Source organism: Bacillus sonorensis NBRC 101234 = KCTC 13918, from assembly GCF_001592005.1.
Classification (GTDB): domain Bacteria; phylum Bacillota; class Bacilli; order Bacillales; family Bacillaceae; genus Bacillus; species Bacillus sonorensis.
Genome location: NZ_BCVZ01000008.1, coordinates 57,672 through 115,342, shown reverse-complemented (window position 1 = coordinate 115,342; position 57,671 = coordinate 57,672). Strand labels below are relative to the sequence as shown.

General features: G+C 42.4%; 51 protein-coding genes, 8 pseudogenes and 1 other annotated feature (2 of these 60 cut by a window edge). Of the genes and pseudogenes, 36 read left to right on the top strand and 23 right to left on the bottom strand.

The window, feature by feature from the left end:
• The 4 genes from xynB to BTR1S_RS11595 form a co-directional block, all read left to right on the top strand.
• On the top strand, positions 1-542 hold the end of the coding sequence (xynB, locus tag BTR1S_RS11615) for a xylan 1,4-beta-xylosidase (RefSeq protein ID WP_029419283.1). Its footprint begins 1,060 nt before the window's first position; 542 of the gene's 1,602 nt are visible here — the last part of the coding sequence; its start codon lies beyond the left edge, outside the window; the stop codon is at positions 540-542.
• A gap of 640 nt (positions 543-1,182) precedes the next feature.
• The gene (locus BTR1S_RS11605; protein ID WP_029419284.1) at positions 1,183-2,457 is read left to right on the top strand and encodes a Glu/Leu/Phe/Val family dehydrogenase; all 1,275 of its coding nucleotides are present in this window, start codon (positions 1,183-1,185) and stop codon (positions 2,455-2,457) included.
• Positions 2,458-2,763: 306 nt separating this feature from the next.
• The gene (locus BTR1S_RS11600; RefSeq protein ID WP_029419285.1) at positions 2,764-4,488 is read left to right on the top strand and encodes a M20/M25/M40 family metallo-hydrolase; all 1,725 of its coding nucleotides are present in this window, start codon (positions 2,764-2,766) and stop codon (positions 4,486-4,488) included.
• Positions 4,488-5,906 carry an amino acid permease gene (locus BTR1S_RS11595; protein ID WP_029419286.1) on the top strand — a complete coding sequence of 473 codons (1,419 nt, stop codon included), beginning with the start codon at positions 4,488-4,490 and terminating at the stop codon, positions 5,904-5,906. Before BTR1S_RS11600 ends, BTR1S_RS11595 begins: the two co-directional genes overlap by 1 nt.
• A gap of 37 nt (positions 5,907-5,943) precedes the next feature.
• Here the strand turns inward: BTR1S_RS11595 and BTR1S_RS23280 are convergent, their stop codons facing one another.
• Together BTR1S_RS23280 and BTR1S_RS11590 are read right to left on the bottom strand one after the other, a co-directional pair.
• On the bottom strand, positions 5,944-6,111 hold the full coding sequence (locus tag BTR1S_RS23280; protein ID WP_224254426.1) for a TetR-like C-terminal domain-containing protein: 168 nt from the start codon (positions 6,109-6,111) through the stop codon (positions 5,944-5,946).
• Complete coding sequence (locus BTR1S_RS11590) at positions 6,108-6,443, bottom strand: TetR/AcrR family transcriptional regulator (protein ID WP_255265714.1); 336 nt, start codon at positions 6,441-6,443, stop codon at positions 6,108-6,110. The genes BTR1S_RS23280 and BTR1S_RS11590 overlap by 4 nt, the downstream gene beginning before the upstream one ends.
• A gap of 406 nt (positions 6,444-6,849) precedes the next feature.
• Here BTR1S_RS11590 and BTR1S_RS11585 point away from each other — a divergent pair, with 406 nt between their 5' ends.
• The 4 genes from BTR1S_RS11585 to BTR1S_RS11570 all read left to right on the top strand — a co-directional run bounded on the left by BTR1S_RS11585 (position 6,850) and on the right by BTR1S_RS11570 (position 12,399).
• Entirely contained in the window at positions 6,850-8,088 is a 1,239-nt protein-coding gene (locus BTR1S_RS11585) for a cytochrome P450 family protein (RefSeq protein ID WP_029419287.1), read from the top strand.
• 247 nt (positions 8,089-8,335) lie between these two features.
• Positions 8,336-9,529, top strand: a complete 1,194-nt coding sequence (locus tag BTR1S_RS11580) for an FAD/NAD(P)-binding oxidoreductase (RefSeq protein WP_006637724.1) — start codon at positions 8,336-8,338, stop codon at positions 9,527-9,529.
• Between the two features lie 66 nt (positions 9,530-9,595).
• The gene (locus BTR1S_RS11575; RefSeq protein ID WP_006637723.1) at positions 9,596-11,020 is read left to right on the top strand and encodes an MBL fold metallo-hydrolase; all 1,425 of its coding nucleotides are present in this window, start codon (positions 9,596-9,598) and stop codon (positions 11,018-11,020) included.
• A 551-nt stretch (positions 11,021-11,571) separates the two neighbouring features.
• The gene (locus BTR1S_RS11570) at positions 11,572-12,399 is read left to right on the top strand and encodes an alpha/beta hydrolase (protein WP_029419288.1); all 828 of its coding nucleotides are present in this window, start codon (positions 11,572-11,574) and stop codon (positions 12,397-12,399) included.
• A gap of 428 nt (positions 12,400-12,827) precedes the next feature.
• Here BTR1S_RS11570 and BTR1S_RS11565 read toward each other — a convergent pair whose 3' ends face one another.
• The 3 genes from BTR1S_RS11565 to BTR1S_RS11555 all read right to left on the bottom strand — a co-directional run bounded on the left by BTR1S_RS11565 (position 12,828) and on the right by BTR1S_RS11555 (position 15,796).
• Positions 12,828-13,445, bottom strand: a complete 618-nt coding sequence (locus tag BTR1S_RS11565; protein ID WP_006637721.1) for a hypothetical protein — start codon at positions 13,443-13,445, stop codon at positions 12,828-12,830.
• A gap of 337 nt (positions 13,446-13,782) precedes the next feature.
• Entirely contained in the window at positions 13,783-15,030 is a 1,248-nt protein-coding gene (gene tyrS / locus BTR1S_RS11560; protein WP_006637720.1) for a tyrosine--tRNA ligase, read from the bottom strand.
• Positions 15,031-15,074: 44 nt separating this feature from the next.
• Positions 15,075-15,288: a binding site (T-box leader), on the bottom strand.
• On the bottom strand, positions 15,263-15,796 hold the full coding sequence (locus tag BTR1S_RS11555) for a MarR family transcriptional regulator (RefSeq protein ID WP_006637719.1): 534 nt from the start codon (positions 15,794-15,796) through the stop codon (positions 15,263-15,265). (Overlaps the previous feature by 26 nt.)
• 320 nt (positions 15,797-16,116) lie before the next feature.
• Here BTR1S_RS11555 and BTR1S_RS23275 point away from each other — a divergent pair.
• Positions 16,117-16,539, top strand: a pseudogene (locus BTR1S_RS23275) (DinB family protein).
• A gap of 403 nt (positions 16,540-16,942) precedes the next feature.
• On the opposite strand, the gene BTR1S_RS11550 reads toward BTR1S_RS23275, so the two are convergent.
• Together BTR1S_RS11550 and BTR1S_RS11545 are read right to left on the bottom strand one after the other, a co-directional pair.
• Positions 16,943-17,575 (bottom strand): type 1 glutamine amidotransferase family protein, encoded by a 633-nt coding sequence (locus BTR1S_RS11550; protein WP_006637718.1) that lies wholly within the window; start codon positions 17,573-17,575, stop codon positions 16,943-16,945.
• A gap of 75 nt (positions 17,576-17,650) precedes the next feature.
• On the bottom strand, positions 17,651-18,613 hold the full coding sequence (locus BTR1S_RS11545) for a helix-turn-helix transcriptional regulator (RefSeq protein ID WP_006637717.1): 963 nt from the start codon (positions 18,611-18,613) through the stop codon (positions 17,651-17,653).
• A 301-nt stretch (positions 18,614-18,914) separates the two neighbouring features.
• On the opposite strand from BTR1S_RS11545, the gene BTR1S_RS11540 reads away from it, so the two are divergent.
• The 5 genes from BTR1S_RS11540 to BTR1S_RS11520 all read left to right on the top strand — a co-directional run bounded on the left by BTR1S_RS11540 (position 18,915) and on the right by BTR1S_RS11520 (position 23,922).
• Entirely contained in the window at positions 18,915-19,715 is an 801-nt protein-coding gene (locus BTR1S_RS11540) for a MurR/RpiR family transcriptional regulator (protein WP_029419289.1), read from the top strand.
• 129 nt (positions 19,716-19,844) lie between these two features.
• Complete coding sequence (locus BTR1S_RS11535; RefSeq protein ID WP_029419290.1) at positions 19,845-21,422, top strand: PTS transporter subunit EIIC; 1,578 nt, start codon at positions 19,845-19,847, stop codon at positions 21,420-21,422.
• A complete protein-coding gene (locus BTR1S_RS11530; protein ID WP_029419291.1) occupies positions 21,422-22,783 on the top strand; it encodes a 6-phospho-alpha-glucosidase in 1,362 nt (453 codons plus the stop codon). The genes BTR1S_RS11535 and BTR1S_RS11530 overlap by 1 nt, the downstream gene beginning before the upstream one ends.
• Before the next feature lie 280 nt (positions 22,784-23,063).
• Complete coding sequence (locus BTR1S_RS11525) at positions 23,064-23,399, top strand: PadR family transcriptional regulator (protein WP_006637713.1); 336 nt, start codon at positions 23,064-23,066, stop codon at positions 23,397-23,399.
• A 1-nt stretch (position 23,400) separates the two neighbouring features.
• On the top strand, positions 23,401-23,922 hold the full coding sequence (locus tag BTR1S_RS11520) for a DUF2812 domain-containing protein (protein ID WP_029419292.1): 522 nt from the start codon (positions 23,401-23,403) through the stop codon (positions 23,920-23,922).
• Positions 23,923-24,046: 124 nt separating this feature from the next.
• On the opposite strand, the pseudogene BTR1S_RS23720 reads toward BTR1S_RS11520, so the two are convergent.
• Positions 24,047-24,224: pseudogene (locus tag BTR1S_RS23720) on the bottom strand (sigma factor-like helix-turn-helix DNA-binding protein); the annotation flags it as partial.
• 88 nt (positions 24,225-24,312) lie between these two features.
• Positions 24,313-25,206: pseudogene (locus BTR1S_RS11515) on the bottom strand (gluconate:H+ symporter); the annotation flags it as partial.
• Between the two features lie 313 nt (positions 25,207-25,519).
• On the opposite strand from BTR1S_RS11515, the gene BTR1S_RS11510 reads away from it, so the two are divergent.
• Both BTR1S_RS11510 and BTR1S_RS11505 read left to right on the top strand, forming a co-directional pair.
• On the top strand, positions 25,520-25,909 hold the full coding sequence (locus BTR1S_RS11510; RefSeq protein WP_006637709.1) for a tautomerase family protein: 390 nt from the start codon (positions 25,520-25,522) through the stop codon (positions 25,907-25,909).
• Between the two features lie 675 nt (positions 25,910-26,584).
• A pseudogene (locus tag BTR1S_RS11505) lies at positions 26,585-28,364 on the top strand (acid phosphatase).
• 196 nt (positions 28,365-28,560) lie between these two features.
• Here BTR1S_RS11505 and BTR1S_RS11500 read toward each other — a convergent pair.
• Complete coding sequence (locus tag BTR1S_RS11500) at positions 28,561-29,355, bottom strand: SDR family NAD(P)-dependent oxidoreductase (protein WP_029419293.1); 795 nt, start codon at positions 29,353-29,355, stop codon at positions 28,561-28,563.
• A 72-nt stretch (positions 29,356-29,427) separates the two neighbouring features.
• Positions 29,428-30,441: an AraC family transcriptional regulator gene (locus BTR1S_RS11495; protein WP_029419294.1), complete on the bottom strand. Its 1,014-nt coding sequence runs from the start codon at positions 30,439-30,441 to the stop codon at positions 29,428-29,430.
• Between the two features lie 757 nt (positions 30,442-31,198).
• Here BTR1S_RS11495 and rhaB point away from each other — a divergent pair.
• The 7 genes from rhaB to BTR1S_RS11460 all read left to right on the top strand — a co-directional run bounded on the left by rhaB (position 31,199) and on the right by BTR1S_RS11460 (position 39,724).
• Positions 31,199-32,662 carry a rhamnulokinase gene (rhaB, locus tag BTR1S_RS11490; RefSeq protein WP_029419295.1) on the top strand — a complete coding sequence of 488 codons (1,464 nt, stop codon included), beginning with the start codon at positions 31,199-31,201 and terminating at the stop codon, positions 32,660-32,662.
• Positions 32,646-33,908 (top strand): L-rhamnose isomerase, encoded by a 1,263-nt coding sequence (gene rhaA / locus BTR1S_RS11485; protein WP_029419296.1) that lies wholly within the window; start codon positions 32,646-32,648, stop codon positions 33,906-33,908. The genes rhaB and rhaA overlap by 17 nt, the downstream gene beginning before the upstream one ends.
• A gap of 16 nt (positions 33,909-33,924) precedes the next feature.
• Positions 33,925-34,746, top strand: a complete 822-nt coding sequence (rhaD, locus tag BTR1S_RS11480; protein ID WP_006637703.1) for a rhamnulose-1-phosphate aldolase — start codon at positions 33,925-33,927, stop codon at positions 34,744-34,746.
• A 25-nt stretch (positions 34,747-34,771) separates the two neighbouring features.
• Positions 34,772-35,086, top strand: coding sequence for an L-rhamnose mutarotase (rhaM, locus tag BTR1S_RS11475; RefSeq protein ID WP_006637702.1), 315 nt, complete (start codon positions 34,772-34,774; stop codon positions 35,084-35,086).
• A gap of 78 nt (positions 35,087-35,164) precedes the next feature.
• Entirely contained in the window at positions 35,165-36,457 is a 1,293-nt protein-coding gene (locus BTR1S_RS11470; RefSeq protein ID WP_006637701.1) for an MFS transporter, read from the top strand.
• A gap of 319 nt (positions 36,458-36,776) precedes the next feature.
• Complete coding sequence (locus BTR1S_RS11465; protein WP_029419297.1) at positions 36,777-37,931, top strand: iron-containing alcohol dehydrogenase; 1,155 nt, start codon at positions 36,777-36,779, stop codon at positions 37,929-37,931.
• Positions 37,932-38,674: 743 nt separating this feature from the next.
• On the top strand, positions 38,675-39,724 hold the full coding sequence (locus BTR1S_RS11460; RefSeq protein WP_006637699.1) for an NAD(P)/FAD-dependent oxidoreductase: 1,050 nt from the start codon (positions 38,675-38,677) through the stop codon (positions 39,722-39,724).
• A 428-nt stretch (positions 39,725-40,152) separates the two neighbouring features.
• Here BTR1S_RS11460 and brnQ read toward each other — a convergent pair whose 3' ends face one another.
• Positions 40,153-41,559, bottom strand: coding sequence for a branched-chain amino acid transport system II carrier protein (brnQ, locus tag BTR1S_RS11455; protein ID WP_006637698.1), 1,407 nt, complete (start codon positions 41,557-41,559; stop codon positions 40,153-40,155).
• 44 nt (positions 41,560-41,603) lie between these two features.
• On the opposite strand from brnQ, the gene csn reads away from it, so the two are divergent.
• Positions 41,604-42,440 carry a chitosanase gene (gene csn, locus BTR1S_RS11450; protein ID WP_006637697.1) on the top strand — a complete coding sequence of 279 codons (837 nt, stop codon included), beginning with the start codon at positions 41,604-41,606 and terminating at the stop codon, positions 42,438-42,440.
• 230 nt (positions 42,441-42,670) lie between these two features.
• Here csn and erm (BTR1S_RS11445) read toward each other — a convergent pair whose 3' ends face one another.
• From erm (BTR1S_RS11445) to BTR1S_RS23265, 4 genes are all read right to left on the bottom strand, one after another.
• Positions 42,671-43,543: a 23S ribosomal RNA methyltransferase Erm gene (gene erm, locus BTR1S_RS11445; RefSeq protein WP_029419299.1), complete on the bottom strand. Its 873-nt coding sequence runs from the start codon at positions 43,541-43,543 to the stop codon at positions 42,671-42,673.
• A 290-nt stretch (positions 43,544-43,833) separates the two neighbouring features.
• Positions 43,834-43,878, bottom strand: coding sequence for an erythromycin resistance leader peptide (locus BTR1S_RS23580; RefSeq protein ID WP_105980607.1), 45 nt, complete (start codon positions 43,876-43,878; stop codon positions 43,834-43,836).
• Positions 43,879-44,056: 178 nt separating this feature from the next.
• Positions 44,057-44,389: a helix-turn-helix domain-containing protein gene (locus BTR1S_RS11440; protein ID WP_255265715.1), complete on the bottom strand. Its 333-nt coding sequence runs from the start codon at positions 44,387-44,389 to the stop codon at positions 44,057-44,059.
• Between the two features lie 38 nt (positions 44,390-44,427).
• A complete protein-coding gene (locus tag BTR1S_RS23265; protein ID WP_254726493.1) occupies positions 44,428-44,529 on the bottom strand; it encodes a recombinase family protein in 102 nt (33 codons plus the stop codon).
• 90 nt (positions 44,530-44,619) lie between these two features.
• On the opposite strand from BTR1S_RS23265, the pseudogene BTR1S_RS21945 reads away from it, so the two are divergent.
• Positions 44,620-44,937: pseudogene (locus BTR1S_RS21945) on the top strand (GrpB family protein); the annotation flags it as partial.
• Between the two features lie 275 nt (positions 44,938-45,212).
• On the opposite strand, the gene desR reads toward BTR1S_RS21945, so the two are convergent.
• From desR to desA, 3 genes are all read right to left on the bottom strand, one after another.
• Positions 45,213-45,812, bottom strand: coding sequence for a two-component system response regulator DesR (gene desR, locus BTR1S_RS11435; RefSeq protein ID WP_006637695.1), 600 nt, complete (start codon positions 45,810-45,812; stop codon positions 45,213-45,215).
• Between the two features lie 18 nt (positions 45,813-45,830).
• Positions 45,831-46,943: a two-component sensor histidine kinase DesK gene (gene desK, locus BTR1S_RS11430; RefSeq protein WP_029419300.1), complete on the bottom strand. Its 1,113-nt coding sequence runs from the start codon at positions 46,941-46,943 to the stop codon at positions 45,831-45,833.
• Positions 46,944-47,063: 120 nt separating this feature from the next.
• The gene (gene desA, locus BTR1S_RS11425; RefSeq protein WP_029419301.1) at positions 47,064-48,122 is read right to left on the bottom strand and encodes a Delta(5) desaturase DesA; all 1,059 of its coding nucleotides are present in this window, start codon (positions 48,120-48,122) and stop codon (positions 47,064-47,066) included.
• Positions 48,123-48,410: 288 nt separating this feature from the next.
• On the opposite strand from desA, the gene BTR1S_RS11420 reads away from it, so the two are divergent.
• The 4 genes from BTR1S_RS11420 (at position 48,411) to BTR1S_RS11405 (ending at position 51,016) form a co-directional block, all read left to right on the top strand.
• On the top strand, positions 48,411-48,758 hold the full coding sequence (locus tag BTR1S_RS11420; protein WP_006637692.1) for a winged helix-turn-helix transcriptional regulator: 348 nt from the start codon (positions 48,411-48,413) through the stop codon (positions 48,756-48,758).
• A 184-nt stretch (positions 48,759-48,942) separates the two neighbouring features.
• Positions 48,943-49,575, top strand: a complete 633-nt coding sequence (hxlA, locus tag BTR1S_RS11415; RefSeq protein ID WP_029419302.1) for a 3-hexulose-6-phosphate synthase — start codon at positions 48,943-48,945, stop codon at positions 49,573-49,575.
• Positions 49,572-50,129 carry a 6-phospho-3-hexuloisomerase gene (gene hxlB, locus BTR1S_RS11410; RefSeq protein WP_029419303.1) on the top strand — a complete coding sequence of 186 codons (558 nt, stop codon included), beginning with the start codon at positions 49,572-49,574 and terminating at the stop codon, positions 50,127-50,129. The genes hxlA and hxlB overlap by 4 nt, the downstream gene beginning before the upstream one ends.
• A gap of 497 nt (positions 50,130-50,626) precedes the next feature.
• Positions 50,627-51,016, top strand: a complete 390-nt coding sequence (locus BTR1S_RS11405; RefSeq protein ID WP_029419304.1) for a tautomerase family protein — start codon at positions 50,627-50,629, stop codon at positions 51,014-51,016.
• Positions 51,017-51,100: 84 nt separating this feature from the next.
• On the opposite strand, the gene erm (BTR1S_RS11400) is transcribed toward BTR1S_RS11405, so the two are convergent.
• Both erm (BTR1S_RS11400) and BTR1S_RS23575 read right to left on the bottom strand, forming a co-directional pair.
• A complete protein-coding gene (gene erm / locus BTR1S_RS11400) occupies positions 51,101-51,964 on the bottom strand; it encodes a 23S ribosomal RNA methyltransferase Erm (RefSeq protein ID WP_029419305.1) in 864 nt (287 codons plus the stop codon).
• 276 nt (positions 51,965-52,240) lie between these two features.
• Entirely contained in the window at positions 52,241-52,285 is a 45-nt protein-coding gene (locus tag BTR1S_RS23575; RefSeq protein ID WP_105980607.1) for an erythromycin resistance leader peptide, read from the bottom strand.
• A gap of 239 nt (positions 52,286-52,524) precedes the next feature.
• Between BTR1S_RS23575 and hemB the strand changes: the two genes are divergently transcribed.
• The 4 genes and pseudogenes from hemB to BTR1S_RS23260 form a co-directional block, all read left to right on the top strand.
• Positions 52,525-53,511: a porphobilinogen synthase gene (hemB, locus tag BTR1S_RS11395; protein WP_029419306.1), complete on the top strand. Its 987-nt coding sequence runs from the start codon at positions 52,525-52,527 to the stop codon at positions 53,509-53,511.
• Positions 53,508-53,753, top strand: coding sequence for a membrane protein insertion efficiency factor YidD (gene yidD / locus BTR1S_RS11390; RefSeq protein ID WP_029419307.1), 246 nt, complete (start codon positions 53,508-53,510; stop codon positions 53,751-53,753). Before hemB ends, yidD begins: the two co-directional genes overlap by 4 nt.
• A 509-nt stretch (positions 53,754-54,262) precedes the next feature.
• A complete protein-coding gene (locus BTR1S_RS11385; protein WP_029419308.1) occupies positions 54,263-55,105 on the top strand; it encodes a sialate O-acetylesterase in 843 nt (280 codons plus the stop codon).
• Positions 55,102-55,188 (top strand): annotated as a pseudogene (locus BTR1S_RS23260) (PadR family transcriptional regulator); the annotation flags it as partial. The gene BTR1S_RS11385 and the pseudogene BTR1S_RS23260, both read left to right, overlap by 4 nt.
• A 126-nt stretch (positions 55,189-55,314) precedes the next feature.
• On the opposite strand, the pseudogene BTR1S_RS23255 reads toward BTR1S_RS23260, so the two are convergent.
• Positions 55,315-55,716, bottom strand: a pseudogene (locus tag BTR1S_RS23255) (iron chelate uptake ABC transporter family permease subunit); the annotation flags it as partial.
• Between the two features lie 16 nt (positions 55,717-55,732).
• A complete protein-coding gene (locus BTR1S_RS22810) occupies positions 55,733-55,945 on the bottom strand; it encodes a hypothetical protein (RefSeq protein WP_081723752.1) in 213 nt (70 codons plus the stop codon).
• Here BTR1S_RS22810 and BTR1S_RS11365 point away from each other — a divergent pair.
• The 3 genes and pseudogenes from BTR1S_RS11365 to BTR1S_RS11355 form a co-directional block, all read left to right on the top strand.
• A pseudogene (locus tag BTR1S_RS11365) lies at positions 55,943-56,098 on the top strand (L,D-transpeptidase family protein); the annotation flags it as partial. The gene BTR1S_RS22810 and the pseudogene BTR1S_RS11365 sit on opposite strands and share 3 nt — an antisense overlap.
• A 448-nt stretch (positions 56,099-56,546) precedes the next feature.
• On the top strand, positions 56,547-57,254 hold the full coding sequence (locus tag BTR1S_RS11360; protein ID WP_006637689.1) for a DNA alkylation repair protein: 708 nt from the start codon (positions 56,547-56,549) through the stop codon (positions 57,252-57,254).
• A gap of 44 nt (positions 57,255-57,298) precedes the next feature.
• Positions 57,299-57,671: the 5' portion of a class I SAM-dependent methyltransferase gene (locus tag BTR1S_RS11355; RefSeq protein WP_029419310.1), read on the top strand. The gene runs 224 nt beyond the window's last position; only the first 373 of its 597 coding nucleotides appear in the window; the start codon lies at positions 57,299-57,301; its stop codon lies beyond the right edge, outside the window.

The window sequence follows — 57,671 nt, the reverse complement described above, 5'->3', positions numbered from 1 at the left end:
GCTCATTAACCGAAAGGCCGAACCATTTGCGCTTATTTGGCCATGAATCACTGACATCTACATTTACCCAGGCATTTGTAGCAAGACGTTGGCAAAGCCTCTGTTTTATAGCGGAAACTGCTGTTGAATTTTACCCGGAGAACTTTCAGCAAGCGGCTGGATTGGTGAATTACTACAACACAGAGAACTGGACGGCTCTTCAAATCACTTATGATGAAGATCTTGGCCGCATTCTGGATGTTACGATATGCGACAACTTTTCATTTTCACAACCCCTAAAAGAAAAAATTGTCATCCCGCCTGACATACAATATGTTTATTTAAGAGTAAATGTTGAACAGGAAAAATATAATTACTCCTATTCCTTTAATAAAGAAGACTGGCATAAAATCGAGATTATACTAGAGTCCAAAAAATTGTCGGATGATTATATTCGCGGCGGAGGGTTCTTCACAGGAGCTTTTGTAGGCATGCAATGTCAAGATACGAGCGGTGCGAATAAACATGCCGATTTTTCCTATTTTACGTATAAAGAGCTGTAAATGGAGTCGTTGTTGGGAGAATGTCACACCATGCGGTTAACCTTCTTTTTTTAGAAGCGTATACTCAGCACGACCATCTCAACTCCTGCGAGTTTCCGGCTGTGTTTTATAGCTGTTTCCCGGAACCCGAAGGGCATCAATCGCATTGGCACGCAAAAGGATGAAATCTGACAAATTTCATCCTTTTTTTGCGGTTGTTCCGTGAGATTTTTCAATATATAAATCAATAAAGGAAATGGAATGAATAAAACTTGAAGCAGGAACGGTAAGCAAAGTCCGCGCTTTATAACCAGCCGAATCTCTCCCTTCATATCTCAGCAGGAATCGGCGAAGCAGAGAGCAGCCCCCTCGTTTTTTTGTCGTCTCGAATGTCTTTCCCAATCCCCCCTCCGTGCTGTTAAAACTGATCAAACATAGAAGTCCCGGTTTCCTTCGCGATTTCCCGCATCAGCTTTTTATGGCCTGGGGAGATCATTCCATCTTATAAAAAGCTGGCACGGATCTTGCATTATTTTTTGGCAGATTGATTCTAGAAGGAGGCCGTCATTTATGGAGTAATATGCCGCATATTGAAAACGCTTTCGTTAACAGCATATTGTTTCAGGCTTATGGATTATCAATTTTTAAGGAGAGAATTCAGATGTCACCAACTAATCCATTAACATCAGAAACAAAGGAATCTTTGAACCTACTTCATTCTACACAAACCATTATCAAAAGAGCATTGCGTAAATTAGGTTATGCCGAAGATGTATATGAACTGATGAAAGAACCGGTACGTACATTGACAGTCCGTATTCCAGTCAAAATGGATAATGGGTCTGTCAAGGTTTTTACCGGTTATCGTTCTCAACATAATGATGCGATCGGGCCTACTAAAGGGGGAGTCAGATTTCATCCCGATGTGCATGAGGATGAGGTCAAGGCGCTGGCCATCTGGATGACTTTAAAGTGCGGGATTACCAATCTTCCGTACGGCGGAGGAAAAGGAGGCATTATTTGTGATCCCAGAAGCATGTCTTTTGGTGAATTAGAAAGGCTTAGCCGCGGATATGTTCGAGCCATCAGCCAGATTGTCGGACCTACCAAAGATATCCCGGCTCCTGATGTCTATACCAACTCGCAAATCATGGCTTGGATGATGGATGAATACAGCCGTCTCAGGGAATTTGATTCTCCGGGCTTTATTACAGGGAAACCGCTTGTTTTAGGAGGATCTCATGGACGCGAAACGGCCACAGCAAGCGGCGTGACCATTTGTATTGAAGAAGCGGTGAAACGAAAAGGTATTTCCTTGAAAGGAGCCCGGATCATTATTCAGGGCTTCGGAAATGCAGGGAGTTTTATTGCAAAGTTTATGCATCATGCCGGAGCGAAAGTCATTGGCATTTCGGATGCATATGGGGCGCTTTATGATCCTACAGGTCTTGACATCGAATATTTGCTTGATAGACGCGACAGCTTCGGCACTATTACAAAGCTATTCACAGACGTCATCTCAAATGAAGAATTGCTGGAAAAGGAATGCGATATTCTTGTACCCGCTGCTGTTTCTAATCAAATTACAATGGAAAATGCGCACCAAATTCAAGCGAAAATTGTTGTAGAGGCTGCCAACGGACCGACCACTCCTGACGCGACACGAGTACTCAATGAAAGAGGCATTCTGCTTGTTCCGGACATCCTGGCCAGTGCTGGAGGTGTGACGGTTTCGTACTTTGAATGGGTGCAAAATAACCAGGGGTACTACTGGTCAGCCGAAGAAGTCGACAAAAAGCTGCGTGAGGTTATGGTGAAATCTTTTCAAAATATATATCAAACGGCAATCACCCATCAAGTCGATATGCGTTTGGCTGCATATATGGAGGGGGTTAGAAAAGTCGCCGAGGCTGCACGCTTTAGAGGATGGGTATAAATATTGTTGTTAAACAATTCGGCCGCAGCAAGTCATGCGGCCGAATTTTACTACAAGGTGCAAAAAAATTATTCGGTCTTCCCGCAAAAAAATCTTCAAATACGCAAAATTTTTTGCATCTATATAATGCCTTTACTGGGATGATTTCGATATTATTAAGATGAAATGCTAGTCAAAATATCACAAAAAATAGTGGGCATCAATCTTGCATGATCATGATGTGCGGCAAAATAAAATCAAAAAAGGAGGTACCATTCATTTAATGAATGAGCGAAAAGGAAATGCTGAAAATTGGAGGATTTATCGATGTATGAACAAATAAGAAGACTGACGATGGAAGAAAAAGCTGAAAGACTGACAAAATGTTTGGTCAACATTAACAGCATTAACGGAACAGCGGGGGAGGTGAACATAGCCGATTATATCAAACAGATATTGACCAGCTTTCCTTATTTCCAAGAACATCCTGAACAGGTGTGGGAGCAGCTGGTTCCAGGTGATCCGCTTGGACGCAAAAATGTATTTGCGCTTGTAAAGGGAAATCATCATAGCCGGGATACCGTCATTTATCATGCCCATTTAGATACGGTCGGGATAGAAGATTTTGGCGTTCTAAAGGAACATGCCCTTGATCCTGACCATCTTGTCACATATTTCTCCAGCTATGCATTTCATGATGATGTCAGAAAGGACGCTTTGTCGGGTGATTGGATGTTCGGAAGGGGCTCTGTCGATATGCAGAGCGGCATCGCTGTTCATTTGGTCAATATTTTGCACTTTAGCGAGCACCTTGATGAACTGCCGGGGAATATTTTATTTATGGCTAATCCTGATGAAGAAAGTCAGCACGCCGGCATTTTATCTGCAATTTCAGAATTGCGTCGCTTACAGGAAGAAAGAAAGCTTCATTATCTTGCCGCCATCAATACAGATTTTATTACACCGTTATACGATGGCGATCATACGCGCTACATTTATACAGGCGCTGCCGGCAAACTCCTGCCGTGTTTTTACATTTACGGCCGCGAAGTCCATGTGGGGGATACACTGGCAGGCATTGATCCGAATTTTATTGCCTCTGAACTGACAAGCAGAATTCACAATAACATTCACTTGGCTGAACATATTGAAGGGGAGCTGATCATGCCGCCGTCCTGTCTATATCAAAGAGATCATAAAGAGACGTATAATGTCCAGACCGCAGTCAGCAGCTATTTATATTTTAATTATTTTATCTATGAAAAAACCGCCAAAGAAGTCATAGACCAACTGTATCAGGTGGCGGTGGAAGCATGTGCCGATGTAGAGAAAAAACTATCAGAGTATTATGACGATTTTTCGGAACGAACCCGTCTGCCAAAAAAGAACCTATCCTGGAATATTCAAGTTGTCACGCTTGAAAATTATATTGAGGAATTGAAACAAAAGGGATTGGATCCGGTTTCTTGTATTCATAAAACACATCGGCAATATGAGCATCTGGAGCTGCGGATGAGGTGCTTTAAGGTTGTGGAAGCACTGCAAAAACTGGACCCGGAACAATGCGCAAAGGTCATTCTATTTTATGCTCCCCCATATTTGCCCCATAACTATTTGAGAGAGGAAGATGCCCGTGATCGCCAATTGCTGAAGAATGTGAAGGAAGCCGTTGAGGAGACGGCCGAAAAAACAGGAGAAGTATTCGCATATAAAAAATTCTTCCCCTATTTGGCGGATGGGAGCTTTCTTTCACTCCATGAAACAGAGGAGGAAATCGCTTCATTTACACGTAACTTTCCCGGCTGGGAAACGATTGGCACGATTCCCTTTGAAGATATTCGGCAATTAAATATCCCATCAATTAATATGGGGGTTTACGGGAAGGACGGACATAAATGGACGGAGAGAGTGTACAAGCCTTATACCTTCAAGGTGCTTCCCGAGCTGATCCGAAAAACATCCGTCTATTTGCTTCAGAGTGATCATATGACAAAATCGTCTCTAAGAAGTAAATCAGTCTGGCTGAACACTGCAAATGATGGAGGGATATGATGAGAGAAGGAAATAGGAACAATGAATTGCGGCGAACAATGAAAAGCCGCCACCTGTTTATGATTGCTTTAGGCGGAGTGATTGGCACGGGACTGTTTTTGGGGTCAGGATTTACAATTAGCCAGGCAGGTCCTGGCGGAGCGATTTTGGCTTATATTCTAGGCGGTTTTTTAATGTATCTAGTGATGCTCTGTCTCGGAGAACTGGCGGTTGCCCAGCCTGTATCAGGATCGTTCCAGTCGTATGCCTCGACATACATAGGACCGTCCACAGGATTTATGGTCGGATGGTTATATTGGTTCAGCTGGGCCAATACCGTCGGATTAGAATTCACTTCAGCGGGGATACTTATGCAACGTTGGTTTCCGGAGGCGCCAATTTGGGTTTGGTGTCTGATATTTGGAGTGATGACGTTTTTAATCAATGCATTGTCGGCAAAAAGCTACGCTGAAACCGAATTTTGGTTTTCAAGTATAAAGGTTACGGCCATTGTATTGTTTATTTTGATTGGAGTTGGAGCCATTTTTGGTTTGATTGGTTTTCAAGGGGGACAGCCGGCTCCTTTTTTTGCTAACTTTATATCTGAGGGCGGACTATTCCCCAACGGCTTGCCGGCGGTTCTGTTAACGCTCGTCATGGTCAATTTTTCATTTCAGGGGACAGAAATGGTTGGCATTGCAGCCGGAGAAAGTCAAAATCCCGAAAAAACGCTCCCGCGCTCCATTCGAAATGTCGTGTGGCGCACTTTATTTTTCTTTGTATTAGCTATGTTTGTACTGGTTGCGATTATTCCATATCAGACGGCAGGAGTTATCGAAAGTCCATTTGTTGCTGTACTGGATAAAGTCGGGATACCGTATTCGGCTGATATGATGAATTTCGTCATTTTAACAGCTGTCTTATCTGTGGCAAATTCAGGTCTATATGCGGCATCCAGAATGCTGTGGTCGCTTTCGAAAAGCGGGATGGGGCCAGAACGGCTGACGCCTTTATCAAAAAAAGGAGTGCCGATCCGCGCATTGGCGGTGACCATTTCGATTTCAGGATTTTCATTGCTGACCAGCGTCGTGGCAGCGGAAACGGTGTATTTGTGGCTCATCTCGATTTCAGGAATGGTTACCATTGTTGTATGGATGTCTATCTGCGCCTCTCAATTTTTCTTCAGGAAACGGTTTATGGCTGAAGGGGGAGACATAAACGAGCTGAAATTTAAGACGCCCTTTTATCCGGCTGTCCCCATCCTTGGATTTGCGCTGTACGGAGCCGTATTGATCAGCCTGATTTTTATACCGGATCAGCGCATCGGACTCTACTTCGGCGTCCCGTTAATCATCTTCTGCTACGCCTATTATCATCTGAGTATAAAAAAACGAATGAACAGCAGTTCTGCAAAAACAGAGATGGATCATGGCCGATAGAAAGAAAATCTGAAAAAACCGCTTTTAAGCGGTTTTTTCATTTACCCTGCGATTCGATTTTTAAAAGCAATTGATGGATGACATCCGAAATATACGATGGCGCTTGTACCATCCCATTCTTGATCCATTCCTCAATAACACCTGTTACACCAGAAACGATAAATGCTTTTTCTATTTTTCGTTCCATGCTTAGCTCTTCAATCACATTCTAAAGAAGTCCTTAAATTTTTCGATCGTTACAATGTTCCTTTTCGGCTTGGTTAGCAAAGTGAAAATCTCAGCATTTTGATAAATGTATTCTGTCATTTTTTCTATAAAGGCAAGCATGCTCAGCGGATCATCACTTGGAAAGGAAGCATCATAAAAGCTCCCGAGCTGGTCAAACAGTTCATTCTCAATTTGCTCATCCAGGTCAAAAATATCTTTATAGTGAAGATAAAAAGTCACTCTGCCTAAATCAGAAACGGTTATTTTGTTGATGTCTTTCTCCTGAAGAAGTTTTAAAAATGCCTCTTTAATGGTCCGTCTGTCCTCCATTTGTGAATCTCCATTAATAGACAATTGTTTAGGTGATGTTCATTTATGAACATGAATAGCTTGATTGCCGATTGAAATTGTAATGTGCTCAACATTATAATGAACACATTGTTCATTAGTCAATAAGTGTTCAGTGCAGAAAGGAGGTGTATCAATGATTCATGTCGACGGCAGCAGTCGAGGAGTTACCAAGATGTTTTTAAAAAAATATCACTGGTGAGACTCGAGAAGAAATATCTTTCATTTGTTTTTGAAATGCATAATGACATGACAACATCACATTTTAATAGACATTACGGCTTGTATGTTGCGGGATGGATTTAAAAAGCATAATTAATCTTTATGGTTTATAATGTTAATAAAAGGTTTTGTTAACAAAATTTTCAGGGAGATGGAGGTTGTAACAATGTCTTCAAAACGTGAGTTAAGTTCCGGCATCTTATCTGAAGCACATCTTTCTTCGGCGGCATTTAAACAAGAGGCGTATGAATTATATAAAGAATTGCGCGCATCCCGCCCTGTTTATCCCGTATCTTTGGGAGACCTGGGTGAAGGCTGGCTTATGACGAGATATGATGATGCCATCCAATTATTAAAGGATGCAAGGTTAAAGAAAAACTATGAAAATGTATTTGCGGAAAAAGAAGATGAGAGCCGTCCCATGCCGTTGGAAAATGAAGAACCGTTAACAAAGCATATGCTCAACTCAGATCCCCCAGACCACAGCCGCTTAAGGTCCCTTGTTCAGAAAGCATTTACCCCCCGAATGATTTTGCAGCTTGAAGACAGAATTCAACATATCGCTGATTCTTTACTGGACCACGTACAGCCCGATCATTTCATGAACCTTGCAGACGATTTCGCTTTCCCCTTGCCGATTATCGTGATAAGTGAAATGCTTGGCATTCCCCTTGAAGACCGACAAAAATTCAGAGTTTGGTCGCAAGCGGTTATTGACTTTACTGATACCCCTGAAAGCCTCGAAGAAAACAATCATAAAATAGGAGAATTCGCCGAATACCTGGAATATTTAGTTCGGAAAAAAAGGAACGACCCCGCGGAAGATTTAATCAGTGCATTAATCCAGACAGAAAGCGAAGGGACTACATTAAGCACAGAAGAGCTGTATTCGACAATTATGCTGCTGATCGTTGCGGGACATGAAACAACCGTAAACTTAATCACCAATATGATATTTGCACTGCTCCATCACCCCGATCAATTGCAGAAGCTTCGCCAAACCCCCGCTTTGATGGATTCAGCCATAGAAGAGGCGTTGCGCTTTCACAGTCCTGTTGAATTGACCACCCTGCGCTGGGCGTCCGAACCGTTTACATTGCATGGACAAGAGATCAAAAGAAAAGATGTGATCATCATTTCATTAGCCTCTGCCAACCGAGACGAAAAGATGTTTCCGAATGCTGAGATGTTTGATATTGAAAGAAAAAACAACCGCCATATTGCCTTTGGCCACGGCGGACACTTTTGCCTTGGCGCACCGCTTGCCCGTCTGGAAGCAAAGATCGCCATTTCGACATTATTGCGCCGCTGCCCAAATTTACAAATAAAAGGTGAAAGGGGACAGATCAAATGGAAAGGCAACTTTCTGATGAGAGCTTTAGAAGAACTGCCGCTATGCTTCTGATCTTTTGTCTGTTGAGTTTATGACGTAAGAGAATCCGCAGGAATTAAGAATCCTGGGCTCTTTAAAATGTTTAATGATAAAGCCGGTTGAATTTTGTTATTCCGATTAACAGACATATGGGGCTCCGCTGGAGAAACGCTCGGCATGATTGGTGAACTGCAAGCTTGTTGAGCCCTAAAAGATGGTTATAGTGCCTTCATATGATCGTGACATGTTTAACATCCCGCTCTTTTGAGGAGGTTTTAAGATGAAGAAGCATTATAAAGTGATCATAGTAGGGGGAGGTACGGCAGGAATTACGGTAGGGGCGAGGCTTCTGCGGAAGCGAAAAGCCCTTCATGGAGATGTAGCGATCATAGACCCGGCTGATCATCATGCTTATCAGCCTCTTTGGACATTGGCAGGAGCAGGCGTTGTAGAAAAAGAGCGCACAAGGCGTGATATGGGTTCCGTCATTCCGGACGGAGCAGACTGGATCAAGAAGAGCGCGGCATTTTTTGATCCTGAGAATCATCGTCTCACAACAACAGATCATCATACATTCACTTATGATTACCTCGTTGCAGCTCCAGGTATTCACATCCATTGGGAGCATGTGAAAGGTTTGCCTGAAACGCTGGGGAAAAATAGCGTGTGCAGCATCTATTCATATGAACATGTTGATGATACGTGGAACACCATTCGCAATTTTAAAGGGGGAAACGCAATTTTTACTCACCCCAACACACCGATTAAGTGCGGAGGAGCTCCCCAAAAAATCATGTATTTAGCAGAAGAAGCATTCGGGAGAGCCGGTATACGCGACCGGACGAACGTCATATTTGAATCAGCGAATCCGGCGATTTTCGATGTTCCCAAATATCGCGCAGCTCTGGAAAAAGTGCTGGAACGAAAAAGCATTCAGGCGTGTTTCCGGAGGCATCTGGTGAAAGTGGACGGGGAGAGAAAAAAAGCCGTTTTTGAAGATTTGGAGACGGGCAGCATGATCACCCGGCCATTTGAAATGCTTCATGTTTGCCCGCCTATGGCAGCGCCGGATTTCATTCAACATAGCTTACTAGCCGATGAAGCAGGCTGGATCGATGTTCATCCGCGCACGCTTCAACACAACCGTTTTGCAAATGTCTTCGGGCTTGGGGATGCAAGCAATCTGCCCACTTCCAAAACAGGTGCAGCCATTCGAAAGCAGGCACCGGTGGTTGTAGAAAACCTGATGGCTTTAATGGATGGACGTCCTTTGAGAGCGCAATATGACGGGTATACCTCATGCCCTGTTGTGACAGGCTACAACAAGGTTGTGCTGGCCGAGTTCGACTATGATAAACGGCCGAGGGAAACGATGCCATTTAATCAAGCTGTTGAACGCCGGAGCATGTATTTTTTGAAAAAAAACCTGCTCCCCATCATGTATTGGAAGGGAATGCTTAAAGGGAAAATGTAGCGTGCTTAAGGCTATAAGCCGATCAGGGCGCTTTTATTAAATATTTTTTCTGAAAGGAAAATCGATATGCTATTAAAATATTTTTATGATGAAAGATTAGCTCAAGCCTCTTATCTGGTGGGATGCCAGACGTCAAAACAGGCTGTGGTGATCGACCCGGCGCGAAACATCGCACCGTATATAGAGGCAGCGGAAAAGCATGGGATGAGCATTGTGGGAGCTTTGGAAACACATATCCATGCAGATTTTGTTTCCGGAGCACGTGAACTTGCTGAAACGCTTAATGCCACATTATACCTGTCAGATGAAGGGGGGCAAGATTGGAAGTATCAATATGTTGATCACCTTCCTCACCGTCTATTAAAAGACGGCGATGATGTTAAAATTGGCAATCTCATATTTGAGGTGATTCATACACCAGGCCATACCCCTGAAAGTCTTTCATTTATCTTAACGGATGGCGGCGGACATGCGGATCAGCCAATGGGCATCTTTACAGGAGATTTTGTATTCGCAGGTGACATCGGCCGGCCGGATTTACTGGAAAAAGTAGCAGGCGCACAAGGCGCGGCAAACGCAGGTGCCCATGAAATGTTCGAATCTCTGGAAAAATTCAGGGAACTCCCTGATTATATGCAAGTTTGGCCGGGGCATGGGGCAGGCAGTGCGTGCGGAAAGTCTCTCGGAGCGATCCCCTCTTCAACTGTAGGATATGAGAAAAGGTTTAATTGGGCTTTTCAGCATACAAGCCGAGATTTGTTTGTGGAAGCCTTGCTGGATGGGCAGCCTGAACCGCCCACGTATTTTGCTGTGATGAAACAAATGAATAAAACCGGACCTGCTCTGTTGGCGAATGTACCCGCAACAAAAGAAATGACTGATATCGTTCAATTAGAAGAAAGCATTCGAAACGGAGCACAAGTCATCGATACACGCGAGCCGTCTCTGTTTGCAAAAGACCATCTAAAGGGAACGATCAATTTGCCATTTCGTTCATCATTTGCGACCTGGGCCGGCTGGATTGTAGACTATCAACGGCCTCTTTATGTATTAGCAAACCCTGCGGAACTGGATGATATCAAAGAAACTCTGCATTCTATCGGTATTGATCAAATTCCGTATGCTATGGATGCAGACAAAGCGGTCGCCTCATCTTCAGCACGTGAATCATACCAAAACATTTCACCGAAGGAAGCGAATGCTTTGCTTCAAGAAGAACATGCACAAATTCTTGATGTTCGGTATTTAAACGAATGGAAAGAAGGGCATATTGAAGGTGCGAAACATATGATGCTTGGAACGATTCCGGATCGCCTGGATGAAATTCCTGCCGGACGTCCGGTGATTGTCCAATGCGGTTCCGGCGTTCGGTCGGCTATCGGCGCAAGCCTGCTGCAGGCGGCTGGAATAAAAGTGGTGTATAACATGACAGGCGGATACGCCCAGTGGAAAAAAGATGTTCAAGATGAAAATAAAGTAAGAAAACTTTGAAAGGAAAAAGGCATCACCATCAACCTCCGCACCCGGACAAAAACAAAAGAGGCAAGGTGATGGTGACGCCGGCCTCTTTTGTTACCAGTATCTGCAATGAACCATCTATATCGGCGTGCGCTTCCCAATCCGGACACGCGATCATTGAATGGTTATTTTGTCGATCCCTCCTATTCAGCTTCCATTTTTGTGGATTGCGCTCAATTCATAATTGTAAGTATCTTGTTTCTGTTTATAATGAATGTATCAATGTTTTCTAAATGCTATTTGAAAAGACCGCTTCTGAGCAGAGAGATTTACGACCGCATACTCCGACTAGATCTCTGTCTGACATTTACAGTCGCACGGGGGAGGCGGAATCTTTTCCGCCTCGTAGCAGGAGTTTTCTTATCCGATAAATTAAGATTTGAGCAGCATCGGAATTTTGAAGTGTTCTTTTTCTAATTGGACGTGTCTTGTATTCAACATACATTTCATGTTCTTCATATAGATCAACGTGATCCGCCAATCACATGTTTCACAACATCGCTATAGAGAAAGGTGTTTAAAATTTGAGACGAATTATCAAATGGGCAGCATTAATCATTGTATGTATCGGTTTATTCGCATGCACTGCAAACAAGAACATAAAAAATATTCATTATGAAAAAGAAGAAAAACAAACACTGGATATATATACACCGAAGACGGACAAAAAAGAAAAACATCCCGTTATCATCTATCTTCATGGAGGGGGATGGACAGGCGGAGACAAGAGCAATGTTGCTTCAAAGCCGGCGTATTTTACAGAAAAGGGATATGTATTCGTGTCTGTCAACTATCGGCTTCATCCCGATGTTCAGTATAATGATATGGCCTATGATGTTGCAAAGGCGATTCAATGGGTGACGAATCATGCTGATGAGTATCAAATTGATCAATCGAAAATAAATGTCATGGGGCATTCGGCAGGGGGGCACTTGGCGGGCTTAATCGCCACGGATGCAAAATATTTGCATCGAGTCGGTCTTGAACCGGCATTACTCAATTCTATTGTTATATTAGACGGCCCTTTAAATATAAAGCAATTCATTGAAGCGATTCCGTCATATAAAAAGGTGTTTGGCGCTGATCAAAAGGTGTGGACAGAAGCATCACCGCTCACCTACATAAACAAACCAAATATGCCGCCGGCTTACCTTGTTACGCGCTGGGGAGATCCAGCTGTGTATCATTTTGCAGAAACCTTAAACAAAGCGGCAGGTTCTGAATTTGTTTATCAAGTCAAGAACTTATCCCATAGCGGTTTAAATAAGATGTTCGGTTCTCCGGATGCGCCAAAAGAAGCACAGGATATGACAACAGCTGTTATGGCGTTTTTGCAGAAGAACAACAAATAAGCTTGAAAGGGGGGCGGTTTGCCGCGGCTTTCCTTCAAGATGTCCAGAAGCTGCTTTTCAACGAAGAAAAGAAAGGCCGGAATATAGCTGCGGCCTTTCTTTTTCTGCTTTTTACCCAGTGTTTCATGAAACTCTTCGCTTTTCGATGAGGGGCAAGTAATGCCAAAGAATTCTAAATCTACCCCAAATCGCCACTTTTCGTAAGGCAGCAGTCAAACAAGTGAAAAAGGATATGATGTTTTAGGGGAGGGGAATACCGGTGTATGCCGAGTTTGACGGAGCCCTTATTTAAAGCACTCTAAGGGGTGTTTTTTGTGCAGGGAGATACATTCCATCAATAAAAGGCAGGATCTGCTGAGTGTGATTTCGATAAGGGAATGTTTGTTCTTTTTTTCTGAGAAGAAAAGCCCTAAAAAGGGCAATCTTCGTTAATTATTAACTTTAATCGTATGTTTTACTTCTTTTCCAAGAGGCTCAAATTCGTTGTTTGTCGGAGCATCAACCCGGATTTCAATCGATTTTAAATTCTTAACAGACGATTTTTTCAGAATGTACACATTGGCGCCTTCATTTTTCACTTTTCCTAGATATTCTCCTTCGATATGTTTGGAGATAAGCATTTCAGGCTCAAGCTGTTCTTTCGTATCAGTGACAATTGTGGCTTGTCCCAAATAAAAATTCACATCATCATCTGATGTATTTTCGCCTGACATTTCAATTGTTACGGCGTTAACTGTATCGCCGACTTTCACGCCGAGCAGTTTAGCTGTTGCTTCATTTTTCGGTTGCATTTCTTTTAATTGAACACTCTTAATCGTATATTTCATTGGTCCGACAGTGCCGTTTATATTCAATTTGTTATTCGTATAGATATCTTTCCCTTTCAGGTTTTCATCTTCCTGTGTATTGTCATTATCGGACTTTTTGTTTTCGCTTGCGGCAGATTTTTTAGTATCCCCGCTGTTTTTTGCGGTTTCTGAAGAACCACAAGCCCCCAATACAATTGCTAAACAAACCGTTAGAAATAAAACTGTTGCTTTCTTCATGATTAACCCCCAGATCATATTTATGTACGTCTTTAATCATAGGGCAAAATAACTAAAATATCAATGGGGTATTTCCATTTTTGTAAAATGTTTCACTTCTGTATCCGGGCTGGCATACTGTGAATCCCAGGTTTGGCAATGGCCTCTGCTCCGATACGACGACTCTGAGTGCTCTCATTACAGGTGATCCATTAATCATGCTGTGTGTTATTCTTAGTTGTCTTCATGAGATAAAAGACATGTATATTAAAAACAGACTGAAGTTCCTTATTCAGCGGCAAGATTGAATCGGTGATAATATTAAACAGCCTGGCGCAGTAGCCAGGCCATATATGTTTCACTCGTCTGTTTTTAACTTTACAAATGTTCGTTTTCCGATTTGAATAATCATATTCTGCTTCACGGTAATCTCCGTTTGAACATTCATTATTTTTTCTCCGTCAACTCTGACACCCCCGTTTTGGATCATGCGGCGCCCCTCGCTCTTGGAAGGGAGGAGCTCCAGCTTGTTGAGCAGATCGATAATCGATAGTTTCCGATCGCCTTTCCAAAGCGCCGCCGGGATATCTTTAGGCAGACCGTTTTCTTGAAAGACCGTCTTGAAAGACTGTTCGGCGTTTTCTGCCGCTTTCGATCCGTGATACATCCGGACGATCGTTTTGGCTAAAAACATTTTGGCGTCCCTCGGGTGAACAGCTCCAGTTTCTAAGTCTTTCACAAGCTGTTTTTTCTCCTCGAGTTCTATGTCCGTGGCCAAATGGATATACTTTTTCATCAGGCTGTCCGGCAGCGACATCGTTTTTCCGTACATCTCGTTTGGGTGTTCATCAATCCCGATGTAGTTATTTTTGGATTTAGACATTTTTTCGATGCCGTCCAGGCCTTCCAACAGCGGCATGAGAATAACGACTTGTTTTTCTTTGTTGTATCTTTCTTGGAAATGCCGTCCCATCAGCACATTGAAATGCTGGTCTGTTCCCCCCAGCTCAATATCGCTTTCGAGAACGACGGAATCGTATCCCTGCATCAACGGGTAAAAGAATTCATGCAGGGAAATCGGTTTTTGCAGGGCGATGCGCTCTTCAAAATCATCGCGCTCCATCAAGCGGGCCACGGTTATTTTTCCTGCCAAATCAATGACATTCTCTAGGTTTAATTTCTTCAGCCAGTTTGAGTTGTAATGAAGCTCGACTTTTTCTTTGTCCAGCACTTTTCCGAATTGCTGAAAATATGTTTTGGCGTTATGCCGAACTTCTTTATCAGTCAGCTGTTTTCTGGCTGTGGACTTCCCTGTCGGATCACCGATTTTCCCAGTGAAATCACCAATCAAAAGCTGTACAATATGGCCGTTTTCTTGAAATTGGCGAAGTTTGTTTAAGACGACGGTATGTCCCAGATGAACATCCGGTGCAGAGGGATCTAATCCAAGTTTGATTTTCAGCGGTTTGCCTGTTGAAATGGAGTTGACGAGCTTGGCCTTTAATTCCTCCGGCGGTATGACTTCCTGGGCGCCTGTCATGTATAGCTGAAGCTGCCTTTCTACTTCTTTTTGCTGTGCTGCTGTAAGCTGATCAAATGCTTTCATCGTTTTTCCTCCTTTTTTATAAACAAAAAAAAGAGCCCATCCCCTTAAGGGACGTGACTCAATGCACGCGGTACCACCCTGGTTGAAGACAGCGTCTTCCGCTCATTCAGATAACGGGGTTTTCCGTTCTTTGCTACTGTTGTTCACAAAGAAAGCTCCGGGAGGTAATTCACGTTTGTCTGTGTGCCGGCTTACACCTTCCGCCGGCTCTCTGAAACAGGGAGACAAGCCGCTACTGATTCCCGTCAAAGCTTATGGTATGAAGATTGTCAGCCACTTTTCTAAGCAGCTTTTTCAGGGTTTCTTGCTCCTCTTTCGTCATGCCCGAAATAAGCTGAGTTTCCCCTTTGTGAAACTGAGGGTAGAGTTCCTCGATCACTTTTTTACCGGCTGCAGTGATCGAGACAAAAACGAGTCTTCGATCTCTTGTATCAATGCTTTTGGAGCAAAACCCCTTTTTTTCAAGCGTTTTAATCACATTGCTTGCCGTAGCTGTTGAAATGCCTGACAGCTCAGCGATTTTTCTCGTTTCAAGCCTGCCCCAAATCCATAGATCGTAAAGAATGGAGAAGGCGGTCCAAGACAATTTGTATGAAGAAAGAACTTCAGTCTCCATTTTGACACGGAGCCTTTGAGCAGATCGGTAAAGATTTGTAGCGATCGAAATCGCTTCCAGATTTAGAGACTCAACATGCATTTGTTTAAGTTTGCTGAGTGTGTCGTGTTCTTCATTGCGGAGCAGCGATCTTTTATTTAAACGTTCCATGTGTCAGACCCGCCTCTAATTATCAGAATCATTAGCTATGAAATGAATTTTAACAGAGATGAATATGGATTTCAAGTATATTTTTGCATGATTCAAGGGGAATGCTGTTATAACTGCGGATGTTCAAAGAATGATGCATGTGTGAAGTCCGTTAACATGATTGCTTTCTTATCTTTTTTTGAATTGATAACTTTAGCTATTTTAGAACATAGGTACACATTTTTCTGGTGTAATCCACCTAAAAGCAAAGGGGAGGACAAATTTTAATGAGTAACAATGATTTACTTATATTGAATTTTGAAGAGGTTCGGTGAAGGAGCATAAAAGTTTGGAAAGCCATACCTCAACAAATGCTAAATTGGAAGCCAGACGCAGATGCTTTAACGTGTGCTGAAATGATTAGGCATTGATTAGAAGGCGAGTTTCTTTATCACCAAGTTCTGATCGGAAGAGGTAGTAAAGCATGATCTAATTTATCCAATCCATTTGAAAACAGAAAATTTACAGCGGTAGATGATGAACTTGCATTCGCTAAACCTTTTCGTGAAGATTTCTTGAATTACATTAAGACGCTAAGTGTAAGCGATTTAGAGAATGTTCAAATAGACCGTTCTGATGTCGGTTATGTCAGAACCCTCGGAGATATGTTAATGCGCATCACTTACCACGAATCTGTTCATACGGGTCAGTTATTAGACTATATGAGAACAATGAGAATAGACCGCCCGAACATCTGGGATTGATAGCAGAGGAGAAGGCTTTGCAAAGTCTTGTCTTTTTATCTGGCTTAGCATTTGCGCTATTTTTAAGCGTTATTTTGCACATTCAACTTTATAAAACCCAGTTGTCTGCACATGAGAAATGAGCTGGGTTTCTTAATATTTACATGCAATCTGTTATAGGATAATTCAAATCTTCCTAGTAAAAAGCGACTGCTTGTTATTCCGCAATCGCGCCTGATTCTTGAAAATCGTTCCATCTTTATCACCAAAGAAAAAAGCCCGCCATTGTTACCAGTCTATTTATACCAACGTCAGGATGTGCTTTGTTCGTTTTTTACTTCCATAAACATTTTTAAGTTATATAAAAAAATCCAAGTATTGATGCTTTGACATTGTCTAAAGCAGGGTAATTATTAGACTGAGCTCATCCATTTATTGTATCCATTAATCGGAAGAAATGTTCGGGATTATGAGTCTTATTTAGGTTATACCATGAATGCAATGTATCTGGTGCAAATACATCTAATTTTTTCAGTACTTCCATTGCAAATTCCAGAGGAGCAATTCCTGATGCAGTAACCAAATTCTCATCAGATACCGCAGGTTTCATCTCATAAAATTTTTCTCCTTTATAATTAGGACAGACCATTTTAATATACTCTAAGTTATTGCTTGTATGCTTTCTGGAATCTAAGTACCCGCTATTCGCTAAACCCTCAGTTGCACCGCAAATTCCGGCGACAATAGTGCCAAGCTTTAAAGCTTCGCCAACTTTTTTCAAGATAGATTGATGAATATCTTCTCCCCAAGTATTTCCTCCAGGTAAAACTAAAAGATCTTTACTCTCAAGAGTACACTCATCAAGGGAAATATCGGGTTTTATGCTTAATCCTCCCATCGTAGTCATCATTTCTTTATTAGCTCCTGCTGTAACTACTTTTAAAGGTGCTACATCTTTTTTGAAATACCTTCCTGAGTTTAGTTCAGCAATTAAATATCCATATTCCCAGTCTGACATTGTATTAAATACATAAAGATAAACTTTTTTTGTTTGCATCCAAGAACACTCCAATCACAATTGATATAGCCCATTATAAAATAACTTCCCTGACAGCTATCGTCAGGGAAGTTATCATACTTGATGAAATTTTATTAATTCCGACAGAACTTCAATAAGTCTTTTTTTAAGACTTATTGGCTCAATAACCTGAATAGATTTACCGTACGGTAAAATTAAATAAGGCACATATGTATGGATCATATCTTTTTCAAGAAGAAATACTGCTTGATTTGAAGTCCGTTCTTGTAAATAATGTCCTAAAAACCAATGTTGGCAAATGTCATCCAACGCCCTTCGGTTCCCATTAATAACCAAAGAGGCGATTCCTTCCTTATCTTTAATAGTTGGAAGGAGGTTTTTCAAAAAAAAGTCACGTGCTGAAAAATTTTCCGGCCGGTTACATTTATTTTCGGTTAGTATTAGACTTTCAATTTGATCTACTCTAAAACTACGGATATCATTCCTAAGATGACAAAATCCGATCACATACCACCTATTATTCCAATAAATTATTCTGTACGGATCGACCAATCTATACTTGGATTGCTCTTCGCCACTTTTATGGTACAGAATTTTTACAGAGTATTCGTCAGCTACAGCCTGCTCCAACTCCTTCAAGAAAGGTTCCATAGAGAGGGGACTTGATCGGCTGATTACTTCAAGACTGGTTAAATGTTGGTTTCTCTTTGATTCCTGTTCTTGGTTTGAATATTTGCTTAACTTTGAAACAGCCCTTTTTAGTGCTTCACCTCCATAATATCCGGCTTCTTCTGCAAAAACAGCAGCGTGGAATAGTGAGGTTTGCTCCTCAAAATCAAAAAAAAGAGGAGCTTCAATAAAATTGTCCAATAAAGTGTATCCACCGTTATGTCCCGTGTCTGAAATGATAGGTACACCGCTTGTTGAAAGTGTATCAATATAACGATACACAGTCCTTATATTCATCTCTAACTTTTCAGACATTTGTTTTGCGGTAATTTTTTCACCTGAACTAAGCATCCATAGAATTGCCAGCATATTATCAATTTTAGGCATATAAACCCACCTTTATCATTGAATTAACTTATTTCTTTGAATTAGACTATGTCTTGTCAGTTTAAGTATCATTTCTTCCCAATCTATTTCCGATTTTTAGTATAACCCATCAAGTGCGTTATTTCACAACCAGTAATATTCATGAAAAAAGGCTGGAGCGGTTGACAACAACTGATTTTCCCGCAGGGTCTGCGATGACCATCCATGCTGATTGAACTGAAATCTAGCGCACGATTATAATAGGAATTGGCGAAAAAGCAGGGATTAAAACGAACATCGTGTACACGAGGGGGACTCATTTTTGAATACGACCGATAAAATATTAATGGACTATGCAATGGACAGAAACTTAAATCAGTCTGAAAAAGATATTTTGTCCTTTCTCATTCAAAAAAAGATGGAAGGGGAGCAATTAAGTATAAGAAAAGCTGCCAATAAACTGTTTGTTTCCACGACTTCCATTCTGCGGCTTTGTAAAAAACTCGGTTTTAGCGGATATACCGAGTTTATTTATAACCTGGGGCTCAAAGTTGCCAAAATGCCGGATACAGAAGCGGAGTTCCTCGAAGGGATTCATAGTCCGCTGGAAACAAAGCGAAAAGAATTTATGCAAAATTACGAACTCACATTTCTTTCACTAAATGAAACGCATGTTCAGGTCTTCCTGGAGCAACTTCAGAAATGCCAAAAAATTTATTTTTACGGCGCAGGATTTTCAACTACTTTCTCCAATTACCTTGCTAAAAAGATGGAACTGTTCGGCTACTATGTATCGAACTCCTCTACAAGCGACAGCCGCGCTTTATTTTGGAACAACATCCAGAAGTACGAATTATTCATCGTATTTTCACGCTCCGGAGAAACGAATCGTGTGATTGAAAAAGTCAAGATTGCCAAAAACAATGGATTGAAGACGATTCTGTTTACCGGAAATAAACACAGCACAACCGCTTCACTGGCTGATCTCGTCTTTCCCGTTATCGACCCGACGATTGAATCCCAGCAGGAGTTTCAGGTCACTTCTTATGAATCCAATATGATGCTGCTGATTGATACCTTGTTAAGCCTCGCTATCCAAAAAGGCATTATCAAGGAGTTTTAATTCCTGTGACATTTCACATCATTTGTTGACATGATACAGATTCGACGAAATCTCTTTTTTAATCGTGGCCCCGGCGCTATACTTTGTTTGTAATTGATAACGCTTACTTTATGCGAAAGGAAGGTTGGGATGAAAAGGGTTTTAAATGGGCTGCAGCTTTTTGGCAAATCATTATTTGCGCCGATTTTGATATTGCCGATCATCGGACTGTTTATCGCATTCGGGAATGTTTTTGGGAACGGCAATCTGGCAAAGTACGTGTCTTTTCTCAATTATCCCTTCATACAGCACTTCGGGCAATTTATATCCGGTTCAGCGGTTTCTATTCTTCAAAACCTGGCGCTGGTCTTTGCTGTCGGCATTCCGATCGGACTCGCGAAAAAAGATAAAGGCTATGCCGCGCTAACAGGTCTGGTATCCTTTGTCATTTTTATTAACGCGATGCACCAGGTGATGCAGCTGTCGAACCGCTTAGTTCCTGCTGATCAGATGCAAGCATCCGGTCAGGCACTTGTTTTAAATGTCCAAGTTCTTGAAATGGGTGTATTTTCAGGGATCTTAATAGGAGCGCTTGTCGGTGTTCTTCACAATCAATACTGTGACAAACAATTTAAAGGCGTGATGCAAATTTATTCCGGCCATCGGTTTGTCGCCATTTTGGCGATTCCGAGCGCGATGATTCTTGGCGCGCTGGCCTCGGAATTTTGGCCGTATGCCCAAAACGGCATTACATGGCTGGCAAACAGCATTAAAGATTTAGGTGTGTTCGGATTTTTTGTATACGGTTTTCTCGAAAGAATTCTTATACCGACAGGGCTGCACCATCTCATCTATACGCCTTTCCTGTATACAGAATTAGGCGGAACAGCCCATATCGGCGGCGATATGATTTACGGTGCCAGAAATATTTACTTTGCCGAAATGGCCGATAAATCGGTGAAAGTGCTCAGCGGCACAGTAAACTGGGATGCCCGCGGGTTAAGCAAGATGTTCGGGTTGATGGGGGCTGCGCTGGCATTGTATGCCACTGCCAGTAAAAAGAAAAAGAAACAGGCAAAAGCCATTTTACTGCCGGCAGCCGTTACTTCATTTCTTTTAGGCGTAACAGAGCCATTGGAATTTTCATTTCTATTTGTCGCGCCGATCCTGTTTGTTGTGCATGCCGTTCTTGCCGGTACAGGAATGATGCTTCTCAGCATTTTCGACGTACATGCAATCGGTGCGAACGGGATCATCGACTTCCTGCTGTACAATTTGCCGCTCGGTACAACAAAATCGAATTGGCCGATGTTTATTGTTGTTGGCTTGATCATGTTCGCGCTATACTTTGTCACTTTCCGGTTCCTGATTGTAAAACTGAACTTAAAAACACCCGGCCGTGAAGAGGATGAGGTGCCTTCCGGTACAGCGGCGACACAGGAATATGCCGCACAGCGGGAAACAGCTGCAGGACATACCGCCGCCTCCGGTCTCGGTGAAACGATCATCCAGGCATTGGGCGGAAAAGACAATATTGAAAATGTAGATAATTGTTATACGAGATTAAGGCTGATTTTAAAAGATCCAACTATCGTTGACGAAGCAACCTTAAAACAAACCGGCTCAAAAGGTGTGATAAAATCCGGCAACAATGTACAAGTCGTCTATGGACTACATGTAAAACATGTTAGGGATCAAGTGGATATGACATTAGGAGGCGTTACATAATGAAAACGTACAAATTAGCCATTGCAGGAGGCGGAAGCACGTATACCCCTGGGATTATCAGAAGCTTAATGGAACGATTGGAAGACCTTCCGTTATCAGAAATTCGTTTTTATGATATCGACGGCGAGCGCCAATCAAAGGTGGTCATTGCAGCGAAAGCGGTTATCTCCGAATATACAGACAAGATTGTCATCGTGGACACAACTGATCCAGAGACGGCATTTACAGACGCAGATTTTGTGTTCGCCCAAATGAGGGTAGGAAAATATAAAATGAGGGAACTTGATGAAAAAATCCCTCTTTCCCACGGTGTTGTCGGCCAGGAAACATGCGGACCCGGCGGATTGGCGTACGGGTTAAGAACGATCTCCCCAATGGTGGAATTAATTGATTTTGTTGAACAATATGCAAAAGAGACTTGCTGGATCGTCAATTACTCCAACCCTGCGTCAATAGTGGCGGAAGCCGTAAGGAAACTGCGTCCGAAAGCGAGAGTCCTGAATATTTGTGATATGCCGGTTGCAACGATGCGCAATATGAGCGCCATCCTCGGCGTCAACCGGGAAGATCTGGTTGTTGACTACTTCGGTCTGAATCATTTCGGCTGGTTTACAAAAGTCGAAGTCGACGGCGTTGACCGTCTGCCTGAGCTCCGGGAGCATATCCATAAACACGGATTACTGACAGAGGATATTTCCAAAATCGATTATCGGCATGCGGACGCATCTTGGATCAAAACCTTTAAAAATATCAAATTGATAATGGACTTTTTTCCGGAATACATCCCAAATCCTTATTTGCAATACTATCTTTTGCCAGATTTGATTGTGGAGACATCGAATAAAGAATATACAAGGGCAAATGAGGTCATGAACGGCCGCGAAAAAACATTGTTTGAAACCGTTAAGCAATATGAAGAGACGGGTGTGCTTTCCGATCAGTTCCATGTAGGCGTGCATGGCATTTTCATCGTGGATGTCACCGTATCTCTGGCGAAAAATTTAGGGAAACGGTACCTTGTCATGGTTGAAAACAACGGCACAATCCCGAATCTTCCGGATGATGCCATGGTCGAAGTGCCTTGCCTGATCAATGCCGACGGTCCGGCACCTGAATATGTCGGGGACATTCCGTACTTTTACAAAGCCATGATCGATCAGCAGCTGGCCTCGGAAAAAATCCTGGTAGAAGCGATAACAGAAGGATCTTATGAGAAAGCGCTGCAAGCCTTCACATTAAACAAAACACTTCCTTCCTCAAGAGTGGCAAAAGCCGTTTTGGACGATTTAATCGAGGCGAACAAAGCGTATTGGCCGGAATTGAAAATCAAATACAGAGACGGCGTTTTGATTCATTCGTAAAGTACGAGTTCCTCTTTTTGGAGGAGCTCTTTTTTCTTAGAAAGTAAAAAGAGGAAAACGAACATTTGAGAATCCGGATGGAAAAATATGAGTGATAGAGCGGCCGGAGCCGGGAAAGGCGGTAGTCTATCTGTGATACCAAAAAAGTGATCTCAGCCGGCGGTGGTTTCTTTATGATGACAGAATTCAGAAAGAATATCGTATTGACAAATCAAAAGGAAAATTCTATTATATCAATAAGTGATATATCAGTTATTGATATAAGAAATGAGGTGACCACTTGCCAAAGCAGCGTTCACAGGAAATGGATCAGCTCACCGATCCAGCGTATTACATCGTCTTAACATTGCTAGAACCAAAACATGGATATTCCATCATGCAGGAAATAGAGGAGATGACCGACGATTCATTTGCTATCGGTCCGGCTACTCTATACACACTGTTAAAGAAATTACTTCAAGCAGGGGTCATTCAACTTGTAGACAACGACAACCCGCGCCGCAAAGTATACCAAACAACTCTGCACGGCCGAGAATTATTAAAAAAAGAAATTCAACGCAAAAGAGTGATGGCTGAGCACGGAGAGCTCGCTTTTCAACAATTGAAAGGGGATTAATATGAAACAAAAAAAATATATCATGTCCGATGGCTTGGCCTTTTCAGAAGAAAAAGATATGAAAAAACTCAGTGATATGGCCAGCAAAGGCTGGGTGCTCGACTCATTTGCATTTATGGGGTATAGGCTAAAAAAAGCCGAGCCGAAGAATTTGACGTACAGTATTGATTATCAGGATATTGATGAAGACGGCTTTGAGGATTATATAGAAACGTTTGAAGCCGCAGGATGGGCACATATATGCTCTTACCACGGGATGCACATCTTCGTCGCTGAGCCGGGGACTTCTCCGATATATACTGATCGATCAACCCTGATTGAAAAGTATAAGAGAAGTGAAAAATCCGTTCGACATGTCACTATTACCTTGGTTTGCTTAACTCTTTTAACAGCAATGCTTCATTACATAACTGGCATATCAAAGTGGGTGCCTTTGATATGCTTTGTCGTAGCCTTACCGTTTATCCTTACATTTGTTGCGGCAATAGGAAGAATATTTGGAAAATGGGGAAAATCAGTGTGACTTCTTTTCGCACTTGACCGGTTTCCCACGAGGAATTTTTTTATTTTATGGTAGATCTATATAAATATTAGAATACAAAAAGAGCTAGGGTTTTATTATCCTAGCCCTTATTCTTATTATCTCTTCATTTGCGATTTGTCCTCTTCAGCATCTTCTCCTCAGCCCGATAAAAAAACATCTTCATCAGCGCCCGTTTTTTCGATCCGGGACACATAGCCCCGCGGGATCCCGAACGCCTTGGCGAACTCGTGCTGTGTTTTCTCTATCTTCAAAGCAAGGCCGAAGCGGCCGACGATGAATTGATCCGGCGCCGATTGATTTTATCAGGGAGTTCTTTATAAGGCTCTTGTTTAAAAACTTCAATATGTTCCGCCCGTCCTGCACTAGTTCTTATGAAATCAACAATCCCGCCAATAGGACGCAGCCAAGCCCTGTGACAGAAAGCACCGTCGTCAAAAGCGTCCATGTTTGAAATGTCTCCATCATAGTCAGTCCGAAAAATTCTTTTACCATCCAAAAGCCGGCATCGTTTACGTGGCAGGCAATCACGCTTCCCGCCCCGGTTGCCAGCACCATCAACCCTGGATTTACATCCCCCGCCGTCATGAGGGGAGCAGCCATTCCCGCAGTGGTCAGCGCCGCCACTGTGGCAGAGCCTAAACAAAGCCGGGGAACGGCAGCAATCATCCACGCAACTAAGAGAGGCGACATAGTTGTCCGGCTGAACAGATCGGCAACATAATCACCGACGCCGCCGTCAATAAGCACCTGTTTAAACGCTCCGCCGCCTCCTATGATTAATAACATCATGGCAATTTGTGAAATCGACTGCGATAAAGATTCTCCAATTTCCTGCATCGAAATCTTGCGCGCATATCCCATTGTATAAATGGCAAGCAAAAGAGAAATCAGCATAGCGGTTCCCGGCGTACCGATAAATTCAATGATTTCTTTTCCTTTCGAATCTCCTTTAAATACGAAAGAAAAAATAGTTGCGACAGCCATAAAGATAACCGGAAATAATGAGGTGACCACACTGATGCCAAATCCCGGTGTTTCCTCAAGCTGAAATGTCTTTCTCGGCCCTAAAGCCGATAAATTTCCGCTCTTTTGATACGCATTCGGAAACCTCTTCATCGCGAATTTGTTAAATAACGGACCAGCGATCACAGCCGTCGGAATTGCGATGATGATACCGAGCAGCAGCACTTGCCCGATATTCGCGCCATAAGCGACAGAGATAGCGGTAGGAGCCGGATGCGGAGGCAGGAATCCGTGAGTAACGAGCCGAAAGAAAACGCTTTCGTAGAATATCAAAAAAATATTTTATGATTATATGATTGTCACTTGTTGGTTAACTGTTATTTACATACTAATCTCCTAAGGAATTAATGTCAACTGATTTTTGGAAAACTCTTGTGGATAACAAAATGATAAGTTGATAAAATGTTGATTATATTTTGGTTATATGTTATGTTTTTATCAGTTTGATCTATCCATTGTCTTGTAAATCGAAACAATGGATCAAGGGCGGAAAAAAACCGAACCTTTGATTTCTTGAGCAAGATCAAAAATGATGAAGGAGAGAGTATACAACATGCCATTATTACGTTTCGATCTAATCGAAGGCCGCGATGAAAAAGCATTAAAAACATTGTTAGATACCGCCCACTGCGCGATGGTAGAAGCGTTTAACGTTCCGGAGAGAGACCGCTATCAAATTGTACATCAGCACCCGGCGAATGAGCTCATTATCCAGGATACAGGCTTGGGGTTGAATAGATCTAAAGATTTGGTTGTGATCAGCATCACCAGTAAAACAAGAACGAAGAGCCAAAAAGAGAAATTGTACGCTTTGCTGGCTGAAAAGCTTGAAGCGGAATGCGGTATTTCCCCAGAAGATGTAATGGTGTCCATTACCGAAAATGGTGATGCCGATTGGAGTTTCGGGCTTGGCGAAGCGCAGTTTTTAACTGGAAAGCTGTAAGCCCTCGAAAGGAATTTACCGGGGGCTTAAAAGAGACGCTTCCATCCTTCGTAAAAATTTACAGCTGCGATCAGAACCCTTTTTCTTTTCAGGGTTCTTTTTTTACGTTCACTTGCTTTTCGCTGGGGAAATGGGGGGGCTCTGTGATTTACAACATGCCGGTATTATTTTTGGCATGATGCCTTTGTCCTGGATCGTTTTCTCATCACCCGTGACCTTTTAAGGAACATATTATTGGTTGATCAAAGGTGGAAATGGATCTATGTCATTGTAGATTTTTAATGGAATGAAGAGCTATTCGTTGTGAGCTGCTGACGGGAAGTCAGCGGCTTTTCGCCCTCTATAAATTTCTTCTGTTTCTCCTTCTCAGCCTGTCAGCGCGCTTCACAATCCGGGGAAGATCCAGCGCTCCTATGCGATTTTGCGACCGGATTTTCCCTTCTTCGAATCAAGGGCCGAAGGTGACTTTTTCTAGCTCAGGCCCGAGCTGTATGTGCCGATGACGTCTTTGTTTACCGGTTTTAAGACTAAAGGTTAATGTTGGAGGGAGAAGCTGAAAAATATAAACAAAATATTAATGAAATAACACGATTTCATTAACAAATGTAAGTTACGATCATAGATAACTAATAGCTTTTTGGAGATAGAATGAAGAGCAAGGGGGATATGATGTAAATGAAATTACCAAGGATGAGGAAGCATTTATTGGTGGCTGTATGTTCTCTGGCACTCTTGCAAAGTTCCCTGAGTGTAGGCAATGCGGGCGCAACAGCTAAAGCAAAAACAGTAGCCCCGCCGACGCCGCCCCCTGCAGGATATTTCGCAGATCATTACAAAAATAACAGCTCTGCTAATATTACAGTGAATTCTAATCCGGTGATCGGGGTACTTTCCGGATTTAATAAGCTTTGGACTCCCGGAAGTACCTGGAATAGCGGTACCAAACTGAACAGCAGCGTGTTGGATGCCAACATTCAAAAAGTTGTTGACATTGCTGAACGCCGTACTTTTAGTGAGGAAAATGCTGCATATTTTGATGATCGCAGGAATCAGAGCTACAGTGTGATTGACGGTCTTGGTCCGCTTACCGATGTATATCGGATGAATGCGGGAGCCACGACAACGATCAACAGTATCCCGGCAGATGCCTTGATTAAAAAATATGATGATAAAGGAACCAATGCAGGCAGTACGGGTTCTCATCTTGGAAACATCGTGGGCTTGGTCAATACTTTACGAGGTACTTATTCTTCAGCAAACCCGGCTAAGGGATACTTTAATTATCCCCGTCCGTTTCGCTGGAAAAGCAATTCAGTCATTGTACCAACCCTTGTTCCCGCTATAAATCCTGATCCTAGCAAAGATGGAGGGTTTCCCAGCGGACATACGAATGCCGCATATCTCAGCGCTTTTGCTATGGCCTATGCCATCCCGGAGCGTTATCAGGAACTGCTTACCAGGGCTTCGGAACTCGGCCATAACCGTATTGTTGCCGGGATGCATTCCCCGCTTGATGTAATGGGAGGACGTGTAATGGGAACCGCATTGGCGGCCGCTATCCTATCTGATCCAGCCAATGAAAGGTTGAAAAAGGCTGCTTATGCTGAAGCCCGCAGCAAGTTGTTAACGCAAACCGGGACAGCGGAAGACCGGTTCAGCGATTATCACGCGAATAAAAAACAATATATCCAACGACTGACATATGGATTTGGCCAAATTCATCGGCCAACTAAACCGATGGCGGTTCCTAAGAGAGCTGAAGTCTTGCTGGAAACACGTTTTCCATACCTTGACAACACGCAGCGCCGGTGGATTTTAGCCACTACCGGTCTTCCTTCCGGCTATCCTGTTCTTGATGATGCTGAAGGGTGGGGACGGCTTGATCTCTTTTCCGCCGCCGATGGGTATGGCGCTTTTGCCAAAGATGTTACCGTGACCATGGATTCTTCCAAAGGCGGCTTCCATGCGTTGGATCGCTGGCGCAACATATCTCCGGTACTGGAAAGCTGACAAAAAAGGGGACAGGCACTTTAAAGCTGGAGGGGAACAATACATATTCCGCGGTACGCGGATTGATCAGGGAACACTTGAAGGCGACTCGAAGACAGCCTTTGGGAGAGGCGATGTTTCAAACAACGGAGGCACCCTGAAAGAAGAAGTGTCAGGAAAACTGATCATCGGGGGAGACTACAAACAATCTGCCAAGGGTATACTTGAGCTCAATCTTCGCGGTAAACAAGATCTGCTCAACATTAAGGGCAAGGCAAAAATGAAAGGGACATTGCGTCTCCGTTTTTCGGACCATTACGTACCGGCTGATGGGTCCACGATCATCACCTATCATAAGCGTCATGGCTCATTTTCCTCAATCGAGACCGTGGGGTTGCCAAGCAAGTACAAAGTGAAATCAATCTATAAGTCCAACAGTATCCAATTAAAAGTCAAAGCAAAATAAGTTTGCGTCCCAAGCACCTGCTATCCTAAAAAAGAGCAGGTGATCATGGTGTGTTGCCGAGGAGTTCACTCCATAAAGAATATGTTTTCAAGCTGGTGGTTATTGCCACCAGCTTGTTTTATGATTATCGGTGCTCATGATGATTGATGATGCCGGTGACAGGCTGACGGATCGCCTGAAAACCCAAAGCCCTTGATTAAAAAATAGTCGGCACCATTCCGCCATCCATACGGATTGGAGAACCTTTAAATGCGGATGCATAAGGACTGCATACAAATGCAGCCAGCCTGCCTATTTCAAAGGGCTTAATAAATCGCTGTATTTCAGATTGGGGCAGGTTTGCCGCCATAAATTCTTTCTCTTTTTCTGAAAAAGTCATCTTTTCATTAGGATACAAACCCTCAATGATTTGCTGCACATTTTCAGAGAGTGTCGGTCCTGGCATGATCGTATTGACTGTCACTTCTGTTCCTTTTGTTAATTTAGATAAACTTTTTGATAATGATAATAGCATTGATTTTGTCATACAATACTGAGGCATTTGTCCTGAAGGCATAATGGCTTCTTCACTCGCGATAAAGATAATGCGGCCATCATTATTCTTCAGCATTTTAGGTAAATAATATTTAGACAAGCCGTTTGCGGCAAGAACATTAGTGCGAAAGTATTTTTCCCATACTTCATCGTCAACGTCTTCATATTTCATCATTTCATAAATACCCATATTGTTAACTAAAATATCAATGGCAGGGTATTTTTCAAATAAAGCTTCTCTCTGCTTCATATCCACAATATCGGCTGCGGCATTTTGAGGAGAGGTAGCAGGGAAATCCGCTTTTATTTCATTGACAGTGCGTTCTACCTCTTCACTATTTCGTCCATTAATCAGGACATGGACACCTTCTTTGGCAAGTTCAATGGCAATTGCTTTGCCTATGCCTTTCGTTGATCCTGTGACTAAAGCTGTTTTATTGCGTAATCCCATATCCATCATCAATTTCTCCTTTTGATTATGATTTATCCTTCTTTAAATATAGTGTTGGCAAATTATTGTAGGACAAAGTCAATTGATCGGGTTTGTACCTAAATGTTCAGTGCGCCAATTTGAAGGAGTATCGCCTTCCCAAAGGCGGAAGGCCCGGTAGAATGAGTTCTGGTCTTCATATCCAATCAGAAAGGCCACTTCTTTAATATCGAGCGAGGGGTCTGCCAAGTACTCTCGTGCCTGCTCATGCCGGACTTGTGTCAACAGGTGCTTGAAACTCGTGCCTTCGTCGGTAAGCCGGCGCTGTAAGGTGCGATCGCTCATCCCCAACTCGCTTGCGACAGTCTGAATGTCGGGGCGTCCTGCTGTCAGGCTCCGTTTCATGATCCATTTGACCATCTCGGTGATTGAGAGGCTGTGTTTCTGCTCATCCAGCGATTGGTCCAGCGCGGGAGTCAGAATCTCCAGCAGCTCTGCGTTGTACGAGACAAAGGGGCGGTCCAGATCTCCTCGATGCAGCGTCAACCGGTTACAATTGGCACCAATCCGGATACGGCAGCCGAAGTAAGCTTCAAGCGCCTGTACGTCGCCCATTGAGTGCGAAAATTCGACGAGCCTCGCCGTCAAAGGTTGACCTGTGCCCCGGCGGCCAAGCTCCAGAAGAAATGCCAGTGTGATACCAACCAGCATCGGCGGACCGGCTTGCTCGGTATTCAACCATTCCAGTTCGATTGTACAGTGCTCGCCTTCCTCGGTGATGCGCAAGCTTTCGGGAGGGCACAGTTGTTTGTACCGGGCCATTCTCTTTAGAGCGTCGCGGTAGTCACGAGCATGGTAAGTCGCTAAGACGGCCGGCGGATAATGTGTTGTTTCAAAGGCGGTCACAAGCTCGATGATTCCTTTGGCCGTGTCATCGATGAGATCTGAATAAGCCTGCCAGATCGCGAAATATTGGGTGGTGGTGACAACTGGTTCAGTGATAATGGTGAGCGGCAGCCGTGCTTTTCGAACCACATCATGGGCGGCAATCCCTAACTGGCGCAAGCCTGTCCAAAATCCTGCCGGGATTTTAATACGAGCATGAGACGTCATACATATGAGCCCTCCTTTTGCTTTTTGTTGTGAGTGCGTTCCACCATGTTGACGGGACAGTTTTAACTTTACCTATCCAATGTCGCTCTGTAACTAGCAAAAGGCGACATTTTACTTGCCGATTACGCCGGATATGTCTGTCAGGAACACTAAGGCGGCAACAACCAGCTTCTACCGCTATATTCGGTGCATCTATTCTATCATTATCTATTCATATAGGTTCGCCCATCTTAACTAAAGATGTCGTTAATCAAACAAGACCTTTTGTTTAATACTGATTGTGGAAGTCCAATCCCGTGTTCGGTCATGATTGCAAGCAATTCGGTCGGTTGACTTCTGCATTTAGTCTACCATTGACACTGCTTGCTTATTAAGTTAAATAAACTTGATTCCATTCACTCCTCTTATTTTCCATCGAAATGAATCTTTAATATTTCTTTGTTACATCACTTAAGAAAAAGGCAATCGAATACAAGAGGAATACCCATAGAGGATATTTCTGGATGGAAGAGGGAAAGGGGAGTTGTGTGTGTGAGACTGCCGAAACAGCATCCCATACTTAGTATCAGATCAAAGTGACATGGTTATGACTTTTAGACTGGATCACTCTGTTTTTTTCTTTGTTTAATAAAAAATACACATAAAATACAAACAAAACAAAAATAATAGTGTTGATTTATTTTTGTTTTGGGATTAATCTAGACTTGCAGGCTACAATACACATTCCTCAAGATGTGAAAGGTAAGGTGAGAGCGGAATGAATCATGTATATGTCTCTGTTGATATAGGTGCTTCCAGCGGACGACTCATACTCTCCAGCATGGAGGAGGGAAAACTGCAGCTGCAAGAGGTTCACAGGTTCGCCAATGGCTTCACCAACCACCATGGAAAATGTGTTTGGGACATAGACCACTTGTTGACGGAGACAATTAAAGGACTGGCGATTGTAAAATCTCGTGGGCATAACAGTTGTATGGTAGGAATTGATACGTGGGCAGTTGATTATCTCCTTCTTGGCGATGATGGAAAGCGCTTGCAAGAAGCCGTTTCTTATCGGGATTCACGTACGGCGGAAACGATGGGAAAGGTGTTCAACAGAATTTCGCAGGAAGAAATTTACCGCAAGACAGGCATCCAGTTTCTTCAATTCAACACGTTGTATCAATTGTATGAAGAAGAAAAAGATAAGCTTGCACAAACCAAGCAAATTCTCTTAATTCCCGACTATCTGAATTACCGGCTTACCGGAAAAGCAGTTAATGAGGTAACAAACGCCTCGACAACGCAACTCTTTAATTTGCAAACAAAAACATATGACGAGGAACTGTTAAAGGTTATCGGCTTAAAGCCGGATCAGTTTCCTGAGATTGTGGAGCCAGGCACATTCATCGGTAAGTTGGATCCAACCTTGTTCCCTTCTTACGACCTTCCTGATTGCGACGTGTATACTGTAGCTTCCCACGATACGGCATCGGCTGTTGTCGGAACCCCCGGAGATGGAAACAATTGGGCTTTCCTTAGCAGTGGCACCTGGTCTTTGATCGGGATTGAATCGGTATATCCCATTGTAACCGAAGCGGCTTTCAAGGAAGCTTTTACGAACGAAGCCGGAATGAACGGTACGACGCGTTTTCTCAAAAATATCATCGGTATGTGGGTGATGCAGGAAATCCGGAAAATACTGCCGCAAGATTACAATTTTGATAGATTCGTTGCTGAAGCGAAAAAGGAAAAGCCATTTCAGCAATTTGTTAATTTCAATGAAGACCGCTTTTTGAATCCACACAATATGGTCGCTGAGATACAAGCATACTGCGCCAGAACAAATCAGAAGGTTCCGGAAACGGCGGGTGAGCTTGCGGGATGTGTTTACTCGAATCTGGCCATTATTTATGCCATTGTTTTGAACAAGCTTACTGAGCTGACAGGCAAATCCATTGAAACCGTTCATATTGTCGGGGGCGGGGCAAAAAACGCTTATCTAAACCAGCTGACCGCTGATGTAAGTGGAAAAACCGTCTATGCAGGACCTGCAGAGGCAACGGCGATAGGCAATGTGCTGGTGCAGATGATGGCGGCTGGCGAGGTGGCAACGCTCGAGGAAGCAAGACGGCTCATCCGGAGTTCATTTGAAATAAGCAAGTTTGAGCCTCGGGCTCTGGAGCGCGAAAAACTGATAAAACAATTTAAGGAGGTAACAAATGATGAGTACGTTGATTAATCAAAACTATCAGCAGGCAAAAGAGTTGTATGCGTCTCATGGAATTGACACAGAGGAAGTGATCAAGAAGTTAGCGGATGTCAAAATCTCAATGCATTGTTGGCAAGGTGATGATGTACGCGGTTTTATGAATCAAGACCAAGAATTGACCGGCGGGATCTCTGTTACAGGCAACTATCCAGGGGCGGCGACCACTCCAGAAGAGCTGCGGCAGGATCTGGAAAAAGCATTCTCGCTTATTCCCGGAAAGCATAAGCTGAATCTGCATGCGATTTACATGGATACAGAAGAAAAAGTTGATCTTCATGAAATCGAACCCCGTCATTTTGAAAAATGGGTATCTTGGGCAAAAGAACAGGGATTGGGGCTTGACTTTAATCCAACATGTTTTTCACATTCGAAATCGGCTGATGGGTTTACATTGAGCCACCCAAATCCGGACATTCGTTCATTCTGGATTGAACACTGCAAGCGGGCCAGAAAAGTAGGGGAATACTTCGGAAAAGAAACGGGGCAAACATGTATTACAAACGTCTGGATTCCTGACGGATTCAAGGATGTCCCGGTAGACCGTTTGGGGCCTCGGAAGCGTCTTGAATCGGCACTGGATGAAGTGTTCGCTGAAAAAATTGATGAACGCTATAATCTGGATGCCGTAGAAAGCAAGCTGTTTGGGATCGGTTCCGAAAGCTATGTGGTCGGTTCGCATGAATTTTATATGGGATATGGTTTAACCCGCAACAAGATGATTTGCCTGGATGCTGGACACTTCCACCCAACAGAGGTCGTATCCAACAAACTTTCTGCTTTGTCTCTATTCGCTAGCGGGATGCTGCTGCATGTGAGCCGTCCTGTACGCTGGGACAGCGACCATGTTGTTACGCTGGATGACGAACTGCTTGAAATCGCACGTGAACTTATCACACATGATCTGCTGTTCAAGACGGCGATCGGCCTTGATTTTTTTGATGCAAGTATTAACCGGATTGCCGCATGGGTTATCGGAACACGGAACATGCAAAAAGCGTTGCTGCGCTCTATGCTTGAACCGGCCGATCAGTTGAAGCAGATGGAGCTTGCGGGTGATTATACATCGCGTCTCGCGCTGCGTGAAGAATTGAAAATGTATCCGTTTGGCGCGGTATGGGATTACTTCTGCGAGCAGCAAGGTGTCCCAGTGCGTGGGCAATGGCTACAGGAAGTTAAACGGTATGAAGAAAGCGTATTGAAACAGAGAGCGATTTGAAGGGGGATTTAGGGTTATGCTGCTGGATATTTTAACTGCACCATTTATGAAAGAAATGACGAAAACCACCTCTAACTTGTACCGTTTGGGTTGGGATGAACGAAATGGGGGAAACATCAGTTATTTGCTGAGCGAAGAAGAACTGGCTCCATATCTTGATCTAAACAGCGTGAGACGGGTTGTTCCAATGAAATTTGACGCTTCCGCTCTGGCAGGACGTTATTTTATCGTAACCGGGTCAGGAAAGTACTTTAAAAACGTGATTGATACGCCTGCCCTGAATGTTGGAATCATCCGTATTGCCAAAGACGGCTGCGCTTACGAACTATTGTGGGGCCTTGAAGACGGCGGACTGGCAACAAGCGAGCTTCCGACTCACTTGATGAACCATGCGAAGCGTTTGTCTGTTGACCCAACTCACCGCGTAATTATTCATTGTCATGCTACCCATTTGATTGCGATGACATTTACGCATGATCTTGATGAAGTAAAGTTTACACGCACGTTGTGGCGAATGTGCACGGAATGCCTTGTGGTGTTTCCGGAAGGTGTCGGAGTCATTCCTTGGATGGTGCCTGGTACGGATTCGATCGGGAAGGCAACTGCCGAGAAAATGGCCGATATGCGCATTGTCCTATGGCCTCATCATGGCATCTTCGGGGCAGGGCCAACAATGGATGATACGTTCGGCTTAATCGAGACCGCTGAAAAAGGGGCTGAAGTATATACAGCCGTTTGCTCCCAGGGCGGTATTAAACAAACCATTACAGACCGCCAGCTTCAGGACTTGGCGGACGCATTTCAAGTTACGCCCCGCGCAGGAGTTTTAAATGTTTAATTCATTTTGACAGGAGGAATGCCGTTTGATCCGCACAGCGAGTATCATGTATCTTTTTCCGGAACATTATGATGAATATGCGAAGCGTCATGATGAATTGTGGCCTGAAATGAAGAAGGAACTGAAGGCTCATGGCGCACATAACTACAGTATCTTTCTGGACGAACAGTCCGGTCAGCTGTTTGCTTACTTGGAAATTGAGGACAAAGACAAATGGATGCAAATCTCTGATACGGCAATCTGCCGTAAATGGTGGGATTACATGGCGCCGTTAATGAAGACGAATGTGGACAACAGCCCGGTTTCGACAGATTTAAAACAGGTATTTTATTTGCGGTAATTTATTTTCCGTGTTCCCGCTTCGTTTCGGGAACACATCTCTAGCGAATAACAATTATTCCTGAAAGGGGAAAGAATCATGTCCGAATCATCGAAAGGCAGTTTGAAATCGACGATCACTGTCGCTATGTCGAATTTTTTGGAAGCCGGTTCGATCGTTGCTGGAGCTGGCGGACTGTCGCTATGGGTCAATTATTTGCACTTGTCCGATTATAAAGTAGGCCTCCTTGGAGCTCTCAGCGCCAACGGATTTGGTGCGGCAGTCGGAGCATTGATCGGCGGGGCGCTGGTAGACAAATACGGCCGGAAATTCATTTACAAGTATGATCTGATTGTCTATATGCTGGGTGTTCTGCTTATTGCATGTTCATTTAATTTCCCAATGCTTTTAATTGGTTATGTCATTACGGGTATTGCCGTTGGTGCGGGTATTCCGGCGGCATGGACTTATATTGCAGAGGAAGCTCCGGACGGTGAAAGGGCAGCACGCGTAGGATGGGGACAATTGGCATGGTCAGTAGGACCGGCGATTGCTCTGTTTCTGTCTGTGTTTCTTGCTCCGCTCAATCTGCTGGGCAGCCGCATCATTTTCTTGTTACTATTTGTAATCGCTTTAATTACCTGGATCATGCAACAGCAAATCAACGAGTCCAAGATATGGTCAGAAGAAAAAGCGCGTGAACAAGCAGGCAAATTAAAAGGCAATGTGGAGTCAAGCGGCATTAAAGAGCTGTTTACGGTTAAAGCAAACTTGAAAGCGCTCGTTTTGCTTGTGGGAATTTATTTTTTCTGGAACCTTGTAGCAGGAACAATGGGATATTTCATGCCGTTTATTTATGAAACCGTCGGCGGACTTTCAGCCGCACAGGCCAACTTGCTGCAGGGAACTCTCTGGATATTTACGGTGCTGTCGACATACATTATTTTTATAAAGCTGGGTGACAAGGTAAACCGGAAGCTTCTGTTCTCAATTGGAGCGATCATGGGGGTGGCAGCCTGGGCTGTACTTGTATTCGGCGGCATGGGCATAACAGAACTTTGGCTGTTTGTCTTCCTTTGGGGGGTGGCAGCCGGCTTCGGAGCGCAAGCTTTTTACGGTTTGTGGTCTAGTGAATTATTTCATACCCGCTATCGCGCCAAAGCGCAAGGCTTCATGTTTTTCCTCGTCCGCATCGGCGTGGGTCTGATTTCTCTCGTCGTTCCGGTTATGATTTCGCAGCTAGGCTTCAAAACTTCCGGACTGATTATGATTGGTTTTCTGGTTTTGCATTTCATCATCGGGGTGCTTATGGCTCCTGAAACACGTGGAAAATCGTTGAAGAACATTCAACAGGAACGCTATGGAATGGATGCTGCCGGTATCGAAAACTGAACAAATACTGCTCTGATAAGTTCATAGGGTTCAAGCTGTAGTGCTTATAGATAGATAAACCAGGTTGCCGTAGGATTGTATTCGTTTGAAATCTGGCGTTCTTATTTCAAAATGTCACCGACATCATTCATCGAGATGTTTTCCCCCATGTTTAGACAAAGCCAAAACGGCCGGCGCTGTGCGGTTGGTGTCAAGACTAAAGCTTTTTCTCTAATACTTTGCTATTTTGAAATAACTAGAAAAGACGTACTGTTTGTCAATTGCGATTTATGGTTTTAAATAGCTATAAGTCAATAACAAACTAGAAAGGCGGATAAAAATGACTACAAGTAGAACATTCTATGTTCCATCCGTTAATTTAATAGGTCAAGGATGTCTTCAAGAAATGGGAAATTTCGTCCAGGCAGCTGGGTATAAAAAAGCATTTGTCGTTACGGATAAAGTTTTGGTGAAAACGGGAATTGCGCAAAAGGTGCTGGATGTTCTGGATGGCATCAATGTCTCTTATAGCCTGTTTGATGAAGTAGAGCCGAACCCGACAAGCGCTATCGTGCATCGCGGTCTTGAAATGCTCAATAAGTCGGCCAGTGACGTTATTTTGTCGATTGGCGGCGGTTCTCCCCAGGACTGTGCGAAAGCGATCGGGATTATCAAAACAAACGGGGGGCATATCTGCGATTATGAAGGGCTGCATAAATCAGTCCACCGTTCGTTTCCGGTTATCGCGGTTAATACGACTGCCGGCACTTCAAGTGAACTAACGATTAATTATGTAATTACAGATGAAGAGCGGCAGGTTAAGATGGTTATGGTCGACAAAAACAGCTTGGTACAGTTGTCGGTTAATGATCCAGCCCTTATGGTCAATAAGCCAAAAGAGCTGACTGCGGCGACGGGAATGGACGCGCTTACCCATGCGATTGAATCGATTGTTACACCCGGCAGTTATGCGGTAACCGAAACACTGGCACTAGGAGCCGTTGAGCTGATTTTCGAATATCTGCCCCGCGCCGTAAAGAACGGTCAGGACATAGAAGCGCGTGAGCAGATGGTGCATGCTATTTTCCTTGCTGGACTGGCGTTTAATAACGCAGGATTGGGCTTTGTCCATTCTATGGCTCACCAGTTGGGCGGAGTATATAACATGCCGCATGGCGTCTGCAATGCAATGCTTTTGCCGATCGTCGAAAGAGAGAATGCCAAATATGTTCCGCATAAATTTCGGAAAATAGCCAAAACAATTGGAGCGGACGTGAAGGCGCTTAGCGATGAGGAGTGTGCGGAATATGTTATTATGCAAATTGAACGCTTATCGGAGGAAGTCGGTATCCCTAAAACACTGTCTGAAATTGGATTGACAGATGTTGATTTGGATAAACTGGCGGAAAACAGTTTACTGGACGCATGCGCACCGGGAAATCCGTTTATGCCAACCAAAGAAGAAACGATCAAAATGTTTGAACAAATCCTATGATATGATCAGATATTAAGGCGCTAATGAAACAGCGTACTAATTTATGAGCAAACAGATCCCCACTCCTGCTAGATGGAGGCAGCCTTCGGCCCTTGGTATATATTTGTCTGGGAGTTAGAAAAAACGCTGGTACGGTAAGGAAGCTGCCTTTTATAGAAAATATCCTGAGTTGATGCACCGTGAATCAACATGTAAGAGGAAAAACAAGAAGTTTGATATGCTGCTGGATAGAGGAAGTATCGAGTGGATAGCCATGATGGTTACCCAAACACGCAGAATTGCTCAAGGATGATGATGAAAGCCTTGATATAGCGAAAAAGTCGGTTTTAGATGAACAAAAAATGGAGAGTTTAAAACAACATCTGTGAAACGATGGAAGAGAGAGGCCGTTGCAATTTTTCTTTCATCAAAAAAGAGAGATGAAAAACCTGCTCGTCGTAGGTAGCTGAACATTATGAGTCATATAGATGAAAAATGAATGATAAGTTTAAACGAACGCAAATATCGAGAGAGCCAGCGGCCGCTAATCCTTTGCACATTGATGTTGTGCAGCTGATTGTCGGCCGCTTTAATGATTCGGCGGATGCTTCAGTTGGGAAATGACCGAAAGATGAAATTTATCACAAAAATTGATTGTAAAAATGAAGAAGTCAAAGTACACTAGATGATAATGATAATCATTTACAACATGGAGATTGAACTTTTAATAAGCCATGCACTATATATACTAGGAGTGAAGAGCCTTGTGCAGGAATGAAGTGTTTGATGTAACCGTTATCGGCGGAGGTCCGGCCGGATTATATTCCGCCTTTTACAGCGGACTGCGGGGAATGAAAACAAAGATTATTGAATATCAGCCGATGCTCGGCGGAAAGGTTCACGTTTATCCGGAAAAAATGATCTGGGACGTCGGAGGGCAAACGCCGATTCCTGGAGCAAAGCTGATTGAACAGATGGTGCAGCAGGGGTTAACGTTTGATCCTGAAGTGCTGCTGAATGAGAAAGTCGAATCGATTGCCCGCAATGAAGAAGGGCTGTTTGAATTACATACGGCTGCCTCAGGGGTGCATCTGTCCAAGACGGTCATCGTTGCCGTGGGCGGCGGCATCCTCAATCCGCAAAAGCTTCAGATTGAAGGGGCAGAGCGATTTGAAGTGTCCAATCTGAATTATACGGTCAAGTCACTGCAGCATTTTAAAGATAAAACGGTCATTGTATCAGGCGGCGGCAATTCGGCTGTCGATTGGGCCAACGAGCTCGAGCCTGTCGCGAAGAAGGTCTACCTCGCTTACCGCAAAGAAGCGCTCAGCGGGCATGAGGCCCAGGTGGATCAGCTTCTGAACAGTTCGGCGAGCTGCTTCTTCCATACACAGATTACCAAGCTGATCGCTTCGGAAGATCATGAAGTGATCGAACGGGTCGAGCTCACGAACGTTCAAACCGGTGAGGTGATGGAGCTGCCTGTGGATGAGGTCATTATTAACCACGGATATGAACGTGACATATCGCTGCTGGAGAACAGCCGGCTGGATATTGCCCGGGTTGACGACTATTTTATCGCGGGTACCGCCAACTGCCAATCTTCCGTGCCAGGGCTGTATGCGGCGGGAGATATCCTGCATTACGAAGGCAAGCTGCACCTGATCGCCGGAGCGTTTCAGGATGCGGCAAACGCGGTGAACAGCGCCAAGCGCTTTATTGATCCCGAAGCGCACAAAAGCGCGATGGTGTCATCGCATAACGAGGTTTTCAAAGAACGCAACCGCGAGCTTGTGAAGAAGATGTTCGGGTAGCTAAAAAGAAACATTCAAATAAAAAACGCAAATCGAAAGGGCGTTCCCGGCTCTGATATTTCAGGCTGCGGAACGCTTTTTGTTGATAAGAAAATTCATTCAGCATTTAATATCCCGGATAATCCGTAAATAGAAAGAACATGGAACAGATGAAAAGCAGGCGGGGAAGTATGCCGTGCGAACTCGATGCCGTATCCTCATGAATGAGATGCGAAGAGGAAAGAAGTTTCATTTATCAGTGTAAAATAAAAGACTTGCTATACTTGCTTATGTAACAAGTCTTTTTAAAGATTTAGTTTCAGTTCTGTGTAGTCTAAATGCATAAATTGCCCCAATAAAAAATGCTTATGAACTTGAACCTTCACGGGCTATTCACCTTGGAGACCCTATGATTGGTGTTTCTTCAAATACAAAACCCGGAGTGCTGCTTACATTTTATTGATCTCTTGTTCCGGCTTAATCAAAATGGCAGGTTCTCTTCTAACTTTAGCTGCCAGTAAACCTATTAAAAATCCAATTAAACCTGTAGTAATCCATCCTGCTCCATTTTCAAATAACGGGATAAACCTAAAAATGCTATTGATTGCTTTTGTTAAAACGTTCACTTCCTTCAGGGCATCGGGGATTGCGGCAAATCCTACACCAATTACGGTTGCTATATAAACTGATCTATGACCGTTAAACAAATTATTTATGAAGATTAATACAATCAAGGCAATCGCTATAGGATAGAGTAATAAAAGGATTGGAAATGTAAATGTCAGTATTGTATTGAGGCCAAAGTTTGTAATTACAACACCTATAATAGAAAATATGATCAGCCATTTCTTATACGAGACCGAAGGGACAACCCTTTCGAAATATTCAGATGCAGCTGCTAAACAGGCAACATTGGTTGTAATCCCCGTTAAAAAAATAACGGTTCCAATCATGTAGATTCCAAACGGACCAAATAGAGTAATCGCGCTTTGCGCTAACACTTCGCCGCCATTTTCTTTAAAACCAATCGCATCCACACTAGAAGCTCCTATCCATGCCATCGAGATTTGCAAAGCGACTAAACCAGTAATTGTAATCATCCCCGCCTTAATAAATAGCCTGGACACTTCCTTTTCACAACGAATACCTAAGGAATTGATACTTTTAATGAATATCCCTCCAAAAACAAAAGCTGCGAGAACATCCATTGTATAATATCCTTCAGTTACTCCTTTTAAAAATACTCCACTCATATATTCCTTTTGAGGATCACCAATATTCCCCAAGGGGGTCATGATCGATTTTGCAATTAAAATGATTAACAATGTTGAAAAAATGGGCGTGATAATCTTGCCTAGCCGGTCTACAAACTTTGTTGTATTCCACGAGAGAATAATGGTTAAAAAAATAAATACGAAAGAGAAAATAAACAAATAAATACTTGTATTCGTTTGTATTAACGGATTTATAGCGATTTCATATAAGACAGAGGTTGTCCGCGGAATCACGTAAATAGGACCAAGCATAAGGAAGAGCATGAATACGAATATTGATGCAAAAAGCGGATGTACTCTTCCTGCAAGTTTTTCGACGGTTCCTCCTGCACGGGTTAAAGCAATAATTGCCAGCAGAACCAGCCCAACCCCGGTGATTAAAAATCCACCCATTGCAATCCAGGTATTTGTTCCTGCCTGTTGACCTAACATCGGAGCAAATATGACATTTCCCGCACCTAAAAACATGGAAAAAAGCATCAACCCGATTGCAAGAACCTGTGAAAAAGGCAGGTTTTTCTTCATTTTAGATTCAAAATATTGACAAAATGATGTATTTTCAACAATAGGGCGCCCCTTCATGTATACTGAGTTCATAATGACAATATTTTGAAAGGGGTAATAAAATGAAAATCAGTTTGAAGAAAAATGCAGGTGGCTGGAAGAAGGCAGCGTTTTCATCACTTATTTTCACCATGTTTTTTACCCTGATGATGAGCGAAACGGTTCTTGCGGCGGGACTGAATAAGGAGCAAAAACGCCGGGCGGAACAGCTGACCAGCATCTTTGAAAACGGAACAACGGAAATCCAATACGGATATGTGGAACCATTGGATGATGGAAGAGGCTATACATGCGGACGGGCAGGTTTTACAACGGCTACAGGGGATGCATTGGAAGTAGTGGAAGTATACACAAAGGCAGTCCCGAATAACAAACTGAAAAAATACCTGCCTGAACTGCGCCGTCTGGCCAAAGAAGAAAGCGACGACATCAGCAACCTCAAGGGGTTTGCTTCCGCCTGGAAGTCGCTTGGAAATGATAAGGACTTCCGCGCTGCTCAAGACGCGGTAAATGACAGGCTGTATTATCAGCCTGCCATGAAACGATCCGATACTGCCGGACTGAAAACGGCACTGGCAAGAGCTGTGATGTACGATACAGTGATTCAGCATGGCGACGGTGATGATCCTGATTCCTTTTATTCCTTGATCAAACGCACGAACAAAAAAGCGGGCGGCTCACCTAAAGACGGAATAGATGAGAAGAAATGGTTAAATAAATTCTTGGACGTGCGCTATGATGACCTGATGAATCCGGCAGATCCCGACACCCGAGATGTGTGGAGAGAATCGGTTGCCCGTGTGGATGTGTTTCGCTCTATCGTCAAATCAAACAACTACAATCTAAACGGACCGATTCAAGTTCATTCAAAAGAATACGGTAATTTCGTCATCAAATAAGCAGCAAGTGAAAAGAAACCGGCCCCTTTGCCGCTTTCAGCCGGAATACACTTAAACCCCGCCATGTTATTTTGGCGGGGTTTAAGGGCGTATGAACCGATGGAGCCTTCCATTTCGAATTTATTCAGCCTGTTGAACTTTAAAGGAGAGGTAATCAGTTGATTTTTTCTCTGTCATTTGTAAATGTGCGCGATCTCTATAGGCCGAATGTGAGATCAGGCCTTTCCCGCTCACTTCCCCTTTGCCCGCTTTCGCTTCCCCTTCTTTGCTCTTGGCCAGTTGTGACGCATAACATGTTGGGTCATTGTTTTAAAAATGACCGCCCATTGGTTTTCGTTGAGTGTTCCAATAGGTTTTTCATTGTTGATTTTTAGATTTTTTCTTAAATGCTTCATTTGAAGCGGAGTAAAAATCCCTCGCAAAGCAAAATCGAAGGGGGCTTGCGGCTTCTTTAGCGCATATTCGGCAAGCCCAAAAAAAGTAATGTAATGTTTATGTGATATAGGAGCTTCTTTTTTCCGTGTAATTCTGACCATTGCCGAATCCACTTTTGGAGGGGGAGAAAAATTATCTTTCGATATTTCTCTGACAATGCTAATATCAAACCACATTCTCCAAGCTAAAACATAGGAGTTTTTAATAAATTTTGATGTGAATCGTTTTGCAGCCCCTTTTTCCATTACGATGATCCCTTTTTGAAATCCGCTTGCAGGATTGTTTAAGAGCATTTTCATTATGGGGGTTGTTATGGCATAAGGAATATTAGAGATAACAACAAATTTTTCGTTTGGTAAATGAATTTTCATAATATCTTGATGAATAATTTTAGTATTTGAATTCTGTGCTGTTTTACGTTTGAGTATCTCAACAAATGTAGAATCGTTTTCTACTGCCAATACCTTTCCAGCTTTTTGACTTAACGCGGTTGTCAAAGCACCTTTTCCAGCTCCTAACTCTAAAACCGTATCTTTAATATCTATATTTGCTTGATACACAATTTCACGAATCAACTTTTTATTATACATCAAATGTTGCCCGGAAAAATTGGGGGATTCCCCGCAGCTTAACTTTTTTCCACGGCACTTATAAACTTTTTTCGCCATGTTTTCTCTTCCTCCCAAAATAAAAAATCACAGGCGGCAGGCGGATCTGCCTGTGATTCAGAGTAAAGGGAAGAAGGTCCATCCTTAAGGAATACCCGGGGTATTTTCCATAACCAAATAAACCTTCCTTAGCCGTGAAAGGTAAATGATCAAATAAAAAAAGAAAGGCAGAACGATCCGCCTTTCTACAAGTTGCATACTCTTTCTATGCAAAAATGAAGATTATTAAAAAAGGACAGACTGATCCCGTTTACTCTGTATACACAAACAGAGCCTTTGAACGTATTGAATTACTGGTTCAAAGTTGGGAAACGAAGTCTCATCGAGTGTGTCATTTTTTAATAATCCTCCTGAAAAGTTCAAAATATAATATTAATATTAGGGTGTTATATGGAAAAAGTCAACGATTGCTTCTTCCTTGCTTTATTTTTAACAAAAAAGCTTGTCGATGAAGCCGTTTTTTACGGCTAATCGACAAGCAGAGAACAAGAACTGTTCAGGGCCCTGTTCTTTTTATGCTTTATCATCATCCATCCTATCCTCCAAATAACGATATAACGTTGTTTTGCTGATTCCTGTCTCTGCAGTAATTTGGGCAATGCTGTATTTTTTGCTTTGATACATGTCCAAGGCACGTCTGACATTATGATCCGGTTTTCTCGGCCTGCCCCCGGTCTTTCCCTTCAGTTTTGCTTCGTAGATCCCTGTTTTGGTACTTTCACTTAATACATCATGCTGGAAATCCCCAACCTTCTCCATTAGTTTAAAAAATATTTTTCCTTTGTCGGTTGAAGTATCTACCTGATCAATGAATGAGATAAAATCAACATTTTTTTGCTGCATCATCTGAACCAAGTCAATTAAATGCCGGGTTGAGTCAGCGATCACAGCTTGTAAACAATTACTTGATCTCCGCTGCGAAGGGTATGGAATAAATGTTCTAGTTCCGAGCGGTTTTTTGCTGAACTTGTCTGTTCTCTATAGATTTTGTCACATCCGTATTTTTCAAGGATATTTAATTGCAGTTTTAGGTCTCAAAGAAATGTGCTGTAAGTCATTATACTTAGAGGAAGCCGGGTTACACGCTGCGTATTCGAAAACCAGAGTGATTTGAACACCTCATGTTTAAGGGACCCGATACAGACATCAATCTGCACGTATTCAGTATGGGGGCGTCTGAGATTGATCGCATGTTACGCTTCCGTGATTGGCTACGGAACAACAATTCCGACCGGGATAACTACGCACGCGTCAAATGTGACTTGGCCAAGCGTAAATGGCGACACGTTCAACACTATGCAGATGCCAAAGACTCGATAGTCCGGGAAATCATGAAACGAGCAAACACAGAGAGTAAAAGCTTTAATTTACCGATTCGTATAATCAGGCTTTAAGCAAATAAAATAATTTAATAGAATAAAGGTCACGGAAATGATCAAACTTTTTCAGGGGACTTTTCAAGAATTGATCCATTTAGATGTACGCTATTTTCAATATCAATCAGAGATTTAAGCATTGAGCATGCTTTCGAATATGTCGAACTTTGGATCGAACAAGAGTGAAATCATTCATTTTGTCAGAGCCCTTATTCATAAATAGGGGGGAAGGGTAAGCCGATTAAAAAACAAACGAAGAAGAAAGAGGCCAGAATGCAGATCCGGCCCCTTTTTTATTTAAACCAGCCTTTTTCCTTTGAACGGGTAATGGCTTCTATTCGATTTTTCACTTCAAGCTTTTCAAGAATCATTGAGATATAATTTCGCACAGTCCCGCTTTTGATGCTGAGTTCCTGGGCGATTTCTTTTGTGTTTTTTCCGTCAGCCACAAGTTCGAGCACTTCTTTTTCTCTATCTGTGAGAGGGTTGGCCTCGCTGTACATATCCTCCATCAACTCAGGTGCGTAGATGCGCTTTCCGTTCATGACACTGCGGATGGCGCTTGCGAGCTCTTCGCTCGGGCTGTCCTTTAACAAATAGCCTTTAACGCCGGCTTTAATGGCTCGCTGAAAGTAGCCAGGGCGGGCAAAAGTGGTTAAGATGATGATGTTACAGCCTGTATCCTTTAATTCCTCAGCAGCTTCAAGCCCCGTCTTTCCCGGCATTTCAATATCCATAATGCATACATCAGGCTGATGTTTTTTTGTAAAATCAACGGCATCCTGTCCGGTTGTTCCTTTGCCGACGACTTCCATATCATCTTCTAAATTCAGAAGCGATCCTAAAGCGCCCAAGAGCATCTGCTGATCTTCCGCAATAAATATTCTAATCATGTAAGCCATCCTTTTTGTTTATTTTGAGTTATTAGGGATTGTCATGGTAAGTCTGGTGCCGTTTTTGGTATCGATGTGAAGGCTCCCGTTTGCAAATTCAAGCCGTTCTCTCATACCGAGCAAGCCATGTCCTTTTGAAAAGTACTTTTCTTCACCTTGAAACGTTCCATCGTCAGTCACTGTAATGACAACTTCCTTCCAAAGCTGCTGAATGTCAACACGGCAGGTTTTAGCCTGACTGTGTTTAACGACATTTGTAACAGCTTCCTTTAAGCACATGCTCAAAATGTTTTCATTAAGCAATGAGATATTTTCCGGCAATTTTTCTTCTTCATAGATAAACGCAATGTCAGCTGCTTCGAGAATTTGTTTGATGTTTATGATTTCATCCTTGAGCCGGATGCCTTTCATGGAGGATACGATTTTTCTTACTTCATTTAAAGAAGTTCTCGCAGTTTGCTGAACGCTTTTCAACTCACGCGCTGCTTGATCGGGATCTTTATAAATTAATTTTCTCGCCAAATCGCTTTTTAAACCGATAAGAGACAGCTTTTGTCCAAGTGTATCGTGGAGGTCGCGGGCAATCCGCTGCCGTTCTTCCAATTTCACCAAATTGGCAATCCGTTCATTTGCATACTCGAGTTTTTCTTCCAGCCGTTCGCGCTCTTTACGGCTTCTGATACTGAACGGCAATAAAATCGCGCTGATGAGCGTAATGACCACAAAAGGAATTTGTGTCAGAAAAAATTCTTTTTTTAATACGAGACTGAAATTCGCTGCGAGGGCTGCGCTTATTAAATGAACGTAATATAAAATGTGAAAAGGAACGCGTTCTCTAATGTTTCCTATAAAATATGCGATAAAAAAAGCAAAATAAATATAACTAAACAGCATAATCGAGGCGGTTGAAATGCCGATTAAAGTAAACGCCCACAAATAAACGGTCCAGCCTTTTGAGACAAAAGCAAATCTGTATATCGAAAAAAATAAAAGCGTCAAAATGATGCCGACGACGATGACAAGTGTAGATGATGATTGCATGATAAAGTAGAAGGGAAGGATGAAAAATATCGTCCATATATACGGCGAGATCCCGTTCAGTTTTTGAAATGTAAAATGTTTTTTGAGCATGATATAACCTCATTTTCAGCGTTTCATCTTTAGAGTAACTTTACCATTGCCGGAGCGGGATTGCATCATCGAACAACAAAAAGAAAGTCTTCTTGTTGATATAAGAAGACCTCCTCATCGTCAGGCGTTCTTCCGCAGCTTCTGTTTTTCTGTTAAATCAGGCGGAAGGTGGGCAGATATTTGTTTGATATCCCGAAATGTCACAAATTTCTTTTTTTCTTCATCCCAAAGGCGGAATGCAAGTGATTGCAGGCTTGTTTTTAAGGTGATGGTCGGGACGTTTTTTAATGGTTCGTGTTGTTCATGAGCTAATTCAAGCTTATAGTTAGGCACCTTTGGACTCAAATGGTGAACGTGGTGGTACCCGATATTGCCTGTCAGCCATTGAAGCAGTTTCGGGAGTTTATAAAATGAACTTCCTTCCACTGCGGCCTGCACGTAGCTCCAGTTTTCATCCGCTTCAAAATAAGAATCTTCAAATGTATGCTGAACATAAAACAGCCAAACGCCGATTGAACCGGAGATCAGAAAGATCGGACCCTGTACAAGCAAAAACGATTGCCAGTCAAAGATTAGGCAGCAGACAGCAGCCAATGCCGCGATTACAAGGTTGGTGAGGTATGTGTTCACACGCTCCTTCCGTCTTGCGCCTTTTTTGTTAAAACGGTTTGTGATCAGAAAAACATAAATCGGGCCGAGAATAAACATGATAAACGGATTTCTATAAAGTCTGTATGCAAGCTTAGTGCGTCTAGATGCGGCTTTATATTCGTTTACCGTTAACAGCCAGATGTCGCCCGTTCCGCGTTTATCCAGGTTGCTGCTAGTCGCGTGATGAATCGAATGGCTGTGCTGCCATTGCAGGTAAGGGAATAAAGTCAGAACGCCTGTCAGAAAACCGAGAATATGGTTAAAGCGCTTTTGTTTGAAAAAAGATTGATGGCAGCAGTCGTGAAAAATAATGAAAATTCTCGTCAAAAACCCTGCGGCAATCACCGTTATTCCTAAAGTAAGGAGATAGGAGACATTGAGGCTGAAATAGGCAAGAAACCACAGTCCGAAAAAAGGAATAAACGTATTGAAGAGCTGAATCAGACTGTTTTTGGTATCAGGCTGGGCAAACGCAGCAACCTGTTTTGTCAACTGTTTTTGTTTATGTGCGATGGTTTGTTCAGTCATAGTAAAGTTATCCTCTCATAAATGGGTCTTAAGTTAAGTTTACGCCACAGAGAGATGTCTTTGTAGTAGCACACATCATGCTTCATACATGACACTTGTCATGTTTCCTTAACTCGAATTGATTGATCAAGCATAAGTGACAATGTCATGATGGGGCAAATCCGCATGATAAGATGGTAAAGAAGGGAAGTTGTAAAAGTACGATGATTGATTAATGAAACAAAGTTCTTTTACAATGATGTAATTGATTATTTATATTTTAGTCAATTAGATAAGGAGTGAATTCATATGTCACGAATGGAAAATAAAACATTTAATTGTGAAAAGGAGTTGACGCTCAACATTATCGGAGGAAAGTGGAAAATGCTGATTTTATGGTTTTTGGGAAAAGAAGGCACGAAAAGGTTCGGAGAATTAAAAGCCCTGATGCCCGGCATTACGCAAAGAATGCTGGTGAATCAGCTCCGTGAATTAGAAGAAGATCATATTGTACATAGGGAAGTATATCCGGTTGTTCCTCCCAAAGTTGAATATTCCCTTACAAAACAAGGAGAAAGTTTAATGCCTATATTAGAGGCGATGTATGAGTGGGGTAAAAATTATATAGAAACCAATTTTTCAAAAGATGATAAATAGAATGATTGACTTTGAGATACTGTTTTGGAGACAGTATCTTTTTCTATACCATATGAGGAAAAGTATAGTATGTAAAAAAAAAGTGCGTACTATTAAAGGCATTTTCCCCTTGTTATACTTTTGGTGTAACGAAATATCAAGAGAATAATCCGCGGAATTCTTAATTTAACAGGGGTGACTTTAAGTGGAATTACAGTTAGCATTAGATTTAGTAAATATACCGGAAGCCATCAAGGTGGTAAAAGAAGTAGAAGAATACATTGACATTGTAGAAATCGGTACGCCGGTTGTGATAAATGAAGGCCTCTGTGCAGTAAAAGAGATGAAAGATGCTTTCCCGAATTTAAAAGTGCTGGCAGACCTTAAAATTATGGATGCGGCCGGGTATGAAGTAATGAAAGCCTCAGAGGCAGGAGCCGATATCATCACCATTTTAGGAGCTGCTGAAGACATGTCTATTAAAGGCGCTGTAGAAGAGGCAAAAGCTCAAGGGAAAAAAATCCTGGTGGATATGATCGGGATTAAAGACATCAAATCACGCGCTACGGAATTGGATGAACTTGGTGTCGATTATATTTGTGTGCATACGGGTTATGATCTTCAAGCCATTGGCCAAAATTCATTTGAAGACTTAATGACCATTAAGAATGTAGTAAAAAACGCTAAAACGGCTATTGCAGGCGGAATTAAATTGGACACATTGCCCGAAGTCGTTAAATTAAAGCCCGATTTGATTATTGTTGGGGGCGGTATTGCAAATCAAGATGATAAAGCTGCAGCAGCCGCAAAAATGAAGCAGATGATCCAGCAATCATGAAGACCCATGATTATCTAAAAGCGATCATCGCAGAGCTTGATCATACAACGTCTCAAACTCAAGCGGAAGGAATAGAGAACTTCATATCCAGTATCATTTCTTCTGAAAAAGTGTTTGTTACCGGTGCAGGTCGTTCTGGTTTAATGGGGAAATCATTTGCTATGAGATTAATGCACATGGGTATCAATGCATTTGTAACAGGAGAAACCGTAACACCGGCATTTACCGAAAAAGACTTGCTTATCGTGGGCACAGGTTCAGGGAAAACAGAAAGTTTGCTTCATATGGCAGAAAAGGCAAAAGATATCGGAGGCACTGTAGCAACAGTTACCATCTCTCCAGATTCGCCAATCGCTGAAATATCTGATCTTATACTGCAGCTCTCGGGTTCACCAAAAGATCAAACGACGGGCAATAAACAGACGATACAACCGATGGGATCGCTTTTTGAACAGACTCTTTTATTGTTTTATGATGCTATCATATTGCGAATTATGGAAATAAAAGGGCTGAATACTCATCACATGTATGGAAATCATGCCAATCTTGAATAATAGAAAATCACCATCCGCTAACTGGGATGGTGATTTTTTGTAAACAAACCTAACATATCATTTACATCTATATTATATTTTTAAAATGTGGTTAACGTAAACTGGAGCAGGGACTAAATAGATATATGAAGAAAGGAGCTTATCATGCTTACAAGTTTTAGCCTGATTGGGTTTATACCTTTAATTATTGTTGCTGCTTTAATCATATTCGGGTTGAGGAAGCTTGTACTTTCTTTAAGAAATAAATAGGGTATTGATAATCACATTGTTGTCACATTTTGATAAAATGTTGTTTATATACTAATCTCCTAAGGAGTGGGTGCAAGCTGATTTTTAATGATTCAGACCTTGTATCTTCTATTCTGATAAACCAGATGAAGAGATGGCCAATTGTTGAATATATTTTGGTTATGTGTTATGTTTTTATCAAGTTAGCAGACATCATTTCTTGTTATTTCGCTAACGAAATTTAAAATGATCAAAAAGGGGATAAACAAATGCCATTATTACGTTTCGATATAATAGAAGGCCGCGATGAACAAGCATTAAAAAAATTGTTAGATACCGCACACGATGCGATGGTAGAAGCGTTTAACGTTCCGGAGAAAGACCGCTATCAAATTGTCCATCAGCATCCCGCGAATGAGCTCATCATCCAAGATACAGGCTTGGGATTGAATAGATCAAAGGATCTGGTTGTGATCAGCATCACCAGTAAAACAAGAACAGAAAGCCAAAAAGAGAAATTGTACGCTTTACTTGCTGAAAGGCTTGAAGCGAAATGCGGTATTTCACCTGAAGATGTCATGGTGTCCATCACGGAAAATGGAGATGCCGATTGGAGTTTCGGCCTCGGCGAGGCGCAGTTTTTAACTGGAAAGCTGTAAGCGGGCAAAAGAAATGTTGACAGGGACATCTGAATCCCTCAGGAAAAGCTTAAGCTGCTGACAAGACGTCAGCAGCTTTTTGCTTTATATTTTACCGGGTTTTCGCTTATTTGCTCTTGGCCATTTGTGGTGCATCACGTATTGAGTCATCGTGTTAAAAATAACCGCCCATTGGTTTTCGGTAAGAGTTCCAACCGTTTTTTCATTGTTGATTTTTAGGCTTTTTCTTAAGTGCTTTATTTGAGGCGGAGTAAAAATCCCGCGTAAAGCAACACAGAGAGGGGTTTGCGGTTCCTTTAGCGCGTATTCGGCAAGCCCTAGAAACGCAATATAATGTTTATGTGATATAGGCGCGTCTTTTTTTCGTGTTATTCTGACCATTGCCGAGTCCACTTTTGGAGGGGGAGAAAAATCCTCTTTCGATATTTCTCTGACAATGCCAATATCAAACCACATTCTCCAAGCTAAAACATAGGAATTTTTAATGAATTTTGATGTGAAACGTTTAGCAGCCCCTTTTTCCATTACGATGATCCCTTTTTGAAATCCGCTTGCAGGATTGTTCAAGAGCATTTTCATGATGGGGGGTGTGATGGCATAGGGAATATTAGAGACCACCACAAACTTTTCTTTTGGTAAATGAATCTTCATGATATCTTGATGAATAATTTTCGTATTTGAATGCTGTGCTGTTTTACGTGTGAGTATATCAACGAATTTAGAATCGTTTTCCACTGCCAATACCTTACCGGCTTTTTGACTTAGCACAGTTGTCAAAGCACCTTTTCCAGCCCCTAACTCTAAAACTGTATCGTCTATGCCAATATTCGCCCGATTCACAATTTCTTCAATTAATTTTTTATTATGCATCAAATGCTGTCCGGAAAAATTCGGAGATTCCCCGCGGCTCAACTTTTTTCCTCTGTACTTAAGATTTTTTTTCTTCACGTTTCCTCTTCCTCTCATCATAAAAAATCACAGGCGGTCTGCCTGTGATTCAGAGTAAAGGGAAGAGCCATCCTTTAAGGATGAATCCGCGGTGTTTTCATAACCAAATAATCCTTTCTCAACCGTTGGAAAAAAAGGATTAAACAAAAAAGAAAGGCAGAACGATCCGCCTTTCTACAAGTTACAAATTTTATATGCAAAATGAAGATTATTAAAAAAGGACAGACTGATCCCGTTTACTCTGCATACACAAACAGAGCCTTTGAACGTATTTAATTACTGGTTCAAAGTTGGGAAACGAAGTCTCATTGAGTGTGTCATTTTTTAATAATCCTCCTGATAAGTTAAAGATACGATCTCATTGTAGAGCATTCTTTGGAAAACGTCAACGGCTGGAATTTTCTCACTCTATACGACTATCGCATGAGGCAACCAGGCAGTGTTAAGAACTGGAGTCTACTAACATTGAAATTATAGATGTGATTGTCTATAATTCAATAAAGTAAATCGTAATATTTACGATTTGATAATAACTCATGTAGAAAAGTGGTGCAATAACATTGAATCAATCATTCGCATTCTCACGGCATCGCAGACTGCGCTCAACGCCGGGTATCCGGGATTTGGTAAGAGAAAATCGGCTTTCCGCTAACGATTTCATATATCCTCTGTTTGTGCAAGAGGGGAGAGGGTTAAAAACAGAAGTTCCTTCCATGCCAGGAGTTTATCAACTGACATTGGATTTATTGGAAGAGGAAATTCATGAAGTAAGGACACTCGGGATTAAAGCGATTCTTCTCTTCGGAATTCCAAATTGGAAAGATGATCTGGCAACGTCTGCTTATGCGTCAGATGGAATTGTTCAACGAGCGGTTAGGCAAATCAAGGCTTTAGGTTCTGATTTGGTCATCATTACAGACACATGTATATGTCACTATCAAACAGAAGGCCATTGCGGCATACCTGTAAACGGCAGGATCGATAATGACGTGTCTTTAGATATACATGTAAAAGTCGCCGTATCTCAGGCTGAGGCAGGTGCCGATATTCTGGCGCCCTCGAGCATGATGGATGGATTTGTGACGCATATACGACATGCGCTGGATGAATCGGGTTATAAAGATATACCAATCATGTCGTACGGTATTAAATATGCTTCAAGCTATTATGGGCCATTTCGCGATGCCACGGATAATTCGCCCGCTTTCGGTGACCGCCGGACCTATCAGATGGATCCGGCAAACCGCTTGGAGGCTTTTCGTGAGGCTCAGTCCGATATTGAAGAGGGAGCGGATTTTATGATCATTAAACCTGGTTTGCCTTATTTAGACATCATCAGGGATATGCGAAATTCTCTCCGGATTCCGCTGGTTTCATATCAAGTAAGCGGTGAATATGCCCAAATAAAAGCAGCATCGCAAAACGGCTGGATTGATGAAAAAAATACAGTGTTGGAAAGCATGCTTGCGATGAAGAGGGCCGGTGCAGATCTTATTGTTACATATTTTGCAAAGGATATAGCAAAATTTCTTCGGGAGGAATCATGAAACGGGCAGCGATCGTATTCATTCGATTCTATCAAAAGGCGATATCACCTCTTTTCCCGCCAACTTGCAGATTTTATCCAACATGCTCCAACTATGGGCTTGAAGCGATTCAAAGGTTTGGGTTTATCAAAGGCAGTTATCTGCTCATCAAACGATTACTGAAATGCCATCCTCTTCATCCGGGAGGCTTTGATCCTGTTCCAAGCAAAACAGATCAAAAAAGTGAAGTGGATTCAAATTAAATAGGATTAACTCTTTTCGATCGTTTTTACTTGCAGGGCAGGCAGGGGAAGTTGACCGCTTTCTTGAAGAATTCCTGCACATTCAGAGCAGTAAATGAAAAGGCTGCATAAAGATGACCGGGTGTATGTTTCAGCAATACACCCGGTCATCTAATTGTGTATTTTTATACGAGAAATTTCGTTATTTATCAAGCCCTAAATCAAAAAAAGTCATAAAAAATAAGGAGTTATACATATTTTACATGACTAATATGTATAACTCCTTTAGTTCTTGTTCAATAATCGCGCCCGATTGTGGAAGATCGTTATTAAACTAAAGCCCCCGATAGTTGAATAAGAAAAGCAAAAGAACTTGCTATTTCACAAATACATCCACCAAATTTTCAATGTTAGTTTGTTTTTCATACATACTAATAAAAAAATAAAACCATGTTAAAACTTTACAAGACAAACTGAATTGACTATAGTCTAATTAGACCAAAATATTGATGTGAAGAAGTGGAGATTAGATGATAAAGTCTTTTTTAATGTTGGGGCAGTCGAATATGGCGGGCCGTGGATTTTTGAATGAAGTAGATCCTATCTATAATGAAAAAATAAAAATGCTGCGCAATGGACAGTGGCAGATGATGACAGAGCCGATTAATTACGACCGTCCGGTTTCCGGCGTTGGCCTGGCGGCATCTTTTGCAGATGCGTGGTCGAAAGCTCATCCCGATGAAGAAATTGGCTTGATCCCTTGTGCGGAAGGTGGCAGTTCATTGAATGACTGGCATCCGGAAGGCATCCTTTTTCAGCATGCTTTGTCCGAAGCCCGCTTCGCCCTCCGGTCCAGTCAAATTTGTGGAATCCTTTGGCACCAGGGTGAGAGTGACAGTTATCGTTCGCTACATGAAACTTATTACGAGAAATTAACCCTTATCATCGAGACGCTAAGAAACGAGTTGAAACTTGATGAGGTACCGTTGATTATTGGAGGGCTTGGTGACTTTCTTGGGAAGACCGGTTTTGGACAGCACGCGACCGAATTTCGACAGGTTAATGAACAATTGCTGCGTTTTGCTAATGAACAACAGAATTGTTATTTTGTTACTGCAGCAGGTTTGACTGCGAATCCTGATGGCATTCATTTAGACGCAGCTTCACAACGCAAATTCGGTTACCGCTATTTCGAGGCTTTTTCGAAAAAGTACCATATCCTGAAACCCATTTCGGGAGAGGAGCAATCACTGAAGGTGAATGGTGACTATTCTAAAACAGAACAGATTTACCTTCATAGTATGGATTTGGCTTCGGGTAAAATCACGTACGCGGAATTTGAGGCGCGGATGGCGAAGGTGATGAAACCATAATTCCTTTACTTATCCTTGGCTTGCTAATCCAAAACCCCGGAGCTCACGGCTATGAACTGCTGGCCTGTTTGTTGGACAAGCAATAATATACAATTATTTAACCGATTTATAAATGAAAAACTCCCCAATCTAAATTCTTTAATAGATTTGGAAATGATAGGACTTTTTCTCGCATCCTCGCCAACGATCCGTTTGGCAATGTGAGTGCCGATTAAACCAATAAAGCCAATTGCTCCAACAATCGAAACGGCCCCTGCGGTTAAAAGGGCAGAGATGAAAAATAAAAGAGCATTTGTTTTCTTTAAAGAAAGGCCCAGGAGCACAGCTGATTCTGTTCCCAGCCTCCAGGCATTTGCGATTCCCGCTGTCAACAATCCCGCAATGAGCGCAGGAACTGCAATTGGCCATAAAAGGTTCAAGTGAATCCAAACCCTTCCATTCAGTGATCCGATCGTCCACAATAAAATGCTTCCAAGCGCTTCTTGATGTCTTAGTAAAATAAATGAAGTCACAGCTTGCAATACCGCTGAAATTAAAATGCCGTTTAACAAAAAGACAGACGACATCTTCTTGGTATAAGCGCTTAATACATAAACGAAAACAGCCGCCAAAATTCTGCCGAAGCATTCAAAAAATGGCAGAAAAAAGAAAGCTGCAAATGAGCAGGCCCAAATGTAATCCGCTCGAAGACGGACTTCCGTCTCTTAAGTTATCGTGAACACCGCCAAGCCCAATCACCAAATCCGGTTCATATTGATAAATGTTCTGAAGATTAGGTTTATAAAACGTGCCGCCGATTAATGGGATCTGATGGTCTTTCCCATAAAAATTCGTCTTCATAGCGTACCATTCAACAAAGATAAAAAAGTCATTGAAAAGGAAGCAAAAAAATTAGGAAAAAAAGCTTCCCATGGATGCATCAGGCTTGCGATTCCAGATGCAAAATGGATGTATGAAAACATACCTGAAAAAACAAAAGTTGTGATCAGCTGATTTGGCTCGTTTTATTGATCAAGTTAGGAGACTCTTTTTTAAGAGTCTTCTTTTTGCAAATATCGGCGGCATTCGAATTTGACGCATGAAGAGGAAAGGCGGTCAAAAATAGACCCTTTCTGCATGTTAAAATGTTTCATATAATAAACATAAACGATATGAATGAAGTGCTAGGAAATTTAGTTTTCATTAGACTTAGGAAACAAAAGAAAAACCGCGAACGCAACATCCTAGCTGTCAGAGAGTAAAAGGACGGTTGATAAGACCGCAGCTAAAAAAGATGAGGGTCAATTGTAAAGATACATGGCAACTGAACTTTTGATGCTGATGTAGCTGTTGATAGAGAGCATTCATAACAAATGAAGCTGATTGGAAATGATTAGATGAAGCAAAAAAGTATGATAATGGAAATGAAGAAATGAATTTAATTTATGAAGGAAGTGAAAGCGTGGATTTTGAAACGGTTATGAAGGAATTGGAAGCTTTGGGTACGGAAAACATGAAGAAAAGATACATAACGAATGGTGCACACGAACCGCTTTTTGGCGTTGCTACAGGCAAAATGAAGCCGCTGGCAAAGAAAATCAAGAAAAATCAGCCTTTGGCGGAGCAGCTTTACGCTACAGGGAACTACGATGCCATGTATTTTGCCGGCATTATTGCTGACCCAATGACAATGACTGAAGAGGATTTTGAGCGCTGGATCGATGCGGCGTATTTTTATATGCTATCTGATTATGTTGTTGCCGTAACTTTGGCAGAAACCGATTTTGCGCAAGCTGTTGCAGATAAATGGATCTCAAGCGGTGAAGAACTTAGAATGTCGGCAGGCTGGAGCTGTTACTGCTGGCTTTTGGGTAATCGATCAGACGATGAATTTAATGTGACCAAAATTGCCAGTATGCTTGATCAGGTGGAACATACGATTCATGATTCTCCAGATCGAACAAAATCGGCTATGAATAATTTTATCTACACAGTCGGGATTTCATATTTGCCGCTCCATGAAAAGGCGGTTGAAACCGCAAAAGCAGTAGGACCGGTTGAACTCAGGCGAGGCAAGAAAAAAAGCAGCACCCTGAATGCTTCCAAAAATATTCAAATGGATATTGATAGAGGCCGTCTTGGTTTCAAACGGAAATATGTAAGGTGTTAGCATAGTTTTCAGTAAACCATCTAAAAATAAATAGGAAGTGGAATATGGAAAATAACGTTTTTGAACAGATGGCAAAACGATATGATACAGAAGAAAGAATTGAATTAGCTAAAGTGATTGTGAATGAAGTAAGACCGGAATTACGAAACAGTCAATCAAAATCTTTAATTGACTATGGGAGTGGTACTGGTCTCATTAGTTTAGAATTATCAGATTTAGTAGATTCTATTTTGTTGGTAGATTCATCAAAACAAATGTTGGAGGTGGCGAAAGCTAAAATTTCCCGCAAAGGAATTGCCAACGCAAAAGTGCTTTATTCAGATTTTACCCAAGAAACCCCTGAACTGAAGGCAGACATCGTTTTAATGTCACTAGTCCTTCTTCATATTCCGGATACGAATAAAATTTTACAAGAAT

Bases quoted from the DNA above. Each gene is read 5' to 3' on its own strand.
- brnQ (WP_006637698.1), bottom strand. From the start codon at position 41,559: ATGAAGGGGCGCCCTATTGTTGAAAATACATCATTTTGTCAATATTTT.
- BTR1S_RS11465 (WP_029419297.1), top strand. From the start codon at position 36,777: ATGACTACAAGTAGAACATTCTATGTTCCATCCGTTAATTTAATAGGT.
- BTR1S_RS11535 (WP_029419290.1), top strand. From the start codon at position 19,845: ATGAAAAGGGTTTTAAATGGGCTGCAGCTTTTTGGCAAATCATTATTT.
- BTR1S_RS11545 (WP_006637717.1), bottom strand. From the start codon at position 18,613: ATGCCTAAAATTGATAATATGCTGGCAATTCTATGGATGCTTAGTTCA.
- hxlB (WP_029419303.1), top strand. From the start codon at position 49,572: ATGAAGACCCATGATTATCTAAAAGCGATCATCGCAGAGCTTGATCAT.
- BTR1S_RS11605 (WP_029419284.1), top strand. From the start codon at position 1,183: ATGTCACCAACTAATCCATTAACATCAGAAACAAAGGAATCTTTGAAC.
- desR (WP_006637695.1), bottom strand. From the start codon at position 45,812: ATGATTAGAATATTTATTGCGGAAGATCAGCAGATGCTCTTGGGCGCT.
- yidD (WP_029419307.1), top strand. From the start codon at position 53,508: ATGAAACGGGCAGCGATCGTATTCATTCGATTCTATCAAAAGGCGATA.
- desA (WP_029419301.1), bottom strand. From the start codon at position 48,122: ATGACTGAACAAACCATCGCACATAAACAAAAACAGTTGACAAAACAG.
- BTR1S_RS11555 (WP_006637719.1), bottom strand. From the start codon at position 15,796: ATGGAACGTTTAAATAAAAGATCGCTGCTCCGCAATGAAGAACACGAC.
- BTR1S_RS11575 (WP_006637723.1), top strand. From the start codon at position 9,596: ATGCTATTAAAATATTTTTATGATGAAAGATTAGCTCAAGCCTCTTAT.
- BTR1S_RS11405 (WP_029419304.1), top strand. From the start codon at position 50,627: ATGCCATTATTACGTTTCGATATAATAGAAGGCCGCGATGAACAAGCA.
- csn (WP_006637697.1), top strand. From the start codon at position 41,604: ATGAAAATCAGTTTGAAGAAAAATGCAGGTGGCTGGAAGAAGGCAGCG.
- BTR1S_RS11595 (WP_029419286.1), top strand. From the start codon at position 4,488: ATGAGAGAAGGAAATAGGAACAATGAATTGCGGCGAACAATGAAAAGC.
- rhaB (WP_029419295.1), top strand. From the start codon at position 31,199: ATGAATCATGTATATGTCTCTGTTGATATAGGTGCTTCCAGCGGACGA.
- BTR1S_RS11580 (WP_006637724.1), top strand. From the start codon at position 8,336: ATGAAGAAGCATTATAAAGTGATCATAGTAGGGGGAGGTACGGCAGGA.
- desK (WP_029419300.1), bottom strand. From the start codon at position 46,943: ATGCTCAAAAAACATTTTACATTTCAAAAACTGAACGGGATCTCGCCG.
- BTR1S_RS11510 (WP_006637709.1), top strand. From the start codon at position 25,520: ATGCCATTATTACGTTTCGATCTAATCGAAGGCCGCGATGAAAAAGCA.
- rhaA (WP_029419296.1), top strand. From the start codon at position 32,646: ATGAGTACGTTGATTAATCAAAACTATCAGCAGGCAAAAGAGTTGTAT.
- BTR1S_RS22810 (WP_081723752.1), bottom strand. From the start codon at position 55,945: ATGAAGACGAATTTTTATGGGAAAGACCATCAGATCCCATTAATCGGC.
- BTR1S_RS11550 (WP_006637718.1), bottom strand. From the start codon at position 17,575: ATGCAAACAAAAAAAGTTTATCTTTATGTATTTAATACAATGTCAGAC.
- erm (WP_029419299.1), bottom strand. From the start codon at position 43,543: ATGGCGAAAAAAGTTTATAAGTGCCGTGGAAAAAAGTTAAGCTGCGGG.
- BTR1S_RS11495 (WP_029419294.1), bottom strand. From the start codon at position 30,441: ATGACGTCTCATGCTCGTATTAAAATCCCGGCAGGATTTTGGACAGGC.
- BTR1S_RS11500 (WP_029419293.1), bottom strand. From the start codon at position 29,355: ATGGATATGGGATTACGCAATAAAACAGCTTTAGTCACAGGATCAACG.
- BTR1S_RS11585 (WP_029419287.1), top strand. From the start codon at position 6,850: ATGTCTTCAAAACGTGAGTTAAGTTCCGGCATCTTATCTGAAGCACAT.
- BTR1S_RS11470 (WP_006637701.1), top strand. From the start codon at position 35,165: ATGTCCGAATCATCGAAAGGCAGTTTGAAATCGACGATCACTGTCGCT.
- BTR1S_RS11440 (WP_255265715.1), bottom strand. From the start codon at position 44,389: ATGATGCAGCAAAAAAATGTTGATTTTATCTCATTCATTGATCAGGTA.
- BTR1S_RS11565 (WP_006637721.1), bottom strand. From the start codon at position 13,445: ATGAAGAAAGCAACAGTTTTATTTCTAACGGTTTGTTTAGCAATTGTA.
- BTR1S_RS11600 (WP_029419285.1), top strand. From the start codon at position 2,764: ATGTATGAACAAATAAGAAGACTGACGATGGAAGAAAAAGCTGAAAGA.
- tyrS (WP_006637720.1), bottom strand. From the start codon at position 15,030: ATGAAAGCATTTGATCAGCTTACAGCAGCACAGCAAAAAGAAGTAGAA.
- BTR1S_RS11385 (WP_029419308.1), top strand. From the start codon at position 54,263: ATGATAAAGTCTTTTTTAATGTTGGGGCAGTCGAATATGGCGGGCCGT.
- BTR1S_RS11590 (WP_255265714.1), bottom strand. From the start codon at position 6,443: ATGGAGGACAGACGGACCATTAAAGAGGCATTTTTAAAACTTCTTCAG.
- BTR1S_RS11520 (WP_029419292.1), top strand. From the start codon at position 23,401: ATGAAACAAAAAAAATATATCATGTCCGATGGCTTGGCCTTTTCAGAA.
- rhaD (WP_006637703.1), top strand. From the start codon at position 33,925: ATGCTGCTGGATATTTTAACTGCACCATTTATGAAAGAAATGACGAAA.
- BTR1S_RS11530 (WP_029419291.1), top strand. From the start codon at position 21,422: ATGAAAACGTACAAATTAGCCATTGCAGGAGGCGGAAGCACGTATACC.
- BTR1S_RS11420 (WP_006637692.1), top strand. From the start codon at position 48,411: ATGTCACGAATGGAAAATAAAACATTTAATTGTGAAAAGGAGTTGACG.